This window comes from Weissella bombi (assembly GCF_900094835.1).
Taxonomy (GTDB): domain Bacteria; phylum Bacillota; class Bacilli; order Lactobacillales; family Lactobacillaceae; genus Weissella; species Weissella bombi.
Genome location: NZ_FMAO01000001.1, coordinates 1 through 57,671, shown reverse-complemented (window position 1 = coordinate 57,671; position 57,671 = coordinate 1). Strand labels below are relative to the sequence as shown.

General features: G+C 37.1%; 59 protein-coding genes, 6 tRNA genes and 1 other annotated feature (1 of these 66 running past the window's edge). Of the genes, 5 read left to right on the top strand and 60 right to left on the bottom strand.

Features of this window, described 5'->3' with window-relative positions; all coding sequences use genetic code 11:
* From GA0061074_RS00320 to GA0061074_RS00255, 14 genes are all read right to left on the bottom strand, one after another.
* Nucleotides 1-359, bottom strand: partial view of a 2-oxo acid dehydrogenase subunit E2 gene (locus tag GA0061074_RS00320; RefSeq protein ID WP_092461113.1) — the beginning only. It extends 955 nt beyond the left edge of the window; 359 of the gene's 1,314 nt are visible here — the first part of the coding sequence; it begins with the start codon at nt 357-359; its stop codon lies beyond the left edge, outside the window.
* Nucleotides 352-1,332 carry an alpha-ketoacid dehydrogenase subunit beta gene (locus GA0061074_RS00315; RefSeq protein WP_092461112.1) on the bottom strand — a complete coding sequence of 327 codons (981 nt, stop codon included), beginning with the start codon at nt 1,330-1,332 and terminating at the stop codon, nt 352-354. The genes GA0061074_RS00320 and GA0061074_RS00315 overlap by 8 nt, the downstream gene beginning before the upstream one ends.
* 2 nt (nt 1,333-1,334) lie before the next feature.
* The gene (locus GA0061074_RS00310; protein ID WP_092461111.1) at nt 1,335-2,471 is read right to left on the bottom strand and encodes a thiamine pyrophosphate-dependent dehydrogenase E1 component subunit alpha; all 1,137 of its coding nucleotides are present in this window, start codon (nt 2,469-2,471) and stop codon (nt 1,335-1,337) included.
* 15 nt (nt 2,472-2,486) lie between these two features.
* On the bottom strand, nt 2,487-3,485 hold the full coding sequence (lplA, locus tag GA0061074_RS00305; RefSeq protein WP_092461110.1) for a lipoate--protein ligase: 999 nt from the start codon (nt 3,483-3,485) through the stop codon (nt 2,487-2,489).
* A gap of 244 nt (nt 3,486-3,729) precedes the next feature.
* Nucleotides 3,730-4,788, bottom strand: a complete 1,059-nt coding sequence (locus tag GA0061074_RS00300) for a SepM family pheromone-processing serine protease (protein ID WP_092461109.1) — start codon at nt 4,786-4,788, stop codon at nt 3,730-3,732.
* A 3-nt stretch (nt 4,789-4,791) separates the two neighbouring features.
* Nucleotides 4,792-5,268 carry a pantetheine-phosphate adenylyltransferase gene (gene coaD / locus GA0061074_RS00295; protein WP_092461108.1) on the bottom strand — a complete coding sequence of 159 codons (477 nt, stop codon included), beginning with the start codon at nt 5,266-5,268 and terminating at the stop codon, nt 4,792-4,794.
* Nucleotides 5,269-5,272: 4 nt separating this feature from the next.
* The gene (gene rsmD, locus GA0061074_RS00290; RefSeq protein WP_092461107.1) at nt 5,273-5,827 is read right to left on the bottom strand and encodes a 16S rRNA (guanine(966)-N(2))-methyltransferase RsmD; all 555 of its coding nucleotides are present in this window, start codon (nt 5,825-5,827) and stop codon (nt 5,273-5,275) included.
* Complete coding sequence (locus GA0061074_RS00285) at nt 5,827-6,138, bottom strand: YlbG family protein (RefSeq protein ID WP_092461106.1); 312 nt, start codon at nt 6,136-6,138, stop codon at nt 5,827-5,829. Before GA0061074_RS00285 ends, rsmD begins: the two co-directional genes overlap by 1 nt.
* Nucleotides 6,135-7,358, bottom strand: coding sequence for an FtsW/RodA/SpoVE family cell cycle protein (locus GA0061074_RS00280; RefSeq protein ID WP_092461105.1), 1,224 nt, complete (start codon nt 7,356-7,358; stop codon nt 6,135-6,137). Before GA0061074_RS00280 ends, GA0061074_RS00285 begins: the two co-directional genes overlap by 4 nt.
* 158 nt (nt 7,359-7,516) lie before the next feature.
* Nucleotides 7,517-9,361: a translational GTPase TypA gene (gene typA, locus GA0061074_RS00275; RefSeq protein ID WP_092461104.1), complete on the bottom strand. Its 1,845-nt coding sequence runs from the start codon at nt 9,359-9,361 to the stop codon at nt 7,517-7,519.
* Between the two features lie 73 nt (nt 9,362-9,434).
* Nucleotides 9,435-10,220 (bottom strand): inositol monophosphatase family protein, encoded by a 786-nt coding sequence (locus tag GA0061074_RS00270; protein ID WP_092461103.1) that lies wholly within the window; start codon nt 10,218-10,220, stop codon nt 9,435-9,437.
* 3 nt (nt 10,221-10,223) lie between these two features.
* The gene (locus GA0061074_RS00265; protein WP_092461102.1) at nt 10,224-10,511 is read right to left on the bottom strand and encodes a UPF0223 family protein; all 288 of its coding nucleotides are present in this window, start codon (nt 10,509-10,511) and stop codon (nt 10,224-10,226) included.
* Nucleotides 10,512-10,517: 6 nt separating this feature from the next.
* Entirely contained in the window at nt 10,518-11,108 is a 591-nt protein-coding gene (gene def / locus GA0061074_RS00260) for a peptide deformylase (protein ID WP_092461101.1), read from the bottom strand.
* A gap of 44 nt (nt 11,109-11,152) precedes the next feature.
* Entirely contained in the window at nt 11,153-11,635 is a 483-nt protein-coding gene (locus GA0061074_RS00255) for a hypothetical protein (RefSeq protein WP_092461100.1), read from the bottom strand.
* Between the two features lie 314 nt (nt 11,636-11,949).
* On the opposite strand from GA0061074_RS00255, the gene GA0061074_RS00250 reads away from it, so the two are divergent.
* Both GA0061074_RS00250 and rnjA read left to right on the top strand, forming a co-directional pair.
* Nucleotides 11,950-12,162, top strand: coding sequence for a DNA-directed RNA polymerase subunit epsilon (locus GA0061074_RS00250; RefSeq protein WP_092461099.1), 213 nt, complete (start codon nt 11,950-11,952; stop codon nt 12,160-12,162).
* A 3-nt stretch (nt 12,163-12,165) separates the two neighbouring features.
* Nucleotides 12,166-13,845 (top strand): ribonuclease J1, encoded by a 1,680-nt coding sequence (gene rnjA / locus GA0061074_RS00245; protein WP_092461098.1) that lies wholly within the window; start codon nt 12,166-12,168, stop codon nt 13,843-13,845.
* Nucleotides 13,846-13,916: 71 nt separating this feature from the next.
* Here the strand turns inward: rnjA and GA0061074_RS00240 are convergent, their stop codons facing one another.
* The 7 genes from GA0061074_RS00240 to GA0061074_RS00215 form a co-directional block, all read right to left on the bottom strand.
* The gene (locus GA0061074_RS00240) at nt 13,917-14,855 is read right to left on the bottom strand and encodes a diacylglycerol/lipid kinase family protein (RefSeq protein WP_092461097.1); all 939 of its coding nucleotides are present in this window, start codon (nt 14,853-14,855) and stop codon (nt 13,917-13,919) included.
* A 25-nt stretch (nt 14,856-14,880) separates the two neighbouring features.
* Nucleotides 14,881-15,411: a peptide-methionine (S)-S-oxide reductase MsrA gene (gene msrA / locus GA0061074_RS00235; RefSeq protein ID WP_092461096.1), complete on the bottom strand. Its 531-nt coding sequence runs from the start codon at nt 15,409-15,411 to the stop codon at nt 14,881-14,883.
* A 13-nt stretch (nt 15,412-15,424) separates the two neighbouring features.
* Nucleotides 15,425-16,258, bottom strand: a complete 834-nt coding sequence (locus GA0061074_RS00230) for a MetQ/NlpA family ABC transporter substrate-binding protein (protein ID WP_240005844.1) — start codon at nt 16,256-16,258, stop codon at nt 15,425-15,427.
* A 46-nt stretch (nt 16,259-16,304) separates the two neighbouring features.
* Nucleotides 16,305-16,569: a binding site (T-box leader), on the bottom strand.
* A 56-nt stretch (nt 16,570-16,625) separates the two neighbouring features.
* The gene (locus tag GA0061074_RS00225) at nt 16,626-17,972 is read right to left on the bottom strand and encodes an FAD-dependent oxidoreductase (RefSeq protein WP_092461095.1); all 1,347 of its coding nucleotides are present in this window, start codon (nt 17,970-17,972) and stop codon (nt 16,626-16,628) included.
* A 235-nt stretch (nt 17,973-18,207) separates the two neighbouring features.
* On the bottom strand, nt 18,208-18,378 hold the full coding sequence (locus GA0061074_RS09170; protein WP_167550153.1) for a hypothetical protein: 171 nt from the start codon (nt 18,376-18,378) through the stop codon (nt 18,208-18,210).
* Nucleotides 18,379-18,390: 12 nt separating this feature from the next.
* Nucleotides 18,391-20,121, bottom strand: coding sequence for an ABC transporter permease/substrate binding protein (locus GA0061074_RS00220; RefSeq protein ID WP_092461094.1), 1,731 nt, complete (start codon nt 20,119-20,121; stop codon nt 18,391-18,393).
* Nucleotide 20,122: 1 nt separating this feature from the next.
* Nucleotides 20,123-21,388, bottom strand: coding sequence for a quaternary amine ABC transporter ATP-binding protein (locus GA0061074_RS00215; RefSeq protein ID WP_092461093.1), 1,266 nt, complete (start codon nt 21,386-21,388; stop codon nt 20,123-20,125).
* Nucleotides 21,389-21,633: 245 nt separating this feature from the next.
* Here GA0061074_RS00215 and GA0061074_RS00210 point away from each other — a divergent pair, with 245 nt between their 5' ends.
* Nucleotides 21,634-22,251, top strand: coding sequence for a GntR family transcriptional regulator (locus GA0061074_RS00210; protein ID WP_092461092.1), 618 nt, complete (start codon nt 21,634-21,636; stop codon nt 22,249-22,251).
* Nucleotides 22,252-22,382: 131 nt separating this feature from the next.
* Here the strand turns inward: GA0061074_RS00210 and GA0061074_RS00205 are convergent, their stop codons facing one another.
* The 3 genes from GA0061074_RS00205 to parE all read right to left on the bottom strand — a co-directional run bounded on the left by GA0061074_RS00205 (nt 22,383) and on the right by parE (nt 27,879).
* Nucleotides 22,383-23,309 (bottom strand): manganese-dependent inorganic pyrophosphatase, encoded by a 927-nt coding sequence (locus tag GA0061074_RS00205; protein WP_092461091.1) that lies wholly within the window; start codon nt 23,307-23,309, stop codon nt 22,383-22,385.
* A 76-nt stretch (nt 23,310-23,385) separates the two neighbouring features.
* Complete coding sequence (gene parC, locus GA0061074_RS00200) at nt 23,386-25,845, bottom strand: DNA topoisomerase IV subunit A (RefSeq protein WP_092461090.1); 2,460 nt, start codon at nt 25,843-25,845, stop codon at nt 23,386-23,388.
* A 6-nt stretch (nt 25,846-25,851) separates the two neighbouring features.
* Nucleotides 25,852-27,879, bottom strand: a complete 2,028-nt coding sequence (gene parE / locus GA0061074_RS00195; protein ID WP_092461089.1) for a DNA topoisomerase IV subunit B — start codon at nt 27,877-27,879, stop codon at nt 25,852-25,854.
* Nucleotides 27,880-28,074: 195 nt separating this feature from the next.
* Between parE and plsY the strand changes: the two genes are divergently transcribed.
* On the top strand, nt 28,075-28,698 hold the full coding sequence (gene plsY / locus GA0061074_RS00190; protein ID WP_092461088.1) for a glycerol-3-phosphate 1-O-acyltransferase PlsY: 624 nt from the start codon (nt 28,075-28,077) through the stop codon (nt 28,696-28,698).
* Nucleotides 28,699-28,742: 44 nt separating this feature from the next.
* On the opposite strand, the gene GA0061074_RS00185 is transcribed toward plsY, so the two are convergent.
* The 26 genes from GA0061074_RS00185 to GA0061074_RS00060 all read right to left on the bottom strand — a co-directional run bounded on the left by GA0061074_RS00185 (nt 28,743) and on the right by GA0061074_RS00060 (nt 53,314).
* Entirely contained in the window at nt 28,743-29,624 is an 882-nt protein-coding gene (locus tag GA0061074_RS00185) for an aldose 1-epimerase family protein (RefSeq protein WP_092461087.1), read from the bottom strand.
* 79 nt (nt 29,625-29,703) lie between these two features.
* Complete coding sequence (gene xerC, locus GA0061074_RS00180) at nt 29,704-30,630, bottom strand: tyrosine recombinase XerC (protein WP_092461086.1); 927 nt, start codon at nt 30,628-30,630, stop codon at nt 29,704-29,706.
* A gap of 12 nt (nt 30,631-30,642) precedes the next feature.
* Complete coding sequence (gene topA / locus GA0061074_RS00175) at nt 30,643-32,787, bottom strand: type I DNA topoisomerase (protein ID WP_240005845.1); 2,145 nt, start codon at nt 32,785-32,787, stop codon at nt 30,643-30,645.
* Nucleotides 32,788-32,910: 123 nt separating this feature from the next.
* Complete coding sequence (gene dprA / locus GA0061074_RS00170; RefSeq protein WP_092461085.1) at nt 32,911-33,777, bottom strand: DNA-processing protein DprA; 867 nt, start codon at nt 33,775-33,777, stop codon at nt 32,911-32,913.
* A gap of 49 nt (nt 33,778-33,826) precedes the next feature.
* Complete coding sequence (locus GA0061074_RS00165; RefSeq protein WP_092461084.1) at nt 33,827-34,591, bottom strand: ribonuclease HII; 765 nt, start codon at nt 34,589-34,591, stop codon at nt 33,827-33,829.
* Nucleotides 34,584-35,456, bottom strand: a complete 873-nt coding sequence (gene ylqF / locus GA0061074_RS00160; RefSeq protein WP_092461083.1) for a ribosome biogenesis GTPase YlqF — start codon at nt 35,454-35,456, stop codon at nt 34,584-34,586. The genes GA0061074_RS00165 and ylqF overlap by 8 nt, the downstream gene beginning before the upstream one ends.
* Before the next feature lie 22 nt (nt 35,457-35,478).
* Nucleotides 35,479-35,700 carry a YozE family protein gene (locus tag GA0061074_RS00155; protein WP_092461082.1) on the bottom strand — a complete coding sequence of 74 codons (222 nt, stop codon included), beginning with the start codon at nt 35,698-35,700 and terminating at the stop codon, nt 35,479-35,481.
* Entirely contained in the window at nt 35,697-36,314 is a 618-nt protein-coding gene (locus GA0061074_RS00150; RefSeq protein WP_092461081.1) for a YpmS family protein, read from the bottom strand. The genes GA0061074_RS00155 and GA0061074_RS00150 overlap by 4 nt, the downstream gene beginning before the upstream one ends.
* Nucleotides 36,315-37,187: a GDSL-type esterase/lipase family protein gene (locus GA0061074_RS00145; protein WP_092461080.1), complete on the bottom strand. Its 873-nt coding sequence runs from the start codon at nt 37,185-37,187 to the stop codon at nt 36,315-36,317.
* A 114-nt stretch (nt 37,188-37,301) separates the two neighbouring features.
* Nucleotides 37,302-38,147: a DegV family protein gene (locus tag GA0061074_RS00140; RefSeq protein WP_092461079.1), complete on the bottom strand. Its 846-nt coding sequence runs from the start codon at nt 38,145-38,147 to the stop codon at nt 37,302-37,304.
* A gap of 185 nt (nt 38,148-38,332) precedes the next feature.
* On the bottom strand, nt 38,333-39,199 hold the full coding sequence (locus GA0061074_RS00135) for a DegV family protein (RefSeq protein WP_092461078.1): 867 nt from the start codon (nt 39,197-39,199) through the stop codon (nt 38,333-38,335).
* Between the two features lie 165 nt (nt 39,200-39,364).
* Nucleotides 39,365-39,781 (bottom strand): MarR family winged helix-turn-helix transcriptional regulator, encoded by a 417-nt coding sequence (locus GA0061074_RS00130; protein WP_167550152.1) that lies wholly within the window; start codon nt 39,779-39,781, stop codon nt 39,365-39,367.
* Between the two features lie 38 nt (nt 39,782-39,819).
* Nucleotides 39,820-40,455 carry a copper homeostasis protein CutC gene (locus GA0061074_RS00125; protein WP_092461076.1) on the bottom strand — a complete coding sequence of 212 codons (636 nt, stop codon included), beginning with the start codon at nt 40,453-40,455 and terminating at the stop codon, nt 39,820-39,822.
* A gap of 100 nt (nt 40,456-40,555) precedes the next feature.
* Nucleotides 40,556-42,250, bottom strand: coding sequence for an NFACT RNA binding domain-containing protein (locus GA0061074_RS00120; protein WP_092461075.1), 1,695 nt, complete (start codon nt 42,248-42,250; stop codon nt 40,556-40,558).
* 20 nt (nt 42,251-42,270) lie between these two features.
* Entirely contained in the window at nt 42,271-43,209 is a 939-nt protein-coding gene (gene ribF / locus GA0061074_RS00115; protein WP_092461074.1) for a riboflavin biosynthesis protein RibF, read from the bottom strand.
* A 63-nt stretch (nt 43,210-43,272) separates the two neighbouring features.
* Nucleotides 43,273-44,184, bottom strand: coding sequence for a tRNA pseudouridine(55) synthase TruB (gene truB, locus GA0061074_RS00110; protein WP_092461073.1), 912 nt, complete (start codon nt 44,182-44,184; stop codon nt 43,273-43,275).
* Nucleotides 44,185-44,320: 136 nt separating this feature from the next.
* The gene (gene rbfA / locus GA0061074_RS00105; RefSeq protein ID WP_042492471.1) at nt 44,321-44,674 is read right to left on the bottom strand and encodes a 30S ribosome-binding factor RbfA; all 354 of its coding nucleotides are present in this window, start codon (nt 44,672-44,674) and stop codon (nt 44,321-44,323) included.
* A gap of 39 nt (nt 44,675-44,713) precedes the next feature.
* Nucleotides 44,714-46,933, bottom strand: coding sequence for a translation initiation factor IF-2 (infB, locus tag GA0061074_RS00100; protein WP_092461072.1), 2,220 nt, complete (start codon nt 46,931-46,933; stop codon nt 44,714-44,716).
* Between the two features lie 11 nt (nt 46,934-46,944).
* Nucleotides 46,945-47,250 carry a YlxQ-related RNA-binding protein gene (locus tag GA0061074_RS00095; protein WP_092461071.1) on the bottom strand — a complete coding sequence of 102 codons (306 nt, stop codon included), beginning with the start codon at nt 47,248-47,250 and terminating at the stop codon, nt 46,945-46,947.
* On the bottom strand, nt 47,240-47,539 hold the full coding sequence (gene rnpM, locus GA0061074_RS00090) for an RNase P modulator RnpM (RefSeq protein WP_074427336.1): 300 nt from the start codon (nt 47,537-47,539) through the stop codon (nt 47,240-47,242). The genes GA0061074_RS00095 and rnpM overlap by 11 nt, the downstream gene beginning before the upstream one ends.
* A 12-nt stretch (nt 47,540-47,551) precedes the next feature.
* A complete protein-coding gene (gene nusA / locus GA0061074_RS00085) occupies nt 47,552-48,676 on the bottom strand; it encodes a transcription termination factor NusA (protein WP_092461070.1) in 1,125 nt (374 codons plus the stop codon).
* Nucleotides 48,677-48,693: 17 nt separating this feature from the next.
* Entirely contained in the window at nt 48,694-49,377 is a 684-nt protein-coding gene (locus GA0061074_RS00080; RefSeq protein ID WP_092461069.1) for a ribosome maturation factor RimP, read from the bottom strand.
* A gap of 165 nt (nt 49,378-49,542) precedes the next feature.
* A complete protein-coding gene (gene mgtE / locus GA0061074_RS00075; protein ID WP_092461068.1) occupies nt 49,543-50,922 on the bottom strand; it encodes a magnesium transporter in 1,380 nt (459 codons plus the stop codon).
* A gap of 15 nt (nt 50,923-50,937) precedes the next feature.
* Nucleotides 50,938-51,855, bottom strand: coding sequence for an RluA family pseudouridine synthase (locus GA0061074_RS00070; RefSeq protein ID WP_092461067.1), 918 nt, complete (start codon nt 51,853-51,855; stop codon nt 50,938-50,940).
* Nucleotide 51,856: 1 nt separating this feature from the next.
* On the bottom strand, nt 51,857-52,675 hold the full coding sequence (locus GA0061074_RS00065) for an NAD kinase (protein WP_092461066.1): 819 nt from the start codon (nt 52,673-52,675) through the stop codon (nt 51,857-51,859).
* 21 nt (nt 52,676-52,696) lie between these two features.
* Nucleotides 52,697-53,314: a GTP pyrophosphokinase gene (locus GA0061074_RS00060; RefSeq protein ID WP_092461065.1), complete on the bottom strand. Its 618-nt coding sequence runs from the start codon at nt 53,312-53,314 to the stop codon at nt 52,697-52,699.
* A gap of 345 nt (nt 53,315-53,659) precedes the next feature.
* Here GA0061074_RS00060 and GA0061074_RS00055 point away from each other — a divergent pair, with 345 nt between their 5' ends.
* Complete coding sequence (locus tag GA0061074_RS00055; protein WP_159426627.1) at nt 53,660-54,274, top strand: DsbA family protein; 615 nt, start codon at nt 53,660-53,662, stop codon at nt 54,272-54,274.
* Nucleotides 54,275-54,350: 76 nt separating this feature from the next.
* Here the strand turns inward: GA0061074_RS00055 and GA0061074_RS00050 are convergent, their stop codons facing one another.
* The 10 genes from GA0061074_RS00050 to GA0061074_RS00005 form a co-directional block, all read right to left on the bottom strand.
* Nucleotides 54,351-54,869 (bottom strand): YfcE family phosphodiesterase, encoded by a 519-nt coding sequence (locus GA0061074_RS00050; RefSeq protein WP_092461063.1) that lies wholly within the window; start codon nt 54,867-54,869, stop codon nt 54,351-54,353.
* A 1-nt stretch (nt 54,870) separates the two neighbouring features.
* Nucleotides 54,871-55,467, bottom strand: a complete 597-nt coding sequence (locus tag GA0061074_RS00045; protein ID WP_092461062.1) for an XTP/dITP diphosphatase — start codon at nt 55,465-55,467, stop codon at nt 54,871-54,873.
* 30 nt (nt 55,468-55,497) lie between these two features.
* The gene (gene murI / locus GA0061074_RS00040; protein ID WP_092461061.1) at nt 55,498-56,331 is read right to left on the bottom strand and encodes a glutamate racemase; all 834 of its coding nucleotides are present in this window, start codon (nt 56,329-56,331) and stop codon (nt 55,498-55,500) included.
* Between the two features lie 34 nt (nt 56,332-56,365).
* Nucleotides 56,366-56,995 carry an HAD family hydrolase gene (locus tag GA0061074_RS00035; RefSeq protein ID WP_092461060.1) on the bottom strand — a complete coding sequence of 210 codons (630 nt, stop codon included), beginning with the start codon at nt 56,993-56,995 and terminating at the stop codon, nt 56,366-56,368.
* Between the two features lie 150 nt (nt 56,996-57,145).
* A tRNA-Gly gene (locus GA0061074_RS00030) sits at nt 57,146-57,217 on the bottom strand.
* 12 nt (nt 57,218-57,229) lie between these two features.
* Nucleotides 57,230-57,303, bottom strand: a tRNA-Met gene (locus tag GA0061074_RS00025).
* A gap of 29 nt (nt 57,304-57,332) precedes the next feature.
* Nucleotides 57,333-57,406, bottom strand: a tRNA-Pro gene (locus GA0061074_RS00020).
* Between the two features lie 28 nt (nt 57,407-57,434).
* A tRNA-Arg gene (locus GA0061074_RS00015) sits at nt 57,435-57,508 on the bottom strand.
* A gap of 13 nt (nt 57,509-57,521) precedes the next feature.
* Nucleotides 57,522-57,594: transfer RNA gene (locus GA0061074_RS00010), tRNA-Lys, on the bottom strand.
* A 2-nt stretch (nt 57,595-57,596) separates the two neighbouring features.
* Nucleotides 57,597-57,669, bottom strand: a tRNA-Val gene (locus GA0061074_RS00005).
* Nucleotides 57,670-57,671 lie beyond the last annotated feature (2 nt).

Sequence of the window (57,671 nt, the reverse complement as noted above, 5' to 3'; positions counted from 1 at the left end):
CCTGCAGATGCTGGTTCTACCGGAGCCTCCGGAGCTGGTGCTGGTGCTGCTTCTGGTTCAGCTGGCTTTTCTTCTTCCTTGGCAGCAGGTGCTGACTCTTCACCAGCAGCACTACCAGAACCATCCCCATCAAACTCAATCAATGGATCACCAACAGCAACAGTTGTATCTGGTTCAACAAAGAGCTTTGTTACCGTTCCAGCGTATGGTGACAAAATTTCTTGTACTAACTTATCATTTTGTACTTCAGCAACTGAATCATCAACAGCTACCTTATCACCAACTTTGACTAACCAATTAGTGATATCACCTTCGGCCATTCCTTCACCGATGTCCGGCATTTTAAAAATCTCAGTCATAGTTTACAACCTCCTTGGCCTTAGCAACAACATCATCGGCCTTAATCATCCAATCGTTTTCAGCTTGTGCAAACGGATAAACTGTATCCGGTGCTGCCACACGGCCGATTGGTGCCTTTAAGCTTAAAATAAAGCGTTCTGAAATTTCAGACATAACTGTTGAAGCAACACCAGCCATACGTTGTGCTTCTTGAACAACCACAACACGACCAGTCTTCTTAACTGATTCACCGATTGTTTCAATATCAATTGGTGATACAGTACGTAAGTCAATTACTTCAGCCTCAATACCGTCCTTAGCCAATTCATCAGCAGCCTTTAATGATAGTGGTACAGCACCACCATAAGAAATAATGGTTACATCAGATCCCTCGCGAGCAACTGCAGCCTTATCTAATGGTGTTGTGTAGTAACCATCTGCGACTTCACCCTTCATAGAACGGTAAAGGTGCAAGTTCTCCAAGAAGACAACTGGATCATTTGATTCAATTGAACTTAGCAACAATCCCTTAGCATCAGCCGGATTAGCAGGCATTACAACACGCAAACCGGGAACTTGTGCAACAATTCCTTCCAAATTATCAGCGTGCATTTCTGGTGTCTTAGTTCCACCACCATATGGTGAACGAACAACGATTGGCATGTTACGTGTACCATTAAAACGGTAACGTGCACGTGACATTTGACCAGCAATTGAATCCATTACTTCGAACAAGAATCCAAAGAATTGAATTTCCATAATTGGACGGTAACCTGTTGTTGCCAAACCAATTGCTAATCCACCAATTCCTGATTCGGCCAATGGTGTATTGAAGACACGATCTTCACTGTACTTTGCTTGCAATCCATCGGTTGCACGGAACACACCACCATTTTCACCAACGTCCTCACCAAAAATTAGGGTGTCTTCATCTTTCTCCAAAGCTAAATCTAAAGCATCCTGAATTGCTGCAATATATGTTTTCTTAGCCATAATTACTTACCCTCGCTCTCGAAGTGCTCAATTTGTTCTTGCATAGCTTGTCCTGGAACTTCCAATGTGTTCTTTAGGAAGTCAGAAATCTTTTGCTTTTCGATATTATCGGCAATCTTAATTTGCTCATCGATATAACTATCTACTTCAGCAATATAATCTTCTTCTTGCTTTTCGTCCCAGACACCTTTTTCTGTCATGAACTTACGCATACGAATCAATGGTTCCTTCTTCCACCACTCAGCAATGTCTTCCTTAGTACGGTAACGTAATGGATCATCACCAGCAGTTGAGTGTGGTTCCAAACGGTTAGTCAATGTCTCAATCAAGACTGGTCCATTACCCGCAACTGCCCAAGCACGTGCTTCCTTAGAAGCTAAGTACATTGCCAAAGGATCGTTTCCATCAACAACTAGACTTGGAATTCCTGAACCCCAACCCTTAGCAGCCAAATGTGGTGCAGCTGTTTGCAAATCACGTGGTGTTGAAATAGCATAACCATTATTTTGAACAAAGAATACGGCATTTGCCTTATAAGCTGAAGCAAAGTTAACACCTTCGTAGAAATCACCTTGTGATGTTCCACCGTCTCCAGTGTAAGCATATGCGACAGCGTCTTGCTTACGCTTCTTTAATCCCAAAGCAACACCTGCTGCTTCAACATATTGCGCACCGATGATGATTTGTGGCATCCATGAGTTAACTGGCTCACCTTCTTCAGTCGTAAACTCGTTACCCTTAGCGTGTCCACGTGACCAAAGGATAGCCTTCCAAACTGGCCAACCCTTATCAACAATTTCAGGGATATCACGGTATCCTGGGAACAACCAATCTTCCTTACCAAATGCATAAGCTGATGCCATTTGTGAAGCTTCTTGTCCTGCAGTCGGTGCAAAAAAACCAAAACGACCTTGCTTTGCTAATTTCGTTGAGCGAATATCTAGCTGACGGCTAAATAACATCCGCTTCATAATCTCAACTAAATCCTCATCTGTTAATTCTGAACGCTTGTAAGCAGCCTTATCCAACAACTTTCCATCATTATCCAATAACTTTAGTGTTGGGAAAAAATCATCTTGCGCTTGCAACTGTCCATCAAAATCTAAAACCTTCTTATTTGCATCTGCGATACTTGCCATGCGTGTAGCCCCTTTCTACTTATCACTGTCCCCAGTAAACAATACCGCTAACTCTTCGTTAGTAATACCACCAAAATATTGACCATCTTTATTAGCATCTAAAACTTGTAAGATTGAATCCGGTGAGAAAGTCTGTCCAATAAACTTATCCTTCATTTCACGCCAATCGCGCACGCCCAAGAAATCCCCTGTAAAATCAATATCCATGATTTTACCTTTCTGAACGTTTGCCTTAACATCGACGCTTCCACCAGCATATTTTGCATGGTTAACGAAATCAAAGTCAGGACTCTTACCGTAGTTCCACTCCCAAGTTGAGAAACGATCATCACGCCAACGCTTAATGTCAGCGATCTGCTCGTCAGTTAGAACCAATTCGCCATCCTTACCTTGATCAGATAAGTAATAACGAAGTGCATCCATAAATCCTTCTAAAGTTTGATCCTCTGGTGCGTAATTCTTAATATTACCAACACGTGCGCGCACTGACTTAGCCGCTTTCGAAATAAATTTTTCATCGGCGACGTTCAATGAACGTACCATTGCATCAACATCGGTGTCCCACATCAACGTACCATGGTGCATTAAATAACCACCAGCATAACGTTGTGCATTACCCGACACCTTCTTGCCATCTACTTCCAGGTCATTACGACCTGTGATCTTAGCATCTATCCCAATTGATTGTAGTGCGTTATACATAGGCTCCACAAATTGCTTAAAGTTTACTTGACTACTACTCTCAACTGGCACAAAAAATGTAAAACAGATATTTCCTAAATCGTGATATACAGCACCACCACCAGACATGCGTCGGACAACTTGTACGCCTTCTTTGTCTACATATTCCTGATTAACTTCACCAAACGTATTTTGATTTTGTCCCACAATAACAGCTTTTTTATTCTGCCATAGCGTGAAAACCGGTTCATCTGGCTTCAAGTTGTATAGTAACCAGCTGTCCATTGCAATATTCTGGTAGGCATCTGTGCCTAAGTAATTAATGTATCTCACGACCATCCCCCCTTTATAAAAGAAAGCGCTTACAACTCCCTACGCGTTTATTATAGCACTTATATTTAATCAATGAAAAACGTTATCGAAATATGAATTATGATATGTTTGAATATTTTATTTCATAAAAAAATTGACTAAATTAAATATTTTAAAATAAAAAGGCGATATAAAAGCATGTTTTACGCTCTTATATCGCCTTTTTTTATTTATTTATCGGTTGTTCCGTATATGAAACTATACCTTAATTATGACGCAAATACGTGACTGCATCGTTAAATGTCTTAACAGGTACGATTTTCATACCAGGTGCATATTTCTTAGCCGTCTTGACAGCTTGCTGATAATTAGTTTGGCCATCAACTTCATATTTCAGATTTTGCTTTGTTGGTTTAATGTACGGTGCAAAGAAAATCTTAGCACCGGATTCATGAGCAACAATCACCTTTTTATCAATACCACCAATTTCACCAACACGTCCTGTTTTATCAATGGTACCTGTACCAGCTATTTTACGACCATTCGCCAAATTCTCATTTGATAAACTATCATACATTTCTAGCGCAAACATCAAACCACCAGATGGTCCACCAATCTCACCCATATCGGCACTAATCTTACGTGGTGATGAGACAGAAACAGAATCAGTTAAACTAATACCCATACCAGGTAACTTTTTAGTACCATCAAGAGCCACCGACTTACCAGTTGCCTCTTTAACTTGCTTTTGGTGTTTATATGTAATCGTTAACTTAGTACCCACCTTGCGCGCACGAATATACTTTTGAAAGCCTTGTGCAGAAGTAAATTTCTTATTATCAACAGCTGTAACTGTGTCACCAACTTTTAGATGGTTTTTAAAATTCGAGTTATCTTGAACTGACATCACATAGATACCATTAAAGGTCCGCTTGTAAGGTACTTTAGCTGCTTTATACGCATTAACTTTAGCTTCATTTAATGCTGAATCCATGTAGACACGGTTAATTTCTTTACTATCTGTTGCACTAGATCCACCATTAGCTTCGCGACTAGTCATCAGAGAGGCAGTTGGATTTACTGCAGCAATAATTGCGCCTAGCCCATTAACTTGCGATAAATACACGGCCGTAATCATGTACTGACCATCAACTTTAGGCTTTTTACCATCAACCTTAATGTACGACTTTAAGTCATCTGCTTCACCCGGTGTCTCTGAGTATAGTGGCAAGGGAACAAATAACCCAATTAAGATGATAATAAGACTAACTAAACCAATTATTTTTAAGCGTTTCTTTTTTTGCTTGTTTTTCGTTTCTGCCATATATTATTTACCTAATTTTTTCACTAATGCTTCATACACATCATCAGGTACATATTTTGAAATATCAGTACCAGTACTTGCAATTTCCTTTAACAAAGAACTTGAAATAAATTGATGCTCGGGTTTCGCCAATAAAAAGATTGTCTCAGCTGAATCTAAATCTGAATTCATTTGTGCAATATCACGTTCATACAGATAATCTTTTTCATTGCGAATTCCACGCACTAAAACGTTGGCATTAATTTCATGCATAAATGATACAGTTAAACCACTCATTTCAACAACTTTTACATTTGGTAAATTATCAGTTGCTCGTTTGATCAAGGTAATTTTTTCATTGGCATCAAATAAGTAGTTTTTACTTAAATTAGTACCCACACCAATAATGACCTCATCAAACAACTGTGCAGCACGTACTACCATATCTAGATGACCATTTGTAAATGGATCAAAACTCCCTGGAAATAATGCTTTAACCATCGTCTCACTCCTTTACATAACGGTATACCGTTATGACAGTAATACCGTAATCTTTTTGCTTAATCAATTCAAATCCAGGTAAATTTTCTGGTAAATCAGCAAATTGATCAGTTTCCGCAATAACTAAGGCATCATCATTAATAAGTTTAGCTGCTTGTAATGCCTCTATATCTTTGACAATTGTTTGTTTAGCATATGGTGGATCAAAATATAGCACGTCGAAGGGCAACCCACCTTTCAAACGTTGAATAGCTGTTTCCGCTGTACTTTTAATAATTTTGAATTGTTCGGCATGTTTTGTAATAGCAATGTTTTCTTTGATTGTTTTGATTGCTGCGTATTGCCGATCGACTAAAACAGCCTCAGAAATACCTCGAGATACTCCCTCAATACTTAAGCCACCAGATCCAGCATATAAGTCTAACGACCGACCACCATCAAAATAAGGTCCAATTATATTAAACAACGCTTCTTTTACTTTATCGGTTGTTGGTCGTGTAGCAGTACCAGGTACAGCCTTCAATGGACGACCACCAAAATCACCACTTACAATTCGCATTATAATTCCTCTTCATCTATAGGCTCATCAGCTAATTCATTTGGATCAATTGTTAGTTCAAACAGATCACCTTCACCACCAACAGTTGTATCAACTTCTGGCCAGTGAGAAACGCTGACTGAAGAAACGAAGCCCAATCTTTCAATTAATTTCTTTTTAGTTTCAATATCTTCTTCATTCATATAAATTACAGCATATTTCATTTTTTCCGAAATATAATTAACGACACCAAAGCGGCGTAACTGACGAGCTTGGCGCACGTTTTTTAAATAAACAATAACGCTTCGCCTTGGTTGAATCTTAAATGTCATGCGTTTTCCTTTCTAGGTGTATGATGCTTTGTATCTGCTTTAATTTGACCAATAACATTTAGTGCAACACCAAATGTTAAGCCCCATGATAGCAATGAAGAACCACCATATGAAATCATTGGGAATGTCACACCCGTAATTGGCAAGGCACCTACAACACCACCTAAGTTAATAAAAATTTGAACAACAATATAAGTTGCAATACCATATAAAATAAGTCTCTGGTGCATCAAACGGGCCCGAACACCCATTACAATCAGGCGCCAAATAATAATGGCAAACACAGCCAACACAAGCCAAATCGTAATTGCACCTAACTCCTCACCAACAATCGCCATGATAAAATCAGTATTAGGCTCAGGTAGATAACCCGTTTTTTGAATACTGTTTCCTAGTCCGCGACCAAACAAACCACCATTACTAATTGCATAATAAGAATTAATTAATTGATGTCCCGAATCTCCAGCCAACCAGGGATTAACATATGCTTCAAATCTTGCTAATTGGTAATGAAAAAATGGCAACTTTGCTAAAACAGGTAATAAAAATGGAATTGCTACATACATAATTAGTATCATTGTAACCAAGCCTACGAAGGTTCCTTTTCTGACACCGGATGTTACCACCATAAACAACAATATCAGAATTAAAATGATAGCACCACCAAAATCGGGCATGCGCATGGTCAACAATATTCCCACAACCGGAATCATAAGATCCCATATTTTAATCTTTGGAAACAACACATTTTTTTGAGGCATTTTCCTAGCAAAACGATGGGCAACATATAGAATCATACTAATTTTAAAATACTCCAATGGCTGTATTCCAAAAGAACCAATATAAATCCACCCCTTTGCACCAGAAGTAACCGGTCCTACCAATAACGTAATAACCATTACAACCAAAACCGTAACATTAGCAGCTAGCACCACGCGATTGATAAATCTAGATTCCCATTTAATTTTAAAAATAAAGATAAACAGCATGGCCGTCAAACTTAATACGCCAAATGTTGCCTGTTTTTTCAAAAAACTAAGTGCCGATCCTGTAGCCATGTTGGTACTTGCCGTATAAACCATAGCATCACCAAAAATCATGATTGCAATAATAGGAATAAGCAACCACAAATCTAAATAGCGCAACCTATTTTTTATTCGGTTAATCAGGCTAGTTTTATTTTCCCCATTTTTAGGCGAATGGGTTTTTGTTGCTTCCATATTAATAAGCTCCTCTTTTATAAATAGCTTTTTCCATTTTATCACATCTAACAGCCTAGCTACCTTTATCATTAACAAATAACATATTTTATGATACAAAAGAAAAAGTTGTTGCCCGTATATCTATGGACAACAACTTTTTAATTATTTGTTTTGAATTAGCCTTGTTGTGACATCTTACGACGTTTAGCAGCCTTCTCACGTTCACTCGTAACCAAAATTTGCTTACGGATACGAACGTTTTCAGGTGTTACTTCGGCGTACTCATCATCATCCAAGAATTCCAATGATTCTTCAAGCGTCATATCACGTGGCGTCTTGATAGAAGCAGTTTGGTCCTTGTTTGATGAACGAACGTTAGTTTGGTTCTTAGCCTTTGTAACATTGACAGAAATGTCATTGTCACGACTATTCATACCAACAACCATACCTTCATAAATATCATCACCTGGATGGATAAACATTGTTCCACGATCTTCAACACCCATGATAGCATAAGTAGTTGCTTGACCTTGGTTAATTGAAACAAGCGTTCCATTACGACGACCAGGATTCCAGTTCTTAACAACTGGTGCGTATGTCTCAAATGTGTGGTTGTAGATACCATAACCACGAGTTAATGACATAAATTCAGTTGAGTAACCAATCAAACCACGTGATGGTACAAGGAAGTCCATACGTGTTGTTCCAGTACCAGTTGGTTCCATGTTACGCATTTCACCCTTACGTAGGTTCAATGATTCAATAACTGCCCCTGAGTATTCATCTGGAGTATCGACTTGCACAGCTTCAAACGGTTCTGATTGAACGCCGTCAATATCTTTAATAATAACTTGTGGACGTGAAACTTGTAATTCAAAGCCTTCACGACGTAAGTTTTCAATCAAAATTGACAAGTGCAACTCACCACGACCAGAAACTAGCCATGCACCAGCTTCATCAGTTGGGTCAACACGCAATGAAACGTCAGTATGTAACTCACGGTTCAAACGATCTTCAATTTGACGAGCAGTAACAAACTTACCTTCACGTCCAGCAAATGGTGAATCATTTGTACGGAAAGTCATTTGCAAAGTAGGCTCATCAATGTGTAGCAATGGTAGTGCTTCAGGATGTGCAGGATCAACAACAGTTTCTCCAACTGAAATATCATCCATACCTGAAACGGCAATCAAATCACCAGCTTGTGCTTCATCAATTTCGATACGATCCAAACCAATGTAACCAAATAGCTTTGTAACACGGAAATTAGGAGTTGAACCATCAGCCTTCATAACAGCGACTGAATCACCAACTTTGATCTTACCATTGAAGACACGACCAATTCCGATACGACCAACGAAATCGTTGTAATCCAAAAGTGATACTTGGAATTGCAATGGTTCTGCTGAAGTATCTTCTGGTGCTGGAATAGTCTTGAAAACAGTATCAAAGATTGGTGTCATAGTGTGCTCTTGAGAAGCAACATCTGGATCGTATGATGATGTTCCGTTCATAGCTGAAGCATAAACAACCGGGAAGTCCAATTGTTCTTCATCAGCACCTAGCTCAATAAACAAGTCCAAAACTTCATCAACAACTTCAGATGGACGTGCACCAGGACGATCAACCTTATTAACAACTACGATTGGTGTCAAGTTTTGCTCAAAGGCCTTCTTCAACACGAAACGAGTTTGAGGCATTGTACCTTCAAAGGCGTCAACAACAAGCAAAACACCATCAACCATACCCATGATACGTTCAACTTCACCACCGAAGTCCGCGTGTCCTGGTGTGTCCATGATATTGATTTGCTTATCACCAACCTTAACGGCTGTGTTCTTTGATAAGATGGTAATACCACGCTCTTTTTCAAGATCGTTAGTATCCATTGCTCGATCACTTAACTCTGTACGTAAATCTAGCGTATCAGATTGCTTCAACAATTCATTAACCAACGTGGTCTTTCCGTGATCGACGTGGGCAATAATTGCAATATTTCGGATATTTTCGCGTTTTGCCAAAATCTTCTTCTCCTTGACGAATACGTCACTTTTTTCTTAACCGGTGTAACAAACATAAATTATAATAACAACACTACCCCTTTTTTCCCAAAAGCGCCATAATGTCTGCATATGCTTTGTCTGTCGCGACAAGTACTGAACCTGATACTAACATATTTACAGGTTGCTCGTCAATTGTTCCGACACGCAATCCCAAAGATTTTGCTAAAGCCACTCCAGCTGCAAAATCCCAGGGCCGCATCCGACTTAAATAAGCAACCGCTTTCCCTGTTAAAACATGCAAATACGAAATACCAGCTGATCCGTAAACACGGTAACCAATTGCTGCTTTGGCTATTTGTGGGAAACCTGGTTCTTCATATAATAGACGTGCACCTGATAATGCAACTAAACCATCTGCTAAGCCAATATCATCAGACAACTTTAATTTTTCATCATTATGATAAACACCATAATCAGGTCCACCATGAACAACATCATGTTGTGTAATATCCATAATCCATGCCATCAATGGTTCACCATCCTCATATAAGGCAACCATCGTGGCAAATTCAGCCTGTTGTTTAACAAAATTCATTGTGCCATCAATGGGGTCAACAAACCAGATACGCCCCTTCATTGATTTAACAGCATCCCCAAAACCTTCTTCGCCTAAAATTTTAGCCTCTGGATCAAAATTACGAATATGTTGCACGTAATATTGTTCGACCTCACGATCGACATTTGTTACTAAATCTCGTCGACTAGACTTTGTATCAATTTGCATGCGTTGCTGGACACGTTGTGAAACCAAATGATGAATTTGATCCAACCATTTTAACACTGTCGTATCTAACTTCTGTAATTGTGTTTGATCCATACGCTAGTCCTCCATTTTAATACGCTGACTAGTGGTTTGACGAGCAACTTTCATCGTTTGATAAATGCTGTAGCCGGAATCCTTTTCAAATTCTCGACCTATTTGTTTTTCTTCACTTTTACTAGGAACGACCTTTTTAAAATCTGTATATGCATCTAGTAGTTCTTGACGACCAATACCAGTTTCATACGCATTTGAAATTGCTGAGTACAATTTACTAGCTGCGATAATATCTGCTTTATTCCATCCTGGTAAAATTGGATAGGCAAAATTTTTATCTGATTGTGTCATATCAAATTACCCCAAGTAACGTGTATTATCCGTTTGAGCCCATGGATCTTTTTGATTAATGTGATCATAATACAATCCACCACGAAGATGATCAATTTCATGTTGGAACACAATTGCTGGATAACCTGACAAACGTAGTTCTTGTTGTTCCCCTTGCTCATCTTGGAACTTTACTGTAATTCGGTATGAACGATTAACGTATCCAGGTAAGTCTTCATCAACAGAAAGGCAACCTTCACCCATAGATAATGCCCCCTGCTTTACTGATTGACGTGTAATAACTGGATTGTAGATTGTACCTTTAAAGTAGTATTTACCATCATTATGGTCAGCCTTTTCTTGTAATTCTTCAACATCATCAGTTGGAATTAAAATAGATGCAAATTGTTGTGATACACCAACTTGCGGTGCAGCCAAACCAACACCTGGACGCAACCCATACTTTTCATTTTCCTTTTCATCTTGGCTGATGACTAGGTATTCCATCATATTTTTTGAAACTTCTTTTACTTCATCAGACAAAGGAAACTCAACTTTAGTTGCGCGTTCACGCAATACTTTATCACCGTCACGTACAATTTCATTCATCAAATACATCTTTAGAATCTCCTGTTTTTTATTTATATTTAGTATACCAAACTCTATACTGGTTGATTTAATTTCCTTAAGTCTCTGATATATGCTGCTGTTTCTTCGTTTGTCACATGTGCAATATCAACATGCAATTCCGGTACTCGAGCATCATACCAAACATCAGTTACTAACAAAGCCATATCAGAATCGGACGCGCTTTGCAGATTATTTTTCTCAGCATATTCTCTTAGTGCATTATTAATTGCTTGTCTAACTACAACAACTTCTTGCAAATCAGATACTGGCAACACAAATTCAAACGCCATTACTTCATGTCCCCAAACATTAGCAACCAAAGTTGACGATATTTGCTTATCCGGGACTAGATATAAAGCATCTTTTAAATCTTTCAATGCATAAGTTAATGCATGATTAACCACTTGTTGTGAAGTAATGATTTGACGTTCTGTCAAGCGGCGACCATAACGTCGGTAGATAGTTACGGCAATTACAATACACATAATAATTAAAATAAGCCACAAAAACCACATGATATCCTCCACTAATATAAAAATTTTAACTACTCACTATATCTAGTGTACCCGAATTCAAATCAAAAAACGATGAAGCAAACTGTTTTTTAGACATTAATTCAAGCTAATAATAAAAGCTATTTAAATTTTAAGACTAACCATTATACCATTTACTCTCCCTGTCATCCTAATTTAGCCTTGCTATTAAATATATAAAATATTTACAATAGTATAAACATCACTTGACAGTTAAGTAGCAGATAACACAAATTTCTGCTAAACTTACTCTATACGAAAATTCGGAATAAAATACAAGGAGATACTTTATTATTATGATTTTTAAAGTTTACTATCAACCTAATACATTTCAAAGTCCAGAGCGTGAAAATACACACTCTCTATATCTAGATGCCGTTGACTTACCTGCAGCTCGTTTAGCAGTTGAATCAAACACGGAATACAATGTTGAACACATTGAGCAATTATCAGAAAAGGCTCTTGCTTACGAGCAACAAAGCCCAAACTTTAAACTAACGGAGTTTTAATCTATGACGACTGATTTTACTATTCGGCCTGATGAAACAGCAGTTTATGCTTTGGGTGGTTTGGGAGAAATCGGGAAAAATACGTACGGTATTGAATATGGCGATGAAATCATCGTTGTTGATGCTGGTGTCAAATTTCCAGAAGATGAACTTTTAGGAATTGACTATGTCATTCCAGATTACTCTTACCTCAAAGAAAATAAAGACAAGATTAAGGCCCTTGTTATTACACACGGGCACGAAGATCACATTGGGGCAATTCACTTTTTCCTAAATGCTGTTAACGTGCCGGTCTATGCCGGTCCACTTGCAATTGCTTTAATTAAAAACAAGTTGGACGAACATGGACTTCTTAATAGTACAGAACTTCATGAAATCAATGAAGATACTGTCCTAGAATTTGACAAGATGAGTGTTGAATTCTTCCGTACAACCCACTCTATCCCTGATACTTACGGTGTTGCAGTACACACCCCCTCAGGAACAATCGTGGAAACCGGTGACTTTAAGTTCGATCTGACGCCCACGACCAAGCAGCCGCCTAATCTACAAAAAATGGCGCGTATTGGTTCAGAAGGCGTCCTTCTACTTATGTCTGATTCAACCAACGCTGAACGTCCAGAATTTTCAAAGTCTGAACGTTGGGTTGGTAAAACCATTGACAAGTTATTTAACGAAATAGATGGTCGCATTATTTTTGCAACCTTTGCGTCAAACATGTCGCGTATTCAAATGGCTACTGAAGCAGCAATCGAACACGGTCGCAAAATTGCCGTCTTTGGTCGTTCAATGGAAAGTGCCATTAACAACGGTCGCGCTTTGGGATACTTAGACATTCCTGATGATATGCTTGTAGATGCACATGAAATTAATCGTCTCCCACCAGAGAAGACCTTAATTATGTCAACGGGATCTCAAGGTGAACCGATGGCTGCGCTAGCTCGTATTGCTAATGGAACTCATCGTCAAATTTCTATTCAACCTAATGATACCGTCATTTTTTCAAGTTCTCCTATCCCAGGTAATACACAATCAGTTAACCGTGTTATTAATGAACTTGAAGAAGCTGGCGCTAATGTTATTCATGGTAAGATTAATAACATTCACGCTTCTGGTCACGGTGGTCAAGAAGAACAGAAACTAATGTTATCATTGATGAAGCCAAAGTTCTTTATGCCTATTCACGGTGAATATCGTATGCTTAAAGTTCACGAAGGCTTAGGTCACGATATTGGTGTTCCAGAAGAAAACACATTTGTCTTAGACAATGGTGATGTCTTAGCTGTTTCACCTGAAGAAGCTCATGTGGTTGGGCACGTTCCAGCACAAGATACTTACGTCGACGGTAATGGTATTGGAGACGTTGGTACTGCTGTTTTGCGCGACCGTCAAATGCTATCAGAAGACGGCTTAGTTGTGGTTGTTGCAACGATTGATTTAAAAAATAAAGAAATCACTGCAGGACCAGACATTCTCTCACGTGGTTTTATCTATATGCGTGAATCTGAAGAATTAATCAACGAAGGTCGCAAAGTTATTTTCCATGCTATCCTATCGGCAATGCATGAAACAAACGCTTCTGAGCACACCATTCGGAATGCAGTTGTTTCTCAATTACAACGTTTCTTGTTTGAACAAACAAAACGTCGTCCATTGATTTTACCAATGTTTATCATGATTTAATAAACAATAAAAAGGCACCTTAGCTTGTTACAGAAACTGTGATTAAGCTAAGGTGCCTTTTTTATATGTTTTTAAAAAATTAATGGGTATTTAGTTACCTGAATTTGTGCATTATAGGATTGCGCAGGAAAAGATTCACCGTCTAGATGACTGTATTCAGGCGCTTTTGTTTTCAAAATCACTTGTGCTGATTTGATGTGATTAACCTCCGGATATCGATAATGATTACCACGAAATAAAGCACCCAAGAGCCAAATAAGTCGAAAAATATTTTTTGGTTTATCAACAACAATAACATCTAATATGCCATCAGTTGGATCCGCACCTGGCAGTATTTTAACACCACCACCAAAGTAAGGATTATTAGCAACTGTCACCAAATAACCTTTTTGTGTATGAATACGTTGCTTATCAGGAGTAGTTATCATCACATCAAAAGCGTCTTGCTTAACAAGGCTCTTAAATACTGCTAACAAATAACTCCAATTACCAACGTGTAATTTATTTAACAAACGTTTTGTCTGCGACACGTTAGCAAAGTTAACGGTCATTGCATCAATACCAATCCCCATGTTATTCACGAAGTAAGTTATTAGTTTCGTACGTTCATCGACATATTTTCCAATATCAATCAAGCGAAATTGTTGTTGCTTAATTTTTTGATTAATCTGTTTAAACGCAACTACCGGATTATTGGATAAATTATAAAATCGGGCAAAGTCATTTCCCGACCCTGCAGAAATATAAGCAATCGGTATTTGACGTTTAACTTCAGTATTTTTTAATACGCCATTAATTGCTTCATGTAGTGTCCCATCACCACCCATTATAATAACAATTTGTTGCGCTACATCTTCATACTTCTCAGTTAAATATTGCTGAATATCCCCAGATTTTTTCGAGAAACAAACATTATAATCAAATGATTGTTCAGTTAAATATCTCTTTAACAGTCGCCATTTTTCTTGTGCCTGACCAGCAACTGGATTTACTAAAAATCTATACTTCATGAGACAACAATTTTCCAATTAACCATTATTTACTTTCAGCACCCCAATACTTCTTTTTATAAGCATCTCTATCTTGTTTTTCATCAGCATAAATATCCGCATGCTTACGATAAAACTGCTGGTGCTCTTCCTCAGCATCCCAGAAAGTTGCTGCTTTTTCAATCTTAGTTACAATTGGATCATCACCAAAGATACCTGATGCAACTAATTGTTGTTTTGATTCTTCAGCAATCGCTAATTGTTCATCTGAATTGACAAAAATAACAGGTCGATAATTATCACCACGATCTTGAAATTGACCCATAGCATCAGTTGGATCAGCCGTTTGCCAATAAAGATTTACTAAATCTTTATAGTTAACAACATCATTATCAAACCAGACTTTAACTGCTTCAGTATGGCCCGTTTCATGCGCCTTCACCTCAGCATACGTTGGATTATCTTTAAAACCGCCTGTATAACCTGAGCGTACCTTTAAAATACCAGGTAACGTTTCAAAAGGTTCAACCATGCACCAAAAGCACCCGCCTGCAAATATTGCCGTTTCTTCTGCCATAATAATTCATCTCCTATTTCAATTTAATATCCCATGCTGCTTTTTCAGCTGAACCATACAAATCGTGCATATGTTTCTTGGTCTGTTCAGTCTGATAAGCTTTAACGACTTGCTTGTAAACCTTCTTGTTTTGCTTATCCTTACGAGCAACAATAATGTTAATGTACCCTTTATTAGCTTTATTAACAGGTTCTGTGTAAAGCGCCTTATCAATATCTAATTTGGCATCCAAAGCATAATTAGTATTAACAACACCTGCATCAACCCCTTTTAGTGCTGACGCCGTTTGTTCAGAATTAACTTCTTTAATCTTAAAATTCTTCTTGTTTTGTGTGATGTCTGCAACGCCAGGCACCTTCTTAGAATGATCGTATTTAATCAATTTAGCTTCTTCTAAAACATCCAGTGCTCTTTTTTCATTTGAACCATCATTTGGAACAATGATAGTTCCACCCTTAGGGAGTTCTTTTAGACTATCATGCTTTTCGGAATACATCCGAATTGGCGTAACATATGTCTTACCAATTGCAACAAGTTTATTACCCAAATGCTTATTCTGTTCATTAAAATAATCAATCGTTTGCATTGCATTTAAATCAATTGAATTATCAACTAATGCTTGATTTGGCTTAACGTAATCCGTAAATAACTTTAATTTGATATTAATATTATATTTTTTTGCAGCATCCTTTTTAACATAATTCCACAATTGGCGATCAGAGTCACCAACTAGCCCAACAGTTACTGTTTTAGGCTTACTGTCCGCAGAAACCTGTTGTGTCAATATTGTTGACCCAATTGTCGTAGCTCCCAACAAACCGATTGTACCGATTAAAAATTTATTCATTAAAACACCCATCTTTCCCAACAAAAAAAGCCGTCCCTAGGATATACCTAGAAACGACTTATCGTGTTACCATTCTATTTTTTCCAATTAATTACTTAAAAGAAACTCCAAACGTGCAAGCAGCGGGCGAAATGATGCCGTACCTACACGTGTGTCTAATAACGAAGACCAACCCGTGTATTATTCATGATCTTGCCATTCATAATACCCAATCACAGGCCATTTTCTACATCATCCTTATACTACGTTCCACCAACCCGTAGTTCTCTAAAATTTAGATTAATATATACTTTCCTGATCACTTTGTTTTAAATTATACCCTTCATATTAGACGATTCTTATTTTTAAGTCAATGATTTCGTCATTTTTATGCCATATTATCGTTAACTGCCTTAAGAGCAACAGCACCAACAAAATTAATCGGTTGCGTAAAGTTTGGTTGGAAGAAAAAGTCTGCCATTGCTAAATCATCAATCGTCATTTGGTTTTGAATAGCTAATGATACCACATTAGCTGCCTGTGACGTGTCATGCTTTGACATAAAGGCTGCCCCTAACACGCGCCGTGTTTTCTTGTCCCAAGTAAGAAGTGATAGCACTGGCGTGGTTGATAACATAAAATCAGGTCGATAATCTTCTTCATAAACTGTTTCTACAACATCTAAATCACGTGATTGTGCACTAACTTTATTCAATCCAGCTGATGACATCGCATAACCATATAACTCAACTGCAGAAGATGCCTGAGTACCATTATAAGCTAGATTATGACCATTAATATTGCGTCCTACCAACATACCTTGTCGAATCGCATTAGTTGCTAACGGAATATAATCATGAGCTTGAGTTGGGTTATAAAAGACTGTCGTTGCATCTCCAGCAGCAAAAACATCAGGCACACTAGTTTCCATGTACTTATTTGTAACAATAGCACCATTAGACAACATTTCAACTTGGTCAGTAAATAAATCAGTATTAGGTACGAAACCTATTCCTAATACTGCAATATCTGCGTCATAACTACCTTTACTTGTTGTTACACGAATACCGCCATCTGGTAAATCTTCAAAACCATTAACACTCTGTGACAAAGCCAACGTGACATTGTTTTCAGTGAAAGCTGCTGCTATACGATCCGTAATTATTGGACTAAAGTTATTTGGTAGCACACGGTCGGCCGCATCAATTAAAGTTACCTTTTTACCATTAACTGAATATTGCTCTGCCACTTCGGCACCGATATAACCCGCACCAATCACAATTACTCGTGAAATATCATCAGATACAGCCTTAATACGTTTAGCGTCTTCCCATGATTTAATCATATAGATGTTTTCACTGTCAATTCCTTTAATATCAGGTACCACTGGCTTCGAACCGGTAGCAATGACAATTTTATCAAAACTCTCGGTTGCCATCTCTGCCGTTAACAAATTTTTAACTCGCACAGTTTTAGTTACCAAGTTAGCTTCAACAACTTCATGCTGCATCTTCATTGTAATGCCTTGTTCAACCATTGATTCTGGTGTTTCATAGAACATACGTTGTTCATCTGATATGTTATTTCCTAACCATAAAGCAATCCCACATGATAGGAATGAAACAGTCGTTCCTTTTTCATAAACCGTTATTTCGGCATCCGGATTTTGTTGCTTAATTTGTGTTGCTGAGAAAGTTCCTGCGTGTGTACTACCAATTACTGCAATTTTAACCATTTAGTTTTCCCCGTATACTTTCTAGTCTTATCCATCATTTCCATAAGTGTATTAAACTATTGTTCACAATATAACAATGATTATTATTCCCCATTTAATAGCTTTTACAAACTAATAAAATTATTTAACACACTTATATTGTATATTAATTCACAATAATGTCAATGAAAATTCACAATTATAAAATAAAAAAGTCATAAAGACTACTAGTAGTCTTTATGACTTTAAAACCTTATTAATTGTTTCGCCATTCCCTCACGACCATTACTGATCCTGTCATAGCCCCTACGACCATGATAACTTGAGCGAACAACGATTTGTCTGCCATCACCGTTGCACCAATTGCAATAACAAGTGTAAGTACAACGAGGTAGATACAGGCATCTTCAATTTTTTCGGCTAACATTATATATTTTCCTTACTTGAACCAAGCATCAACCTTTGATTGATGTGCCTTGATCCAGTCGTTTGCGGCTTGCTTGGCTGATTTACCATTTTGGATATCAAGCATAACCTTACCCATATCATCCTTAGTCCACTTAAAGTTCTTAAGGACCTTGTATGCATCAGGCTTGTCTTCCTTCAATCCCTTACGAGTCATTGTGTTAAGCGTCTCAGAATCACCGAATGTCTTCTTTGGATCTGCCAAGTACTTCAAATCATACTTTTGGAACATCCAGTGTGGTTCCCAACCAGTAACAACAATGTCTTGCTTAGCTTTAATCGCCTTACCTAGCGCAACAGCCATTGCTCCAGATGATGATGGTGTTACTTGCCATCCCTTGCTATCCAAACCGTAGTCCTTCATAGCCTTTTCAGCTGAGCTTGTTACACCAGCACCAGGTTCAATAGCAGTAACCTTCTTACCAGCTTGGTCTTGCAAATCAGCAATAGAATTTACATTCATATACTTTGGTACAACCAAACCAGTCTTAGCACCCTTCAAATTAGGACCAACTAAGTCAATATCTGACTTGTACTTGTTATATTGTGCCTTGTGAGTCAATGGCAACCATGCAGATACAGAAGCATCAGCTTGGCCATTAGCAATTGACTGCCACATAATTGAATTATCCAATGGTGTCAAATCAACATCATAACCGTGTTGGCGCATAGCTTGTGCCAATACGTTACTTGATGCAACTTCAGAATCCCATTGCACATAAACCAACTTAATTGATTCTTTTTGTGAACTTGCTGAAGTAACTGAGTTAACCACACCACCACCGATCATGGCTACGGCAACAACAATAGATGTCCAGCCCTTCCAGTGATGCTTTGGCTTTGATTCTGACTTTTGAGCAGGTGTACGGTTAAGTTGTTGCGTGAAACGATCAATAATAATGGCCAAAATAACCAATGAAAGACCGTTGACGAAACCTTTACCAATATCAGCGTTTTGCACGGCAGATAGAACACCACGTCCTAATCCAGGAGCACCAATCATTGAGGCAATAACAACCATTGACAAAGCTAGCATCAATGTCTGATTAATACCTGAGAAGATTGTTCCCTTAGCCAAAGGCAATTCAACCTTAAACAACTTTTGCTTTCCAGTAGAACCATATGAATCAGCAGCTTCAACCAAATCTGTAGGTACTTGACGAATACCTAAGTTTGACATACGCACTGTTGGTGGCAATGAGAAGATAACAGAGGCAAACACACCTGGAACCACACCGATACCGAAGAAGGCAACGGCTGGAATCAAGTAAACAAAGGCAGGCATTGTTTGCATGAAATCAAGAATTGGTTGAATAATTTTATTAACCGTTTCATTCTTTGCCATCCAAATTCCTAGTGGGACTCCGATAATAACCGAAATCAAACTAGAAATAATAACTAACGTAAATGTGTTCATCAAATCAGACCATAAGTTCTGATTTTCAACAATAATTAAACCAACAAATGTAAATAGTGGAATACCCCACTTCTTACCAAACATTAAAATGGCAAAAATTGTCATACCAATAATGAATAACCAAACTGGAATTGTCATCAATCCATTAGTCATTGTATTCATCACAGCGTTTCCAGCACTTTGCAATGCATCAAAGAAACCACCTAGATGATCAGTTAACCAATCAACACCACTATCTACCCATGGTCCTAAAGGTAATTTAGGAAACAAATCTGCTAAAACGAACATTTTATACCTCCTCCTTTGACTCTAGTTGAGCTGTTTCGGATTCAGCTTGGTCTGCAACAACACTCTTAGCAGCAGATTCTTCTTCACTCATCTCACCATTTTCAGCTAATGCTTGAAGAACACGTCCACGAATTAACGTTCCACGTAAACGTCCATCCTCATCAACAACAGCTAATGGTGTAGGTGAGTCATAAATTAATGGCATAATATCCATAACTAACATATCGGGTGCAACCGTTGGAATCTTCTTAGCAACGTCAGCTAGTGATAATCCTTCTGTACGGGCACGAATAGCATCCTCACTTGAGATAAAGCCACGGAACTGACGCTTACGGTCAACCGCAATTAGACCAGATACCTCTTCAGTACGCATCTTCTTTAATGCAACGTTAGGTCCATCGACCTCAATGTTTGTAAAGAATGGTGGAATCATAATGTTTTCAGCCGTCAAAACCTTTGAACGGTCAACGTCTTCGACGAAGGCACGAACATAATCATTGGCTGGCTGCGTAACAATTTCCTCACCAGTACCGATTTGAACAACTTCCCCGTCCTTCATAATGGCAATACGATCACCAATACGTAGGGCCTCATTCAAATCGTGGGAAATAAAGATAATTGTCTTCTTATATTGCTCTTGCAAATCCAACAATTCATCTTGCATATCACGACGAATCAATGGGTCAAGTGCTGAGAACGCCTCATCCATTAGTAGGATTTCAGGGTCGTTCGCTAAGGCACGAGCAAGACCAACACGTTGTTGCATACCACCAGATAGTTGGTTAGGATATTGATTCTCGAATGCCAACAAGTTGGCATTTTCTAACGCCTTTTCCGCCTTTTCACGACGTTCAGCTTTAGGAACACCCTGTACTTCCAAACCGTACTCAGTATTTTGCAAAATCGTACGATGTGGGAAAAGGCCGAAACTCTGGAATACCATGCTCATCTTCTTACGACGAACTTCGAGTAACTTTTCTTTATTCATTTTTGAAACGTCATCATCGTCAATGTAGATATGACCTGAAGTAGGTTCAATCAATCGATTTAACAATCGAATCAACGTTGACTTACCAGAACCAGAAAGTCCCATGATAACGAATATTTCACCTTCTTCAACAGACAAGTTAGCGTCATAAACACCAACTGTAGCGCCTGTCTTCTTTAAGATATCAGTTTTTGATTCGTGTTGCTCAACCATCTGTAAGGCTGGCTTTACACGCTTTCCGAAAATCTTAGTCAGGTGTTCAATTTTTACCTTTGACATATATTTTCTCCTCCTACTTGTTCGAAAGTTTTTAGGCTTTCGCTAAGTGACAATTCTATTTTAAACATAAAGTTGTCACTTTGGTCAAATAAAAACTACTATACCAATCGTTCCATATTAACTAAAATAGTGATAAGGAAGCGGATTGAATTGAAATACCAATTTATTTTAAAAATACTTTAAGCGTCACGTTCAACCAAATCTATGGTATGCTAAAAACATATGACTGATTTTAGGAGGACGTTATGCCAGCAATTAAACAACCCCGATATCGTATAATCGCTTTAAGGATTGCTGAACAAATTAGTAGCGGTCAATTACAAGTAGGGACTAAAATCCATGCTCGTTCAACATTGGCCACTAATTTCGGCGTTTCATCAGAAACTGCTCGCCGTGCTATTAGTATCTTAGAAGATTTAGATATTGTAGAAACACATCATGGTAGCGGAGCTATCGTCATTTCTCGTGAAAAGGCGCAAGAATTTGTTAATTCTGAAAGTGATGCTCAAAATTTGCAAAACCTGCAAACAGATCTAACTAACCAAATTGCAGAACAACAAATTGGATTAGTTAAACTTACTCAATCACTCAATGATTTCATTGAACAAACACAATACTATAAGAAATATAACCCATTTACCCCTTACGAATTGAAACTAGTCAATCAATCCTCAATGTTTGATAAAACAATTAGTGAATTAAATTTTTGGCATCGAACTGGCACAACCTTAGTTGGTATTCTACATGAAAATCATCTTACACTTTCACCAGGTCCATATGCAAAAATTTATCAAAATGATACATTATATTTCGTTGGCGATGAACTTAGTTACCAAAATGTTTATAATTTATTTTATGAATAGACATTTAGTTATTGTAAGTAAGCCCTTCCAATACTTATTTTATCATATAGATATCATTTAATTACATTTAAAGCTTTAAAACAAAAAATTGCTGAACAACAAACCAATTATGGCGTTGTTCAGCAATTTTTTTATCCTTCAAATGCAGTTGTCAATGGTGGCACAACTTGCTTCTTACGTGATACTACACCTGGCAATGATGCACGACCATCAGTTAGCGTAACACCGAATGCTGCAGCGACTTTATCTTGATTATCACCCAATACCAAAATGTCTGAGTCTGAATCCAAAATATTTGTTACAACAAAGACAAACGTATCATAGTTTTCACTTGCTAACTCATCAGAAATTGCAGTTGCAATCTCATCACGACGATTAAATACATCATTAACATCAACTGTATTAACTTGACCAATGCGAATCGTTTGACCAGCCAATTCAAATGACTTAGCATCGCCATCAATCAATTCCTTAGCAGTTTTAGTTGATAAATCAGTACCAGCCTTCAACATTTCTAATCCATAAGCTTCGTAATCATCCAAACCAGCAATCTTTGCCAATCCTTCTAATGCAGGCTTGTCCATTGATGTTGTAGTTGGGCTCTTTAGCAAAAGCGTATCAGAAATAATAGCTGATAGCATCATACCAGCAATTTCAGCAGGTATCTCAATACCTGCTGTTTGATATTCATAATATAGAACAGTTGCAACTGATCCCAATGGCTTATTAATAAACCATAATGGTGCAGCTGAAGTAAAGTTAATCTTGTGGTGATCATAAACACCAGCAACAGTTACATCAGCTAAATTAGCAACTGACTGACTTGCTTCGTTATGGTCAACTAGGATAACTTCTTCTGTATCCGCATTTTCAATTACACGTGGAGCTTCCACTTTAAAGTAGTTTAATGCATATTCTGTTTCTGCATTAGGTGTTCCCAAAGCTACTGCTTCCGTTTCTAACTTGTACGCCTTGTTTAAGAAATATGATGCAGAAATTGCAGATGCAATTGTATCTGTATCAGGGTTTTGGTGTCCAAAAACCAATGTCTTAGCCATCAGATAATTCTCCAATTCATTATTTTTTATCATGTTAATCATACACCATTTTTTACGATGATACATAGAGAATGTATTAATTAACTACCTTTGTAACGTCATATATCTGCATAGCCACGGGTTGGCCAGCTGTTGATACATCAATAATAAAACTACCATTACTGTATCGTTGGCTTAAATTATGATCAGTTGGCATTACATCAAACTGTTTACCGCGAGTTGTATAAATTGATAGCGGTTTTGGTGAATGTTGATCAATAATTTGCGTTGCAACAATCTCATGTGAATCTTTTTTCAATTCACGCATAATCAATACGCCCTTGCGAGCACGACTTGTAACTGGTATTTCAGTAACTGCCATCCACTTAAAAGCACCGCGTTGTGTAACAATCGCTAATGCCTGAGTATCACTTGCTGATGCCATACTAATAATCTCATCATCAGCTGCTAAATTCATTGATTTAACACCTGCCGTTCGGTTACCAGATACAGGGACTTCTGTCAAATCATAACGTAGTCCCATAGCCTTCCGAGATGCCAAAACAACTGTACGGTTAGCATTATCACCGAGTTGCAATTTCTCTAACCCGACAATAGTTGCTGAACTAACCTTTAATTTCATGAAAATCATACTACGCTTTTTATAAGTACTACGTGGTACAAGATCTGCAAATTTAAATTGTTTGATATAACCATCGCTAGTTGCGGTTAGCCAAGTACCAACTAGTTTATCAATATCGGAAACAACCTCAACATGGATAACCTCTTCATCAGGTAAAAAACCAGTAATCGATTGTGATAAGTGTTCACCGGCTTCTTTCCATTTAAACTCTGGCAACTCATGGATTGGTCGATAAATAACATGTCCCTTATTCGTAAACATAAAAATATGTTGCAATGTATTCACGTGACCAATAAAGACAGCACTATCATCTTCACGCAAACCGTTATCATCCCCAGATGCTTTGTGTGAGCGTAGTGATGAACGTTTAACGTATCCCATTCTTGAAACTAACACTGCAACATCCTCATCCGCAACTGTGACTGTTGCATCAAATTTGAGTTCTTGCACATCAGTCTGAATTTCTGTCAAACGCGGCGTACCATAATTTTTCTTAATCAGCTTTAACTCTTGACGCAATTCCTGACGCAAAACCTTAGGCTCAGAAAGAATCTCATTAAAGTGTTCAATCTTCTTTGACAACTCTTCAAATTCAGCCTGTAGCTGTGTCACATCGGTATTAGTCAAACGATACAACTGCAAAGTTACAATAGCTTCAGCTTGCTCTAAGGTAAAATCAAACTGATCAACCAAATTTTGTTTAGCATCTTTACGATCTTTTGATCCACGAATTGTCGTAATGACCTCGTCCAAAATTGAAAGTGCTTTAATTAGCCCAGTAACAATATGTTGACGCTCTTGTGCTTTACGCAAATCATACTTTGTTCGTTTCGTAATAATATCAACTTGATGCTCTAAAAATGCTTCAAGGGCTGTCTTTAAGCCAACTCGCTCTGGACGTAGGTTATGGATTGCCACCATATTGAAATTATAAGTTACCTGTAAATCTGTTTTCTTTAGCAAATAAGCCAAAATTCCATTTACATTTGCATCCTTACTTAATTCAATAGCAATTGATAATCCATCACGATCAGACTCATCACGCACTTCAACAATACCTGCAACATCTTTATTTAATCGTATTTCATCAATCTTTTTAACTAAATTAGCTTTATTCACTTCATAAGGAATTTCACTAACTTGAATTTGCGATTTGCCACCTTTTAGCTTAACAATTTCAGTTTTTGAACGAACAACAATACGGCCACGTCCATTCTTATAAGCAGCTTTGATACCATCAACACCTTGAATGATACCACCCGTTGGAAAATCTGGACCTTTCACAAAGCCCATCAAATCCTCTAAGCTAGCTTTAGGATGTGAAAGTAAATAAATTAACGCATCAATAACTTCACCTAGATTGTGAGGTGGAATATCAGTTGCATACCCCGCTGAAATACCAGTAGCTCCGTTCACTAATAGATTAGGAAAATGAGCTGGCAAAACTGTAGGCTCGTACTCCGTATCATCAAAGTTAAGGACCATATCAACGGTTTCTTTATCAAGATCTCGTAGCATTTCACCTGCTAACTTTGATAAACGGGCTTCAGTATAACGCATTGCAGCAGCAGGATCATTATCAATTGACCCATTATTACCGTGCATTTCAATTAAGGGCGCACGTAATTTCCAATCCTGTGACATACGCACAAGGGCTTCATAAATTGATGAATCACCGTGCGGATGAAAATTACCCATAACATTTCCGACTGATTTGGCTGACTTACGAAATTGCTTATCATAAGTATTACCATCTTTATTCATGGCGTACAAAATACGACGTTGTACCGGTTTCAAACCATCTCGAATATCCGGTAATGCACGTTCTTGAATAATATATTTTGAGTATCGTCCGAAACGATCACCCATTACCGCTTCAAGGCTTAATTCTTGAATATTTCCAGATTCTGCCATTCAACTTTACTCCTTTTTGTCTTGCCAACTTTCAATAATTGGCGCCACAAATTCTTCACTTTGGGTATTTAATTCTTCAGCTTGCTCCGCCTCATCAAGCAATGTATCACCCTCTTCAACTAGATTAAAGGCAACATTGCTTTCAATCCACTTACGACGTGGTTCTACTTTATCACCCATCAAAGTCGTGACACGTTTTTCAGCTAACATAGCATCATCAATTTTGACACGAATTAACGTCCGTTGACTTGGATCCATGGTTGTCGCCCAAAGTTGTTCAGCGTTCATTTCACCTAGTCCCTTAAAACGTTGCAAAGTATATCCACGTCCGATTGTTTGTTCAGCTGATTCTAACTGTGCATCCGTCCATGCATACTCAACTTGTTGCTGCTTACCCTTACCACGACGCAACATGTATAGCGGTGGCAATGCAATGTAAACCTTACCAGCATCAATTAATGGTCGCATGTACTTATAAAAGAATGTTAGTAACAATGTTTGAATATGCGCACCATCATCATCCGCATCGGTCATAATAATGATCTTATCGTAATGTGAATCAGCAACATTAAATTCCGGACCAACACCAGCACCAATCGTATAAATAATAGTTGCAATCTCTTCGTTTTTCATAATGTCAGCTAATTTAGCTTTTTCAGTATTTAAAACTTTACCACGTAAAGGCAAAATTGCTTGGAATTTACGATTACGACCTTGCTTAGCAGAACCACCGGCAGAATCACCCTCAACTAAGAACAACTCATTTTGACTTGCATTTTTAGACTGAGCGGGTGTTAACTTACCAGAAAGTAATCGATCCGTTTTACCTTTTTTCTTCCCTGTACGAGCTTCATCACGTGCCTTACGTGCAGCCTCACGGGCTTCTCTAGCTCGTAATGACTTACGAATAAGCCCCTGTGAGAATTCACCATTCTCCATAAGATAAAAGCCTAATTGTTCCGTGATGATGTTATCAACAATCGTACGAGCTTCTGGTGTTCCTAACTTTTCTTTTGTTTGACCCTCAAATTGTAGAATATTTTCGGGGATTCTTAAGGAAATAACCGCCGATAATCCTTCACGAACATCAGAACCTTCTAAGTTCTTATCTTTATCTTTCAAAAGATTTACCTTACGGGCATACTCATTAAAGGCCTTTGTCCAGGCTGAACGTAAGCCAGCCTCATGTGTCCCACCATCAGGCGTACGCACATTATTAACAAATGACATCATCGTTTCCGAAAAACCGTCGTTATATTGTGCTGCGACTTCAACTTCAACACCTTGGGCAGTACCATCAAAGTACATGATATCGCCGAGTGTATCTTTATCTTCATTTAGATATGATACAAACGCCTTAATTCCTTCAGAATAATGATAAACCTCACTTTGCTCTTGACCAGGTCTTTCATCAGTTAACGTAATTTTGACATCACGTAGCAAAAATGCTGACTCACGTAATCGCTCAGCTAATGTATTAAAATTATAAATCGTTGTTGAAAAAATGGCTGGATCTGGCTTAAATGTCACCGTTGTCCCAGACTTTTCTTTTGTTTTACCGATTTTTTTAAGAGTTCCATCTGGGTGCCCACCATTAATAAAGTGTTCTTGATACTTCATACCATCACGCACAATCGTGACTACTAAGTCACTTGATAATGCATTAACGACTGAAGAACCCACCCCATGTAGTCCACCAGATGTTTTATAGCCACCTTGACCAAACTTACCACCAGCATGCAAAACAGTTAGTATGACTTCTGGTGTTGGCTTTCCAGAGGAATGCATTCCAACTGGCATACCACGACCGTGATCAACGACAGTAATTGCGTTGTTTTCATGAATCGTAACGTTAATCTCATCACCATACCCAGCCAATGCCTCATCAACTGCGTTATCAAAGATTTCATACACTAGATGGTGCAAGCCTTTACCATCTGTTGAACCAATATACATCCCCGGTCGTTTTCGAACAGCTTCAAGCCCTTCTAAAACTGTAATGGAATCATCCGAATAATCATTTTTCTTTACCATGGATGTTTTCCTTTCATTTGTGTTATCCTGCGTTTTAACGCGTTTCAAATTTCATAATATCTCAAAACTAACCTCCGACGCAATACTATTAAAAAAATTTAAAGCTCTTAAGTTTAGAAACATGATAAAATAGAGAAGGTTTTGTGATAAATTATAATCATATAAGTATTAAAAAAAATATAAGGAGACATCGTTGTGACGATTTTTCATTTTATCATTAGTTTTGTATTAGCCTACTTATTTGGTTCAATTCCTTCTGGGTATTGGATTGGTAAAATCTTTTACAATAAGGATATTTTAAAACTAGGTTCAGGAAATATTGGAACCACAAATACCTTCCGCACATTAGGTGTTTTCCCAGGTGTCATGGTATTAATTATTGATTTATGTAAAGGAATTTTGGGTGCTTCGATGGCAAACATTTGGGGTAATGCACCTCATTGGTCATATATGGTTGTCGGTCTAGGCGCTATTCTTGGTCATACATTTTCTATGTGGATTGGATTTAAAGGTGGTAAAGCTGTGGCAACATCAGTAGGTGTGCTACTATTGTACAGCCCATCAATGTTTACAGCAGCAGTCATTGCCTTTCTATCATCCATCCTGTTAACAAGTATGGTATCTATTGGATCAATGCTTGGCTTTACAGTCGTTACACTACTGTCAGCTTTTTGGTTACATGATTGGTTATTAGCAATTATCGCTCTTGTTTTGACTATTTTTGTATTCTATCGTCATCGTGGTAATATCAGTCGAATTTTGAAAGGTACTGAATCTAAAGTACCCTTTGGTTTCGGCTACTGGTTGTCAAAAAAATAATATAATAAAAGCTCTCCCATCTGGGAGAGCTTTTAATTTTATATTTAAAAGAATGATAATGAGTATGAACCGGTAAATGTTTGTGCCGGTGCAAGTTCATTAATACCATACTTATGATTAATGATACCATCAGCATTAACTGTATCAGCAACACCCCACCATGGTTCAAGACAAACAAATGGTGCTTCTTTACCATACGGTGTCCAAATACCTACGTATTGCGCATCTTGAATGTGCATGGTAACACCATGCGATACACCCAATCTAGCTAAAACAACGGATACTGGGTTACCGTCTAATCGCAAAATAATAGCATCATTTTTATAGTCATCACGTCGTAAACGTAATGGAATAGATGAATTAAAAGTTGTATCCAAATCATTATCTAAATATGGACCAACTAACTTTGAACGATTATAAATACGATTAGGCTCAATATTTACATAATAATCTGTAAACTTTTCATTTTCTTCCAACGGCACCCTAAATCCTGGATGACCTCCGACAGAAAAATAAATTTCATGTGAGTCAGTATTTGTTACGACATAAGTTACACCTAAAGTATCTTGGTTCGTTAGTCGATAGATAACATCTAACTGAAAATGGAAAGGATAAATTGAATGTGTTTCTTCAGTATCAACCAATCGGAAACGTGCATAGGTTGATGTTTTTTCAACTAAATCAAACTCATTATCACGAGCAAATCCATGTTGCGTCATAAAATATGTTTTATCACGATACTTATAACGATCACCTTTCAAACGACCAACAATTGGAAACAGGTTAGGAGCATGTCTTCCCCAAAAATTAGGGTCAGCTGTCCACATATATTCTAAACCAGATTCACGGTTTGTAACACTAGTCAATTCTGCCCCTAGCTCAGAAATAATAACACTAATGTTTTCATTTTCTAATTTTACTGACATAAGCCCTCCACAGTTTCGTTAACGTTATAATCATCATACCAAATAAAATTGGTCTTTACCAATTTTATCATTATAAAAATCATTCTGAAGCGCGTGGGAAAAAATTACGATAACTTTGTTGTAAAGCATCGGTTGTAACGTGTGTATAAATTTGTGTGGTACTCAAACTACTGTGTCCCAATAACTGCTGTACGGTTCTTAAGTCGGCTTGATTATTAAGCAAATCAGTTGCAAATGTATGCCGAAACATGTGTGCCGTTACATCCTGTGTCAAACCAGCTTTTTTGCCAATTTGCTTTAAAATATATTCAACGCCTGCGGTTGTCAACGCATTACCTCGCTGATTTAAAAATAAATAATCATTCGGTAACTGCTGCTTTTCTGCCAATAAAGGCCGACTAGCAGCTAAGTATTGTTCCAAAGCGTCCAGCGCATAACGCCCAAATGGTACCACTCGCATTTTATTTCCTTTTCCAGTAATGGTAACGACGCGAGCATGCTGGTCAACCGTCTGAAGTGTCATACTTACAATTTCGGAAACACGTGCACCCGTACCATACAACATTTCCAACAATAACCAATTACGAATACCCAAAATTGAATGATCGGCCATAACGACATCAAACATACTTTTTAATTCTTTTTGATAAAAATAACGTGGTAAATGTTTACCAAATTTCTGCAAAGTAATACCGACAAACGGATTATCCTTTACCATTTCATTATTCATTAAAAAACGATAAAAGCTACGCAACGAACTCACCTTACGTGCAATTGTTCTAGCATCGTCACCTTTTTCATACAATTCAGATAAAAATACACGAACATCAAACGTCGTAATTTTATTTAAATCAATTTCTTGATCATCCTGAGTTTTAGATAGAAAATTTAAGAATTCTGTCAAATCACTTTTGTAGGCTTTTTGTGTTTCAACAGAATATTGTCTTTCAATACGTAGATAATCTAAGAAAAGTTGCTTTGCAGTCTCAGTATCTTTCGAAATCATTATAAGACCCCTTTAATCAGATGTTTTTACTGTATTATCTTGATCCTTCTTCGTTTCCTCTGAGTCTTCTTTAGGCGTTGTACCATCTGGCAAGGTTTTTTCATTTGGCTTATCCCAAGAAACGAAATCACACTCAGGATAACGTGAACAACCATAGAACGTGCGACCACGTTTTGTTTTTCGCTCCACAATTTGACCTGTCTTACACTTAGGGCATAACAAACCAATCTCTTCGACGATGGTTTGTGTATTGCGACAATCTGGGAAACGTGAACAAGCATGGAACTTACCATAACGTCCTAACTTAGTTAACATTGGGGCACCACAAATATCACAATCATAACCAGCTAATTCATCCTTTAGAACCACTTTTTCCATTTCTTTTTCAGCTACTTCTAGCTCCTTAGAAAATGGCGTAAAGAATTCATCAACTACTTTAACCCAGTACTTTTGTCCGGCTTCAACACTATCCAAATCCGCTTCAACCTGAGCAGTAAATTTGATGTTAGTAACATCTGGGAAAAACTCTTGAACTGTATTTTGCACCAATTCGCCTAGTTCAGTTGGAACAAATTTCTTAGTGTCTAGTCGTACATATGCTCTACGTTGAATTGTTTCAATTGTTGCTGCATATGTTGAGGGACGTCCCACACCATTTTCTTCCAGTGCTCTAACCAATGTTGCTTCAGTGTAACGAGCAGGCGGTTGCGTGAAATGTTGTTCTGGTGACATTGTTAGCATATCTAACGCGTCCCCAATCTCAAGGGCTGGCAATTTATTATCTTTGCTCTTCGCAGCAGGATATGCCTTAGTAAACCCAGCAAACTTTGTTTGTGAACCATTGGCCTTAAAAGTAACACCATTTTGCTCAATGGTAACTGCCATTGTTGCTAAAATTTCTGGTGTCATCTGACTGGCAACAAAACGTGACCAAATTAATTGATAAAGCTTAAACTGCTCGCTAGTTAACTTATCTTTTACTGATGATGGTGTTCTAAAAACCGAGGTTGGTCGAATAGCCTCATGGGCATCCTGTGCACCCTCCTGCTTCTTACCTTGGATAGGTTTAGCAGCCACGAATTCTTCACCATACTCGTCATGAATAAATGTCGTTGCCTCTGATTTAGCAGTCTCTGACAAACGTGTTGAATCAGTACGCATATAAGTAATTAACCCAACCGTACCGTTCTTTCCGCCTAAATTAATACCTTCATATAGTTGTTGAGCAGCCATCATTGTTTTACGTGTTTTAAAGTTTAACTGTGTATTAGCCGCTTGTTGCATTGTTGATGTGGTGAATGGAGGTTGTGGATTACGCTTACGGTCTTTGGAAACAACATTTGTTACATTAAACGGCTGTGTTTTATCGATTTTCTTTAAAACATTCTGAACAGCATCATTATCAGGTAACGTTGTCTTCTTATTATCAAGACCATAAAAAGTAGACTTAAATTTAGTCCGGCCCTTTTTAAACATAGTATCTAGTGACCAATATTCATCAGGCTCAAAGCTTTGGATTTCTTGTTCACGTTTGATTACCAATCCTAATGCGATTGATTGCACACGACCAGCTGATAATCCTTTTTTAACTTTCTTCCATAGAATAGGTGATAATGAATAACCTACAAGGCGATCTAAGATACGACGCGCCTGCTGGGCATCTACCAAATCCATATCAATCTTCCGAGGATGCTTAAAAGCCTCTTTTACAGCGTCTTTTGTAATTTCGTTAAAGACAACACGATTGTCACTATCATCTAAATTCAAATCTAAAATATGAGCTAAATGCCAGGCAATTGCTTCTCCTTCACGGTCCGGGTCGGAAGCTAAATAGACATGCTTAGATGCCTTTGCATCCTTTTTCAAGGATTTAATAACATCCCCTTTACCGCGAATATTAATATACTTTGGTTGATAATCGTTTTCAATATCAACGCCCATCGTTGACTTAGGTAAGTCACGAATGTGTCCAATACTAGCAACGACTTTATAGCTTTTACCTAAATATTTTTCAATTGTTTTTGCTTTAGATGGCGATTCTACAATAACCAAGTTTTTCTTAGGCTTGGCCTTGCTCTTCGCTCGCGTTTTCGTTTTAGTGGTCGTTTTTTTCACCGCACGCGCCTTTTTTTCTTTAACAGCAGTTTGTGAAACCATTTGCGTGCACCTCTTTTCTTATAATTTATTTTTATTTTAATTAGTCTTTATACCTAACAGTATTGTACTATACACTATCAACCTGAGATTTGCCAAATGCTCACAGTCTTATTTTTTTAGCAATTAATAGAAATTCTTAAATTCCAACACAATCTGTTGTGGCACTAATACTGGTGTTGCACCAGCTAAAATTAACTCATTTGTTCCTCTTGAACACTGGGTATCTATACGTCCTGGAACAGCCATGACAGTGCGATTTTGCTCTAAAGCAATCATAGCCGTTATTAAAGAACCTGACCTTTTTTGTGCTTCAACAATCAAACATACATGACTCAACCCAGCTATAATACGATTACGTTCAGGAAAATTTTTTCGTTCAGGTTTTTGCCAAGGTAAATATTCAGATATTAATAAACCTTGAATAGCAACTTGCTCCTGCAGACGGTCAGTACGATTTGGATATGCCCAATCAAGTCCCGTTCCGATAATACCAATTGTTTTACCGCCCGCAGTTAATGTGGCACGATGTGTTAATTCATCAATACCTAGTGCTAACCCAGAAACAGTCGTTAAACCTGATTTTATCAGATACGGTACCCATGCGTGTAAAATTTTTTTACCGTAATCAGTAGCTTTACGTGCGCCTACAATTGCAATTAATGGTTGAGATAGTAAATCTAAATCACCTTGATAAAATAAACAAATAGGTGCATCAATGCATGTTGACAAATACTTAGGATATTTCTCATCACATATGGTAATAAAGTGATAACTCTTAATACGCCGAAATTCTACCTGCCAATTTCTCTGATGGTACCACTCAAAAATAATTTGTTGTTTTTTATGACTAAGTTGACTTAATTTTAAAACCATCTGTATAGGTATTACTGTAAAACTATTTTGATGCAGATATTGCCAAATACGATATCGACCTTTAATAGTCAAACCCGGTACTAACATTAGCCACAATAAAAAATCACGTTGTTCCATTTAACATCCTCCGTTTATAGGAAAGACGTTTTACAACGTGATTTGTTTATTAATTTAAATACTTTTTTACTGGCGAAAAAGTTTGTCGATGAATTGGTGTTACACCAAATTTTTCCAAACCAGCTAGATGCTCAGCAGTCCCATAACCAGCATTATGTTCAAACCCATATCCTGGAAATTTTTTAGCAAAATCTTTCATTAACGAATCACGATAATTTTTAGCTAAAATAGATGCTGCACCAATAGAAATACTGCGATCATCACCTTTAATTAATTTTTCCTGTGGTAACGGTAAATCAACAGTCATCGCATCAATTAAAAGCCCGTCTATAGGTGTGTGTAATGCCTCAATTGCTTGACGCATGGCAACTCTCGAAGCTTCATAAATGTTTAAACGATCAATTTCTGATGCATCAACAATTCCAAAAGCAAAATCAACCACTTTTTCACGTAATTCTTGGTCAAGACCTAGGCGTGTTTTTTCCGTTAACTGCTTAGAATCATGTACAATCGTCATATCAAACGAATCATCGATTACAACAGCTGCCGCAACGACTGGTCCAGCTAATGGTCCACGGCCCACTTCATCAACCCCAGCTAATCGAGCACCATGTTGCCAAGCTTGTTTTTCAAACATTAAACGATGTTCAAACGCTTGCTGTTGGCGCTGCTTTTTAACCTGCCGTTTATCATACTGCGTCAGTAATTTTTGCACTCCAACACGCTGATCTTGTCGCCATCGTGCAATATCTTCTGCAGATGGTTCATCAAGCAATAGCTCTTTTATGTTGCCAATTGTTTCTTTGTTAGTCATCTACTACTTCACCAATATTATCACTTGGTAATTCCAAAGTATAACGTCCTAACTTACCACGCCTTAAATCAAGTAACAAACGTTCAGAAGCACGATCATAATCATCTTTAAAGCCTAATTTTTGAGTAATTGTTAATAATACATCTACATCGGATTGTGCTGCCCAAATACCATCATTTAAATGATAGCGCGCTACAATCGCTTCTGGATTATATTCCCTAAAGAATTTTAAAGCAGCTAATGCAATATCATCCAAATTAATTAATTGATCTTTAATCGCTCCTGTCATTGCCAAATGTTGACCAACTCGTTGATCCGTAAATTTAGGCCATAATACTCCGGGCGTATCTAATAATTCTAAATTAGTTGGTGTCTTTAACCACTGCAATTTCTTGGTAACTCCTGGACGATCTCCTGTAATGGCGACATTTTTAGTAACCAAGTGATTTAGAAGGGTTGATTTACCAACATTAGGCACACCCGCAACTAATGCTCGTATCGCTTTGTCTTGAACACCTTTTTGTGCCAAGTTAGCCCATTTGTCCGCTAAAACTATGCGTGCTGCTTTCGTGATAATTTGTGGTGTTTTATGACCACGAGTATCTAGAGAAACAACAGTTAATCCTTGTTCTTCAAAGTAATTGCGCCATACACTTGTTCTTTCTGGATCAGCTAAATCTGTTTTGGTCATGACAATTAAGCGCGGCTTATCACCTAAAACTTCATCTAATTCTGGATTACGCGACGATAATGGAATTCGTGCATCTACTAACTCAAAAACAATATCAACATGCTTTAAGTTTTCTCGCATTAAACGAAAGGCTTTCGCCATGTGTCCTGGAAACCATTGTATAATTTGCGACATACTAAACTCCTCTATACTATCATTATTCTTCTGATGTCAAATATTGTGCCCATGCTTGATCAAAAATAGACATACTATGTAAATACGTAGCGTTCTCTTCTAAATATCGTGATACGAAATCAAAATCATCTGTATGTTTAGGAAATTGTGTATCATAAAACGCTGCATTGGCGAAATTTTCAACTTCATCACTTGTTACTGGATTTCGTTGCGTCATTAACCATTGAAAAAATGATCGTCTCATCTATCTGAAAAACCTCCTCTAAATACAAATTTATCGTTTTTAGGATCAATCTGGACTGCCTTTACACGAACACCTTGTACTTTTGGTGCTTTACCCAAATCAATTAATAAAGTTCGTTTTTGTGAATCTAAGACCAACCATTTTGGTAAATCAAATTTTTTACCAAAATAGTTCATGACAAACTTCACGGGTAATGGTAACTGACCTACCGCAACCGAATCAGCATGTAACAAAATACCACCATTTTTAGTGACCTCTGGCGTCATTTGCATACCAAAATCAACAGATTGCCCAAACAGTTTATAAGTTCCATATACCATCATTCCCTTTTTTTGCATTTCAAAGCGGAATTGCTTGCGCAAAGATGGATCCGCATTAATATATTTTTCCACTAAGGCATTTAATTCTCTACGACTAATGCTAACTTCAAACGAAGCTTGACCAATCTCTGGTCTCGTATCTGTCACATGTTTATGACTCTGTGGCATAAACAACAATCCGATTGTGACAACAACTAGCACTAATAACGTCCCAAAAACACCTTTAAAAGCGCCTTGCCTACGTGCCGTTCGAATTAATGCATCAGTACTTGATCGCATATTATTTTGTGTCATTTATTTTTTTAACCACTCCTGTTTATTGACTGCCATTTTTTTAACCAACAAATCACTCATTTTATCGTATCCAATATCATTCGGATGATAGTGATCTTGTGTTGTAATATAGTGATTACGCTCACTTTTGGCTTTATCTTGTAATGCTTTTGTAACCATACTATTATTTATAGAACCACGATTAGCTAATTTAGCAGATGTTCGCAATTTTTCACGGTCTTTTTTGGTTGTATATTGACCATATGTTAAAGTCTTAAAAGTCGAAACATATCGTACCTGTTTATCCGCCGATGCTAAATTAGCATTAATATCATTATATATTTTCACATCCGCATTTAAATCATCACGATTAGCTAAGTAAACATATAACGGATTATAGTTACCAAACAAATAAATTGGTGCATCTTTATTTTGCTTTTTTATGAATTGAACCAAAGACGTCAAATTTTCAGTATAGTCTGGCATTGCTTGTGAAACATACCTTGTAACTTCTTGCCTAGATTTTGAAAAAATTGCTTTAAATAAAGTTTGTTGCAGGTCATTTCCACCCACTGTCAAAGTAATAACGTCTGCATTTTTTAATTGCTTAATCGCACGTGGATTAGCTTTAATTCGCTTCAAAATTTGATCAGAGCGATCACCAGCTTTACCATAATTTGCTGTCTTAACGCCAACATTATATTTATCAGTAAGCGTTTGGGCCGTTCGTTTCGTGTATCCTTGTTGTGAAGTTGTATCCCCAACTCCTTCAGTTAAAGAATCGCCCACTGCAACAAAATTAATTGATTTTTTATTGGCTGCATCCACCGTTGAAATATTGACCAAAAAAACCGTTCCCATTGCTACTAAGCATCGCATAATTTTTTTATACATAAAGACAACCCCTTTCTGAACAATATAACCTAATGCATTATTTTACCATATTTAGTAAAACACGAAAAATAGCGGGACTAGAGAGTCCCGCTATTTTGTAGTTATTAACTTTAATTAATTTAATTGATAACTAAATCCAATAGCACCATCTCCAGTATGCGTTGCAACAATTGGCGTTGTCTGTTGCAAAACAATTTGAGCATCAGGGAACATTTCTTTCAATTGATCACCCAATTCTTGACGCTTTTCAGGAATACCTGCCGTTGAAATACCAATAGCATGAACACCATTAGGAGCTGCCTGCAATATGTCAGTAATCTTTTTAATATAAGCCTTCGTTGACTTTGCACCACGACCCTTTGTTTCAACATTAATATTTCCAGAATATACATGTGCGCCAACACGTATATTCAACATACCTGCAATCAAGCCTGCCGTTTTTGACAAACGACCACCTGCAACCAAATTGTCTAATTTAGAAACCATCACGTATTGCTCAGTTTTAGCTTTTACTGCTTCAATTTCAGCCAAAACCTCATCGCGTGTTGCGCCACTAGCCGCCTTTTCAGCTGCAGCTAAGACAACCATCCCCAATGAACGATCAATCAAATCAGAATCAACAACAGTAATATCCCCATCTACCATCATCGCTGCCTGACGTGCCGCATCAACTGATCCAGACAAACCTTTCGTCAAATGAATCGAAATAACTGATGAACCATCAGCAACTAAAGGTTCATATAATTCAGTAAACACACCTAAAGCTGGTTGAGATGTTTGTGGTAAGTTTTTGGCAGCTGCCATCTTATCCATAAACTCAACTGGTGAAATCGTAACACCATCTTGATATGTCACACCGTCAACAACAATAGTTAGTGGAATTATTGTAATTTGATATTTTTTAATCTCATCGGGCAATAGCATTGCCGTAGAGTCAGTCACAATTTTTACTTGGGCCATTATATTTACTTCCCCGTTTTTCTCTATTTCAATATAACTAATTATCTCATTTTTAAATTGCTTTTTCAATTATGTAATATACAAAAGCCGATAAGCTAGTTTCCATAACCATATGTAAACCATCAAGTTTAGACAAAAAAAGCCGTACCCCACAACATAGCAGATAGCAACAGCTTAATTTTTGTTTAAAGTGAATCTGGATCACGCAACCATGCTAATGCAAGTGCACCTTTTCCTAAATGGGCACCGATTACAGGTCCGATATATGAATACTCAATTCGCATATCCGGATACTTTTTTTGTAATTTATCATGCCAAGCTTTACCAGTTACTTCATCATTTCCTTGAATAACAATGGCACGAAGTGGATAATCAGCTTGGTTTTTAGCTTCAGCAAACAACGTTTCTGCACGTTGCATAGCTTTCTTCATTGATCGTACCTTCTCAAAAGGTACGATATGGTTTGTCTCATCATCAAAAGTTAACAGTGGTTTGATTTTTAACATTGTACCAATAAATGCTGATGCATTTGATAAACGACCACCACGAACTAGATTTTGTAAATCGTCAACAATAAAACACTCATCAACTGTAGCTGATAGCTTATCCAAAGTATCAATAATTTCAGTAATGTCATGACCTGATTGTGCCATTTCAGCAGCTTTCATGACCATATGTCCCATCAAGCGTACTGTAATCTTTGAATCATAACCATAGACATTAAAATCATCAACCATGTCATTTAAGCCTGCAACAGTATTCACTGTACCCGAAATAGTTGAGGCTAAATTGATAATAATGGCCCCTTCATAACCGGCCTCTTTTAATGAGTCAATTAATGATATCCAAGTTCCTAATGAAGGTTGCGAAGTTGTTGGAAACTCTGACGATGTCATTAATTTATCATAGAATTCTTCAGTTGTAATATCAATGCCCTCTCGATAGGTTACACCATCAATAATAACCGGCATAGAAACAACCTTTATATCATATTTATCAATTTCTTCCTGACTCAAATAAGCAGTTGAATCAGTAACGACTGCAAGTTTCATTTAATTAAATCCTTTCAAAACCATTTGACGCTTAAGACAACGTCAATGAATTACTGACTATATAAATCAGCAAAAAATCATTTTAATAGATAAAACGACCTAGTCACTCGATAAATCATAACATAAATTTAATATGTTTTCATTTTACTTCTTAAATTGACTGTCCTAAAGTGGCTTTTTCATTGATTTATTTAGACGATTTAACAAAATCTGTAACATATTGAATTCTTCATCAGACCATAATTGAAAAACTTTGTCTTGAAAAGTTGAATATTGCGTATTAGCTGCTACCAACGCATCAGAACCAGCTAGTGTTAGTTCATAACGCAATTGCCGATTATTATGACCAATTGACTCACTCATAATCATTTTTTTTCTATTCAACGAATGTAATTGACGCGACAATGTTGAATGATCTAAGCCCGTATCAGATGACAATTTATCTTGCGTATTAATTTGCTTTTCTAATAAATTAAGTAACTTCCATTCGGCAATAGTCATGCCATTATTTTTAGTTATCGTCAATAGTACAGACTTATGTTGTGCTTCTGCTTGTTTTAGCGCTTCAAAAATTGTTTTCATATCAATCTCCAAAATAAATATGTTATTAATGAATATAACTATAATGCAATAATTTTAGACCCGTGAACCTCATTAACACCTAACTTTTCAGCGATATCCGTCGCATTCTCATATGTAATCCCACCACCAGGCATAATAATCAGCTTCTCAGGCGCCATAGCAACGATTTCTTGTAGGTGATGGATAGTTTCATCAATTTGCTCATTTAACTGCCCACCATGTGTCAAAACGCGAATAACACCATACTGATACAACCATTGTAATGCCTGTGGTTGATACGCAGGTACAATGGCATCAAAAGCCATATGATATACGACATGCATTGGTTTTGCAGCTTCAATTAATTTAACCATTTTCCCTTTTGCTAAATGACCCTTCTCATCCACCACACCAAAGGTAACCATCTTAACCCCTAGGCTTTTAAACAATAAGATTGACCGACGCATATTTTCAATTTCAGCATAATTATAATTAAAATCACCTGCTCGTGGTCTAACCATTACAACTAAATCAATATTTGCAGCTTGTGCTATTTTTACAGCTTCAGCCACTATTTGCCAATCTGGTGTTAATCCACCTAATTCCAAATGCGCATTTAATTCAACACGATTTATACCACCAGCGATTGCTGCTTTCATCGTGGCTATGTCACCCAATGCAATTTCTCTTTTCATAAAGGATCCTCGCTATGCATTTTTATTTTTTATAACCCTACTATAAGATACTAAAAAAGGCCGACTAATACACGCGATTAGTCTGACCTTAAATGTTTTATTAATTATTTTGACGTAATTTTTGAATTACTTGGCTATCAGGAGTTACTGCAATTGTTGTTTGACCTTCAAAAATAACAAAACCTGGTTTACTACCATTTGGTTTTCTCAAGCGGCGTACAGGTAGATAGTCCACTGGTACATTAGCCGAATCACGTGCTTTAGAGAAGTATGCTGCCAACATTGCACCTTCATACAACGTTTCATCGGATGGCTCACTACTATGAATAATAACGTGTGACCCCGGAATATCTTTTGTATGTAACCAAATGTCTGACTTATTTGCAGTTTTCATTGATAAACGTTCATTTTGTAAATTATTTTTACCAACTTCAATCAATGTGCCATCACTCGCATAAAATTTTTCTGGTTGACTAACCTTAGTTTTTTGCTTCTTTTTATTTTGCACACGCATGTATCCTTCTTGCGTAAGCTCCTCACGAATTTCAGCAATATCTTGTGGTGAGGCAATATCAATTTGCGCAAGTAATGTTTCAAAATAATCCACTTCTTTTTGTGCTAAATCAATCTGTGAATTTAAATACTTCACAGAATTTTTTAGCTTATTATACTTCGTAAAATATTTTTGCGCATTTTGTGATGGACCTAATTGATTAGACAACGGAATGGTCATCATTTCATTATTATCATAATAATTAGGTAATTCAATTTGCGTTGTACCACGTTTTATTTGTGACATATAAGTCGTTAATAATTCACCTTTAATACGGAACTCATCAGCATGATCCGCATTTTCTAGCTCTGCACGTTGTTTTTTAATCTTATTTTTGTTCTTTTTTAATTCATTACGAACTGTTCGCAAAACAATTGTTGCTTGCTGCTGTACACGATCATGTTCAGATTTTTCTGAAAAATATGCATCCAACATTTCACTGAGTGTATCAAATGTGACTGTTTTACCAGTAAGCGTTAACCAATCAAATGGTGCAAACGCAATATTCTTTTCAGTGGTAATTAACTGTGGTTTAGGTTGGTTAAATTTATTTAGCCAATCTTGTGTCATTGTTAATGCATTACCTGATTCTTGCAAAACAGTTGCCAATTCATAGGCCGAATCACGTGCGAATCCTTGAAAATGGTGCTGAATTTCTTTAGCTAAACCATCAACTTTTGGATTATCCAAAATTAAATTTGCCAGACCATCTAAACTACTAAATGGATTAATAACATCCTGTTTAGGTGGTAAAACATATGTTCCACCTGGCATTAAAGTACGTACACGATTTTGATCTGCCGGTACATGCTTAATTAAATCAATAATTTGTTGCGTAGCCTCATTAACTAAAAACAGATTAGAATGTCTTCCCATCATTTCAAGAATTAGAGTCGTTTGTTCCTCATCCCCTAATTCATCACGTCCTGAAGTCACAAAGCGAATAATACGATCGTTTTCAACTTGCTCTACACGTATCAATCTTGACCCTTCCAAATGTTTACGTAACATCATCGCAAAATTTGGTGCAGTCTGTGGATTTGTATATTTAATCCGTGAAATTTGTGCACGTGCAAACGATGGATGTGCACTTAATAACACCGGATAATTTTTTCGATTACTACGAACAACTAAGAACACTTCATTAGCGTAGGGTTGATGAATTTTCATTATCCGTCCACCAGAAAGTGTCTCATTTAATTCTTTCACCATCGCATGTGTAAAAAGTCCATCAAATGACATATTAGCTGCTTACCTCCTATTTAGTTATTATTTTGTAAAAATAATCGTGATTGCCGTTCATCTTCAGCAAGCTGTTCAATTAATTCTTGTCCATTAGCAAACTTTACTTCACCACGCAAAAAGTGATACCACTTTATTTGAACTGTTTCACCATAAATGGCACGATGAAAATCAAACAAATTAATTTCGACAGTTTTTGGACGGTTTTCACCAAAAGTAACATTATAACCAATTGAGGCCATACCTGGGTACCAATTGTCACCAATTTTCATTTCTACAACATAAATACCAACTCCTGGTAATCGTTCACCAGCCGTTGTCTCAATATTTGCTGTCGGATAGCCTAATTCACGTCCTCGTGCTTCACCATGAACAACTAATCCTGTTGTTTCATATGGACGTAACAACAAACGACGTGCTTCATCCAAATCTCCTTGATCAACCAATGCTCGAGTTCGTGTTGAAGCACTTTCTTGACCATCAACATTAACTTGTTCCACTTCAATCACATCAAAACGACCTGCGGCATAGATTGGTAAGTGTAGCATGTCTGCATCTTTAGTACCATACGTATGGTCAAAACCAGCAACAACTGCTACAGCATTTAGACCAACCATATACCGATTCACAAAGTCTTGTGGTGTTAATTGTGAAAATTCTGAAGTAAAGTTTACCACATATGCAATGTCCACTCCCAGTGAAGCAAGAATTTCCAGCTTTTTGGGTAAAGTTGTTAAATAAGTTAATGGCGTTTTATAAGTTTTAAATGCCACTGATGGGTGATGGTCATATGTTAAAACTGCTAATTTAATGCCACGCTTTTTTGCTTCCTGTGCTGCCTTTTGTATAACCGTACGATGTCCTGCATGAACACCATCAAAAAAGCCCATTGCTAACACAATTGGGTCCTGCTTGATTTGGTCAGATTTATATGGATGATGTAGATGAATAACTTCCATCATTAAGACCTTCTTTTCTTTGTATTCAATATATCAATCATAACATAAGATAATATCACCTTATTATTCGATTGAAAAAGTTCGATACGCCCGATATTGATTCTTATCTGATCGCCAATGGAAAACTGACTTAACTTCACCATGATAAGTCAAAACAATTTTATCCTGCAATGGTTCACACAAACTAGCCGGTTGACCAATACCATGTTTTACTTGATCCCATTGTAAATCACTTAATTCAACATGTGGAAATTGTTCAACTGCAGTAGCTATTGGCATTAACCAATCGCCTAATTTTCCATCTTGTGCCATTCGCTCAGCAACATCACTAATACTATGAGCATGATCAAAGTCATAGCCCCCTGCACTAGTACGTGTCAATTGACTCATAACAGAAGGCACCCCTAATTTTTTGCCCAAATCAACAGCTAATGTTCGAATATATGTCCCTTTAGATACTTTTGCGATAAATGTAAATGATTGTTGCTGTTTTTGTTCATCAAAAATAGGATCAGAGGTTAACTTAAATTCATATATTGTTGCTTGTCGATGTGGACGTTCAACTGTTTCTCCAGCACGTGCATAATCATATAAACGACGACCATTAACCTTTACCGCTGAGTACATAGGTGGAATTTGTACAATTTCACCAGTTAATGAAGCCATAGCGGTTTGTATTTCATCAATTGAAAAAGGTTGCTCTAGGGCTTTAGTTGCAATAACTTCTCCATCCAAATCTTCTGTCGTTGTTGCAAATCCTAAAGTAACTGAGCCAGTATAAGTTTTACCTGCCTCTTGCAAGAATTCAATCGTTTTAGTAGCTTTACCTAGTGCAATTGGCAACACACCATCAACACTCGGATCTAATGTACCCGCATGACCAATTTTTTTCATATTTAAAATACGACGTAATTTAGAAACCACATCATGTGAAGTCATGCCTGCTTCTTTATAAATTGGTAAGATTCCGTCCATCTTATTCTCCTATATTCTTTTCTTATTATTACTATATGTATACTAAAGGGTCTCTCATACCACAGCTATGTAGCAAAGAAAGACCCTTTAATTAATTATTTATACGATTAGTCAGTTTAGCTAACTTTGTCCATGATTAATCTTGGTGTAATTGACGAATCAAATCATCAATTTTATCACCATATTGTACAGATTCATCCTTAACAAATTTAAGCTCAGGTGTCTTATAAATGCGCAACCGTGAACCTAATTCTTTACGAATTAATCCAGTTGCAGCATCAAGACCATCCGCAGCCTTTTTATTAACAGAAGCCAATTCAGACAATACGCTATAAAATATCTTTGCTTGTTGTAAATCACCAGTTACTTCAACACCGGTTACCGTTACGCCTTCTACCCGAGGATCACGAATACGCTTTAACAACAAGTCATTTACTTCTCGCTGAATCTCTTGTTCCAAGCGACCAACACGAAAATTTTGTTGAGCCATAATTAACTTCCTCCTATCAATATTGCCATGCAATACAGATTAACGTGGAATTTCTACCATTTCGTAAGCTTCGATCATATCGCCAATTTTTTCATCATTGTACTTTTCGATAGTTAGACCGAAGTCATAACCGTTCTTAACTTCTTTAACGTCATCCTTGTAACGACGTAGTGAACCGATTTTACCATCAAAGATAACAATACCATCACGAATCAAGCGAACTGAAGCGTTACGAGTAATCTTACCAGACATTACCATACCACCAGCAATTGTACCAACTTTAGATACCTTAAATAGTTCACGAACTTCGGCAGTACCAACAACCTTTTCTTCAAATTCTGGATCTAGTTGACCCTTCATAGCAGCTTCAATTTCATCGATTGCGTTATAAATAACACTGTGTAGACGAATTTCAACCTTATCTGAATCAGCTTGTTGCTTAGCTTGTGGTGTAGGACGAACATTAAATCCAATAATGATAGCACCTGATGCTTCGGCAAGCGTAACATCAGACTCGTTGATTGCTCCAACAGCTGTGTGAATAATGTCAACTTTAACACCTTCAACATCAATCTTGTTAAATGATCCAGCTAATGCTTCAACAGAACCTTGAACATCTGCCTTGATAATAACAGGTACAGACTTCATTTGCTTTTCAGCCATCTTATTAAATAGATCTGAAACTGAAACGATGTTATTACGGTTTCGTTCTGCAATAACAGCACGCTTTGCACGTTCCTCACCTGCTGCACGAGCCGTCTTCTCATCTTCAAAGACAACAAAACGGTCACCAGCTGATGGCACATCGTTTAGTCCAGTAATTTCAACCGGCGTAGAAGGCAAAGCTGCCTTAACACGACGTCCACGATCGTTAGTCATTGTACGAACACGACCATATGTGTTACCAACAACAATTGGATCACCAACATGCATCGTTCCTTGTTGCACAAGAACAGTTGCAACAGTTCCACGACCCTTATCCAAACGTGCTTCAACAACAGAACCTGCTGCACGCTTGTTAGGGTTAGCTTCCAATTCCAAAACATCGGCTGTCAACAAAATCATTTCAAGCAATTCATCGATATTTTGACCGAACTTAGCTGAAATATTAACAAAGATAGTATCTCCACCCAAAGCTTCAGGAATCAATTCATATTGCATCAATTGATTAATAACATTATCTGGGTTTGCACCAGGCTTATCAATCTTATTAACGGCAACAATAATTGGTGTTCCAGCGGCCTTGGCGTGATTAATTGCTTCAACTGTCTGTGGCATAACACCATCATCAGCTGCAACAACTAAAACAGTAATATCAGTGATATCAGCTCCACGAGCACGCATTGCAGTAAAGGCCGCGTGACCTGGAGTATCTAAGAAGGTTACAACACGATTATTTAGCTTAGTTTGGTAGGCACCGATATGTTGTGTAATACCACCAGCTTCACCATCAGTAACATGTGAATTACGTAGGTAATCAAGCAAAGTTGTCTTACCATGATCAACGTGTCCCATGATAGTTACAACTGGTGCACGTGGTTCCATGTTATCCTTATCATCTTCTTCAGGTTCAAAGAACTTATCCAAATCGGCGATATCGACCTCAACTTTTTGTTCAGCTTCAATACCGTAGTCAGCTGCTAACAATTCAATAGTATCAGCATCTAATGATTGGTTTTGATTAACCATAACACCTAACATGAACAACTTCTTAATAATTTCAGTTGCATCACGGTGAATCAACTTGGCAATATCTTGCACATTCATTCCGATTGAATAAACAAGTGTCTCTGGTAATGGTTGTTCCTTACGAACTGTTGGTGCTGGACGGTGCTCGTTATTGTTGCGATTACGTCCTGGGCCCTTTTTACCACGTCGATTGTTATTACGGTTATTACCGTTATTGTTATTAAAACGACGATTCTTATTTTGTGAATTATTTTTATTTTGTGACTTATGGTTATTGTTATTACGGTTTCCATTACCTTCGTTATTACTACGTGGTTGAGAACCGTTTGCCTTACTATGTGATGGCTTGTTTTCTTCACGCTTTACAGGCTTCTTTTGGTCACCAGATTGTGGCTTTGCCGCATGATTATTCTTCTTGTTTTTTGCTGCATTCGTCAATGTCTTAACTGTTTTATCATCTAGTGTAGACATATGATTTTTAACTGGTATATTCACACCATTAGCAATTGATACTAGATCCTTTGATGAAATATTTAAATCTTTTGCCAACTCATAAACTCGCTTGGTCATATAACTTCCTCCTAATTATCTAAGTATTCTCGCATTTTTTTCGCAAAACCTCTGTCCGCAACAGCAATCACCGTTCGTGCTTGTCCTGTCGCATCAGCCAATTCTTGGCGCGTAAATGTCGTTGAAAACGCAACTTTATAACTGTTTGTTTTATCAGTGAATTTTTTCTTACTTGATTCACCACCATCAGCTGCAAAAAAAACTAAACTTACTTTGCCAGAACGAATCGCATTTAGAACTAAATCTTCACCAGTCACTAATTTACCTGCACGTCTAGCAAGGCCTAATAAGTTTAATAATTTTTGTCTATTTTGCATCTCCGAATAGCTCCTTACGTGCGGCTTGATGATCAACATACGCAATTAAGTCATCATAAAATTGGTCATCAAGTTTTGTTTCAAATACTTTATCAAAAATACGCTTTTTTTTCGCAGTTTCTGCAACTTCAACTGATAGAGAGATATATGCACCACGACCATTTGCTCGATTTGATGGATCTAAGGTCACTTCACCTTCTGGTGTTCGTACAATACGAACAAGTTCCTTTTTGGGCACCATTTCTCCAGTAACAATATCTTTTCGCATTGGAATCTTACGTGGTTTCATAAACGGTATCTCCTATTCTTCTGAATTGTCGTCTAATTCAAATTCTGCGTCATTAACATCTTCTAGAACAGGTTGTTCATTCAATGCTGCAATAACTTCATCACGAGCTGATTCAGGTTTAATATCAATCTTAAAACTAGTTAAGCGCGCTGCCAAACGGGCGTTTTGACCACGCTTTCCAATAGCCAATGATAATTGATAATCTGGTACAAGAACAGTTGCTGCACGATCGTTGTTTTTATCAAAGATAACTTCAACAACCTCTGCTGGATTCAAAGAATTCTTAATAAACTCTGCTGGATCCTCTGTCCACTCCACAATATCCATATTTTCACCAGATAATTCGTTTACAACAGTTTGGACACGAACACCGCCTTGTCCAACCATCGTTCCAACTGCATCTAGGTTCTCATTGTGAGAATATACTGCAATTTTTGAACGATCACCTGCTTCGCGGGCAATTGACTTAATTTCAACAGTACCATCGAACACCTCAGGTACTTCAGCTTCAAATAAACGCTTTACCAAATCAGGGTGTGTACGTGATACAAATACTTGTGGACCCTTCTTTTCATTTTGCACTTGTGCAACCAAAACTTTAATCTTATCACCCATTTGATAAGATTCACTAGGCATTTGATCAGTAGGCTTCATAGCTGCCATTTGATTTCCTGGCAAAATAATATATAGGTAGCGTGAATCTTCACGTTCAACTTCACCGGTAACAATTTCATCTTCGTAACCGACAAAGTTGTCATAAACGGCACCACGTTCTGCTTCACGTACTTTTTGCATAATAATTTGCTTAGCTGTTTGTGCAGCTAAACGACCAAAGTCCTTAGGTGTCACTTCAAATCGAATTTCATCACCAATTTCATAGGCTTTATTAATTTCAAGTGCTTCTTCCAAAGTAATTTGCTCATAAGGTTCATCAATTTCATCAACAACAGTTTTTACTGCATATACTTTGATGTTTCCCTTTTTATTATCAAATTGTACTTCAACATTTTGTGATTCATCATAATTTTTTTCGTAAGCCTTTTTCAAAGCTTCTTCAAGGGCATCAATTAAAACTTCTGCTTTAATCCCTTTCTCTTCTTCTAATGCATCAAGAGCTGATACTAATTCCTTACTCATTTTGTTTCTCCGTATTTTTAAAAATCATTTGATTGTCTTGCTTGAGCCACGGCACGACGTGGAATAACAAACTCGTTTTCATCTTCTATAACAACTAAATCATCTTCAGTTACACGACTTAATTCACCTGAAAACTCTTTTTTACCATCAATTTTTTGATAAGTTGAGACATGCACCAATTTATTAAGTGCCCAATCATAATCCTCGTCACTAACCAATATACGATCTTGGCTAATTGAGAGACGTGCTACTTTTACATTAGCTAGCGGTATATCAATTAGTTGATGTTTAGACTTTGAAAATACATCAAGTGTTAATTGATCATCTTCAAATGAGACTAATTGACCAATATAACTATCAGCACCAAAAAGTTCAGCTGACAATTCAACTTCAATAAACTTTCCAACTGCCCACGTATAATTTTGTGGTTGTTTCAATTCACGGTCTGCCCCTGGTGATGAGACATCTAGAAGGTATGCTTGTGGGAATGGATCAGGTGTAATACTATCTAGCTCCTCGCTAATGATTTCGGTTAGCATTACCAAATCATCCATATTAATTTCACCTTCAACACGGTCTACAAGTACACGAAGAACAAAATCACCTTCTTGTTTCTCATACAGAACATCCCATAAATCAAAACCTTTTTTAACTAAAACAGGTTCTAAAATTGCCTGAACATCCTCTATAACTTTCGCCATTCTAAACCTCCCTTCGTTTATCTTTTCTAATTAACATAATAAACTCCTTAAAAAAATGAGCGGCCGAGAAAATTCCGGCCACTCAATTAAGAGCATATTCAATAACAAAACTAATTCTAACATGAATCTACCCAGTAGGCAAGTAACAGCCATTAGAGTAGGAAATTAATGCATTGTAAACGTATCAATAAAAAACTTTGCAACGTTAAAATAAATAATAACTGAAGTCAAATCAGAAAGGGTTGAAATGAATGGACCAGAAGCCACCGCAGGGTCAACACCAACCTTATCCATAATCATCGGAATAAAGGCACCTGCGACATTGGCAACTAAAATTGCCACTCCCATCGCTAAACCGACAGCAACACCTAACAACAAATTGTGCTTCCAGAATAAAATAACTAATAAAATTGTCACACCAGCTACTAATCCAATCATCAAGCCAATTAAAATTTCAACTAATAATGATTTAACTAATGATTTCTTTTCTTTCAAAGCAATTCTTCTGACAGCTACGGCTAATGACTGTGTTCCTGCATTTCCGGCTGTTCCTGTAATGAGCGAAATGAAAACGGCTAAAATTGACGTTTCAGCAACTAAGTAGTTGTAACCATCAATAACAGAAGCTGTTCCCATACCCAAAAAAATTAGACCAACTAACCATGGTAATCGTTTAAGTGCTGATTTAAAGGGATTATCTTCCAATGTGACCACGTCAACACCGGCCAAACGAGAATAATCTTCGGCAGCTTCGGCATCAATAACGTCAACAATATCATCAACAGTAATCATTCCAATCATATGTTGCTTTGCCACAACAGGTAACGCCACAAAATTATAATCTGCCATTATCTTAGCAACATCCTCTTGATCATCTACCGGACCAACAGTAATTAAATTAGTGTCCATAACTTCAGATATTTTCGCAGCATCAGGCCAAATAATTAATGACTTCAAAGAAATAACACCAACCAAAGCATCATCATCATCTAATACATAAATATAATTAATTTGTTCGGCCCCTTGAGCGGCTTCTTTAACAGTAACCATTGCTTCCCCAATGGTCATTTTTTGGTTGATTGAAATGAACTCAGTACTCATCAAAGAACCAGCAGTATCATCTTCATACTTCAATAAGCGCTTAATTTCATCAGCACTCTCTTTAGGCATCAAAGATAAATACATGGCCAATTCTTCTGATTCAACTTCTGATAATAAATCAACAGCATTATCAACATACATTTCAGCCAACATATTTGCTGCATAACGTGGTGACATTTCTGATAAAAGATTTTCAAAGTCGACATCTTCAGGATCAATTTCATCAAAAATATCAGCTAATTCCGTCGGTGTTAACCATTCAATAATTTGATGCCTTAATTGTGTTGTTAACGACACATAAAAAACGGCCTGATCGTACGTATGAAGTTCATCAAAACTATCTAAAAAAGCACTTTTTTCATTATTTTCAATATAAAACACTAAATGATTAGCCTGATCTGATAATTCATCACGTACTGTTAAATCTTGTAACGTCTCTTTCATCTTATCCCCACACTATTACAATTTGTTAATTTCCTCTTCTGTCATATCGTTAGATAAAACAGTCTTTAAATCTTCTGGTATTGGGCTTTTTACATTTCTCTTCATTTGAACAAATGGATCATAAAATTCCAACCAAAAAGCATGCAGTGCTTGTCGTGAAATTCCCCTATCCATTGGGCCACCATATATTTCATCACCAATTAATGGATGACCTATATAGTTAAAGTGCACTCTAATCTGATGTGTACGCCCAGTATGTAATTGCACCTGAACCAATGTTTGATTAGCCATTCTTTTTATAACCCAATACTCGGTTTGTGATGAACGACCATCTTCTCTTACTTCTCGTCGAATAAAATCATTATCCATACGGCCAATAGGCGCATCTATAAAGCCATGATCATCAGACAACACACCATCCACGATAGCATAATAACGCTTATCTACTGCGTGCGTTTGTAATTGCTTATCTAATAAACCATGGGCAAACCGATGTTTAGCTAACAAAGCCACCCCAGACGTAAAACGATCTAAACGTGTCACCACATGTGGTACTAAATCTTGAGCACCTTCAGAAATTAGATATCCTTTAACCCGATTAACCATTGTCGTCTCACGGTCAGCTTTACCGGGAACTGAAGTCATTCCCGCTTCCTTATCAACCAATAACCAGTTTTCATCCTCATATAAAATAGTAATTGGTAGGTCAGATGCAGCAACAACTGCATTTGACTCCTCTGGTGGCATACTAACCTCAACTAAATCACCCGGATGAACATCATCTAGGGTTCTAACAGGTTTTTGATTTAATAATACTTGTCCGCCACCACGTTTAATGATAGAAAACATACGATGTGAAACACCACGCTTTGCTAAAAAGTTTTTAATTCGTAGTGTTTCATCACTTTGATTTTGCCAACTAAAATGGGCCACTTTATTTTACCTCCGTGCCAATAAAACTGGCCTGCACACGATGCCAAAAATGCATGTGGCGATACTCAGCAAATTGAATTTTTTGATTTGCAACTTTAAATGAAATCCAATCAATATTAGAAGAAATTTTATTCAAATGATCATAACTAAAGGTAACTGCCGAACCATCATTTTCTAATTGAATTTTGATAACTTCATGATTACCAATAATTAATGGTGATCCTAACGTTCTAAATACGCGACTGTTTATTGAAGCAATCTCTGCTAATTGAATAGCTTGTAGACTAGGATGCATTACGGCGCCACCGATTGCTTTATTGTAAGCAGTAGAACCAGTAGGCGTCGAGGCTGTTAATCCATCCCCACGAAAACGTTCAAATAATTCATTTTGAATATATACATCTGCCACTAATGTTCCCAATGGGCGCTTAATTGCTGCTTCATTTAATGCCAAAATGGTTTCCTCGTGACCGTCTGTATAATGAAGCGTTGCGTTTAATAACGGATATTTAACCGTTCTAGCTGTCGTCTCTTGATTAACTAAACTTTCAACTAAATCATCAAGTTCAAAATATTGCCAATCAGCATAAAAACCTAAATGACCAGTGTGAACACCAATAAATCTAATTTTATCTAATTGATCAGTATAGTGGTGGAATGCACCCAATAATGTACCATCACCACCCACTGTAATAACGACTTCTGGATTATCATCGTCAAATATGACTTTACCATTACTACGTGCAGTGAGTTTATCTTTTAACAGCGAAACAACGGCACGCGAATGTGGCACGTTATTACTATATATAGAAATCTTCATATAGTAGTCCATCCTTTATTTTTAACTATCTTGTGCTTCATTTGCCGTATGTACCAAACCATTATGTAATTCGGAAAACAGTTTATCTACTTCCATACTTAATGAAGCCGCTTTTTTCAACTTTTCAGACATTTCTTCAGTATATTCACCATCATACTTATAATTAATAGCATGCTCAATTGTTGCCCAAACATTCATTTGCATTGTTCGGACTTGAATTTCAGCTAATACCTTCTTTTCACCACTACTTAATTGCACCGGATATTCAATGACAATATGGTATGAACGATATCCAGAAGGCTTTTCATTAGTCACATAGTCTCTTTCTTCCAAAATTACTATGTCCTTACGTTGACGTAATAAATCAACTACCTTATAAATATCCTCAGTAAACTGTGTCATGATACGGACACCTGCTAAATCTTCCATATCCTGTTCGATACGATCCATACTAATATGACGTCGAACAAGCTTTTCTTCAATGGCTGAAATTTCTTTGACACGCCCAGTTACAAATTCAATGGGTGTGTGAATGCCTTCAATTTCAAATTCAGAACGCATCCCCCGTAATTTCACTTTTAATTCATCAACTGTTTGAACATACGGTTGTAGCAGTTTTTCCCATTCTTCACGTGTCATTTTAAATCCCCCAAATCATTTGCTTTGTGTCTAATCGTTACAAACTTCACGGCTTGTGACAATATTCCCAAATTTGCAATACCGTAAGAGTAAGCTATAAGCAAAAAAATTGTCGTACTCAGTCTAAAAATTATATAATCAAATCAACTTGATATAACAAATAACACAATGTCTTAATTTTACAATTAGTATGCGGTTCTTGCCAGTATTATTTGTATAATAGTGAAATCTCATTTATGTGGTTTATTTCGTCATATTAAGTAAAGTCATTATAGACACACTAGTAATAATAGCGTACCATTACTTGGTATGTAAAAAATGTTTTTTTGGAGGTTGTCGCTTGTCATGTTAGAAGTGTACCACTTCGTAACCCCGCTTTCAGCTGATAGTATCATATCAGAAAAGAAAGTCATTACTTATATTAAACAAACTTCACAGTTGGTTTCTTATCGTATGATACCCGTTGTAACAATGCAATCTGTACGAGATACTTACCAAGAATTAAAGATGCATAAATCCTTAAATGTCGATTATGCAATTGTGGCTCAAAATTTATCACAGCTTGCGTTAGATACCAAAGCTGTCCAGTCACAGGGTAAAAAGGCTGCTAGATTGTTCTATGATAAAATGCAAGAATTACTATTAGCTAACGTACCCTATTCTAAATCATTAGTACTCTCAACTTTGTCTAAGCTACACTTAGATACCAATCTTTTTTTAGAAGATTACAATACTTCTGCTACCATTTCTGCATTAAAGGCAGATCAAAACATGGCAGCTACTATGGATATTACCAATTATCCAACAATGATTGTATGTGACTCAAATAAGGACAAATATGCGTTTAAAACGTCAGATTTCTCAACTAACGGATTATCTCTTATTTTTAATCCTGTACAGCAATCAAACAATGACAGCTCTGCTCCTCACTTAATTAATTATGAAGAAGGCAGCAATTAATTTTATAAAAAAGCGGTACGTAGCTATAACGTGTGAGATATATCTCATAACATTATGGCTACGTACCGCTTTTTCTTTAACGTTTAAAATCAAACGAAAGTTCTGAAACTGGTTGCATATCACGAGTATAAAACTGAACATGGAATGCTTCAGGCTCAATTGACAAAATCGCATAAGTTCCCTTTAAATAAGCATATGGACCCTTAGGCAATGAAATTGATCCTGGATTAACAAATAATTTACCATCAATCATTTCAGCACCTAACATATGCGTATGCCCTGAAGTAACAACATCGACATCCTTTTTAGCTGCCACTTCTCTTAAATGGTTGAGTGACATTTCAGTATGTACAAGATGTCCATGCGTTTGATAAAGCTTTAAATATTCATCTTGATAATCACGATCATCAGGAAACATTGGATCACTATCCATATTACCAATAACTGGCAATAAAGTATCAAATAGTTCGTCTGAACGGTTTAGTTCTGAATCACCATTATAAAACATTGCTTTAACATGTCCTTGATAGTGATTTACAATATCTTCCAAGATTTTACGATCCCCATGTGTATCAGAAACAATTAGATAATCCATTTTAATCCTCCCACCATTCTTTAAAGACTGTTATAAATTTACGTAATGCATTACCACGATGTGAAACATCATTTTTTTCTGCAGGTGTCATTTCCGCAAATGTTTTATTTAAAGGTTCGTAATAAAACAATGGATCATACCCAAAATCATTATTACCACGAAACTCTTTCAAAATATAACCATCAACTGCGCCATCAACAACAATCTTTTCACCAGTAGGTTTTAAGCCAACAATAACTGTATGAAATGTTGCCGTACGATCTTTTTGTGGCACATCAGTCAATTCAGTTAATAACTTTTGATTATTAGCTAAATCATTATGATCACCTGCGTATCGAGCGGAATGAACGCCAGGTGCACCTTGTAATGCATCCACGCTCAAACCAGAATCATCAGCCACAACCGGTAATTGATAAAAATCAGCAATTGTTTGTGCCTTAATGGTTGCATTTTCCTCAAATGTTGCGCCATTTTCCTCAATTTCAGGAACACTTTCTAAATCATTCAATGAAATTACTTCAACGCCAAATGGGTCCAAAAATTCACGGAATTCACGAATTTTACCATTATTTTTTGATGCAAAAATTAGTTTTGCCATTCTAAACACTTCCTATTTATTATTTAATTTCTATTTTACTAATTTTAAATGATTATCTTTTATATCTAAATGTTGTACATTCAAATTAGACTTTTGTAACCATGCTTCCGCAAGTTTTGCAAAAGTTGTTTGACTACCAGTTGTATAGTATTCATCTTGATTATGCAACTCAATTGATGTAGGTTCATGTTGAATATTCTGTTCTTTTAGTATTTTTTCAACAACAGAAACAGCAGCTGCACCAGCGTCAACAAGTTTAACTTGTTCACCTACAGCATGTTGGATATAAGATGCCAACAATGGAAAATGTGTACATCCCAAAACTAATGTATCAATATTTTCTTCTTTAATTGGCAACAAAACATCTGTAATCTGTTTTTGAACTACTACTGGATCTTTAAGAGGTTGTTCTGCAATTTCTACTAGTTTTGGCGCAGCTAGTTGTAATACGTGATTATCATGATCAGCCTGTTTTAACCCATCATAATATGCTCTTGAATTAACAGTACCTTGGGTGGCGATTACACCTACTTTGTGCGTTTTAGTAACCGCAGTTGCTGCTTCCACACCCGGTTGAATAACACCAATAACAGGTATTTCTAAGTTAGTAACTAAATCGTCTAATGCCGCTGCAGTTGCTGTATTACATGCTATTACTAATAGTTTAATATTTTTATCAGTTAAAAAGTCTACCAATTGCCATGTAAATTTTTTAACTTCTCGTGGATCTCTAGGTCCATATGGCATACGAGCCGTATCCCCAACATAATATACTTGCTCATTCGGTAATTTTTCTAGTGCTTTTTTAACAACAGACAAACCACCTATACCAGAATCTATATATCCTATTGCTCGGTTATCCATTGTAATCACTTCTTTCAAAAAATTTATTTAAAATTTACTTATCATTTATCACAAAATCATATAATTCTTGTGGTTCTTCAAAAATATAGTCCGCTTGATTATCAAAAACCTTTCGATCACGAACACCCCATGCTGCCATACCAAACTTTATTCCTGCGTTATGCGCTGCCTGCATATCATGAATTGAATCACCAATATACATTGATGATTGTGGAACAGCTTGTAAATCATTTAATGACTTTAAAATCGGGTCAGCTGCAGGTTTCATTTTAGGTGTTTCCCCAGCAAACACAAAATCCTCAAAATACTTCGGAAAGTCAAATTGACTTGTATTTTCCATAAACTCTTCTTTTGTATTTGATGTGACAATTCCTAATGTAAAGTCGTTCACCTTTAGACCAGATAGCATCTTATTTATACCTGGAAATACCTTTACTTCATACCAAAAATCCGGATAATGATTTTGCCACTCTAACTGCATTTTTTCTGGTTCAGGTGCCTCTAGTTTAATTAAACTATCTAATGAAGGCAATCCAAAAACTTTATATACTTCTTCATATGATTTTTCAATTCCTCTATCCTTAAATGTTTGAATTAGGGATTGCATATACATTGCTTCAGTACTCAATAGAGTACCGTCCATATCAAAAATAATTGTTTTCATAATTCCCCCAAAAAATAATTTATAATACTCATTATATAACACTAATAAGGTTCATGCATCCGAGTAAAATATTTAACATTCTTGATATTATAAGGCAATAAAAAAATCCTTAAAACTCTCAGAAGAGAATTTTAAGGATAATCACAATTAAGCGGACGACGGGAATCGAACCCGCATTCCCAGCTTGGAAGGCTGGAGCACTAGCCATTGTACTACATCCGCATTATGATAATATCGCGGCGGGGGGGATCGAACCCTCGACCTCCCGGGTATGAACCGGACGCTCTAGCCAGCTGAGCTACACCGCGAACTATGATAACTACACATCATCATATAATCGGGACGACAGGATTCGAACCTGCGACCCCCTGGTCCCAAACCAGGTGCTCTACCAAACTGAGCTACGTCCCGAAAAACTTAACAAATATTCCATTGTTAATGCACCTAGAAGGATTCGAACCTTCAACCTTCTGATTCGTAGCCAGACACTCTATCCAGTTGCGCTATAGGTGCAATATAAATATAATGGGTCGTCTGGGGCTCGAACCCAGGACCCATGGATTAAAAGTCCACTGCTCTACCAACTGAGCTAACGACCCGATGGACGTTACAGGGATCGAACCTGTGACCCCCTGCTTGTAAGGCAGGTGCTCTCCCAGCTGAGCTAAACGTCCAT

What these genes read in the sequence shown, in the direction of transcription:
- GA0061074_RS00315 (WP_092461112.1), bottom strand. Translation starts at nt 1,332, where the DNA reads ATGGCTAAGAAAACATATATTGCAGCAATTCAGGATGCTTTAGATTTA.
- GA0061074_RS00310 (WP_092461111.1), bottom strand. Translation starts at nt 2,471, where the DNA reads ATGGCAAGTATCGCAGATGCAAATAAGAAGGTTTTAGATTTTGATGGA.
- GA0061074_RS00300 (WP_092461109.1), bottom strand. Translation starts at nt 4,788, where the DNA reads ATGGCAGAAACGAAAAACAAGCAAAAAAAGAAACGCTTAAAAATAATT.
- coaD (WP_092461108.1), bottom strand. Translation starts at nt 5,268, where the DNA reads ATGGTTAAAGCATTATTTCCAGGGAGTTTTGATCCATTTACAAATGGT.
- rsmD (WP_092461107.1), bottom strand. Translation starts at nt 5,827, where the DNA reads ATGCGAATTGTAAGTGGTGATTTTGGTGGTCGTCCATTGAAGGCTGTA.
- GA0061074_RS00285 (WP_092461106.1), bottom strand. Translation starts at nt 6,138, where the DNA reads ATGACATTTAAGATTCAACCAAGGCGAAGCGTTATTGTTTATTTAAAA.
- GA0061074_RS00280 (WP_092461105.1), bottom strand. Translation starts at nt 7,358, where the DNA reads ATGGAAGCAACAAAAACCCATTCGCCTAAAAATGGGGAAAATAAAACT.
- GA0061074_RS00270 (WP_092461103.1), bottom strand. Translation starts at nt 10,220, where the DNA reads ATGGATCAAACACAATTACAGAAGTTAGATACGACAGTGTTAAAATGG.
- GA0061074_RS00265 (WP_092461102.1), bottom strand. Translation starts at nt 10,511, where the DNA reads ATGACACAATCAGATAAAAATTTTGCCTATCCAATTTTACCAGGATGG.
- def (WP_092461101.1), bottom strand. Translation starts at nt 11,108, where the DNA reads ATGTATTTGATGAATGAAATTGTACGTGACGGTGATAAAGTATTGCGT.
- GA0061074_RS00255 (WP_092461100.1), bottom strand. Translation starts at nt 11,635, where the DNA reads ATGTGGTTTTTGTGGCTTATTTTAATTATTATGTGTATTGTAATTGCC.
- GA0061074_RS00250 (WP_092461099.1), top strand. Translation starts at nt 11,950, where the DNA reads ATGATTTTTAAAGTTTACTATCAACCTAATACATTTCAAAGTCCAGAG.
- rnjA (WP_092461098.1), top strand. Translation starts at nt 12,166, where the DNA reads ATGACGACTGATTTTACTATTCGGCCTGATGAAACAGCAGTTTATGCT.
- GA0061074_RS00240 (WP_092461097.1), bottom strand. Translation starts at nt 14,855, where the DNA reads ATGAAGTATAGATTTTTAGTAAATCCAGTTGCTGGTCAGGCACAAGAA.
- msrA (WP_092461096.1), bottom strand. Translation starts at nt 15,411, where the DNA reads ATGGCAGAAGAAACGGCAATATTTGCAGGCGGGTGCTTTTGGTGCATG.
- GA0061074_RS00230 (WP_240005844.1), bottom strand. Translation starts at nt 16,258, where the DNA reads ATGAATAAATTTTTAATCGGTACAATCGGTTTGTTGGGAGCTACGACA.
- GA0061074_RS00225 (WP_092461095.1), bottom strand. Translation starts at nt 17,972, where the DNA reads ATGGTTAAAATTGCAGTAATTGGTAGTACACACGCAGGAACTTTCTCA.
- GA0061074_RS09170 (WP_167550153.1), bottom strand. Translation starts at nt 18,378, where the DNA reads ATGTTAGCCGAAAAAATTGAAGATGCCTGTATCTACCTCGTTGTACTT.
- GA0061074_RS00220 (WP_092461094.1), bottom strand. Translation starts at nt 20,121, where the DNA reads ATGTTCGTTTTAGCAGATTTGTTTCCTAAATTACCTTTAGGACCATGG.
- GA0061074_RS00215 (WP_092461093.1), bottom strand. Translation starts at nt 21,388, where the DNA reads ATGTCAAAGGTAAAAATTGAACACCTGACTAAGATTTTCGGAAAGCGT.
- GA0061074_RS00210 (WP_092461092.1), top strand. Translation starts at nt 21,634, where the DNA reads ATGCCAGCAATTAAACAACCCCGATATCGTATAATCGCTTTAAGGATT.
- GA0061074_RS00205 (WP_092461091.1), bottom strand. Translation starts at nt 23,309, where the DNA reads ATGGCTAAGACATTGGTTTTTGGACACCAAAACCCTGATACAGATACA.
- parC (WP_092461090.1), bottom strand. Translation starts at nt 25,845, where the DNA reads ATGGCAGAATCTGGAAATATTCAAGAATTAAGCCTTGAAGCGGTAATG.
- parE (WP_092461089.1), bottom strand. Translation starts at nt 27,879, where the DNA reads ATGGTAAAGAAAAATGATTATTCGGATGATTCCATTACAGTTTTAGAA.
- GA0061074_RS00185 (WP_092461087.1), bottom strand. Translation starts at nt 29,624, where the DNA reads ATGTCAGTAAAATTAGAAAATGAAAACATTAGTGTTATTATTTCTGAG.
- xerC (WP_092461086.1), bottom strand. Translation starts at nt 30,630, where the DNA reads ATGATTTCGAAAGATACTGAGACTGCAAAGCAACTTTTCTTAGATTAT.
- topA (WP_240005845.1), bottom strand. Translation starts at nt 32,787, where the DNA reads ATGGTTTCACAAACTGCTGTTAAAGAAAAAAAGGCGCGTGCGGTGAAA.
- dprA (WP_092461085.1), bottom strand. Translation starts at nt 33,777, where the DNA reads ATGGAACAACGTGATTTTTTATTGTGGCTAATGTTAGTACCGGGTTTG.
- GA0061074_RS00165 (WP_092461084.1), bottom strand. Translation starts at nt 34,591, where the DNA reads ATGACTAACAAAGAAACAATTGGCAACATAAAAGAGCTATTGCTTGAT.
- ylqF (WP_092461083.1), bottom strand. Translation starts at nt 35,456, where the DNA reads ATGTCGCAAATTATACAATGGTTTCCAGGACACATGGCGAAAGCCTTT.
- GA0061074_RS00155 (WP_092461082.1), bottom strand. Translation starts at nt 35,700, where the DNA reads ATGAGACGATCATTTTTTCAATGGTTAATGACGCAACGAAATCCAGTA.
- GA0061074_RS00150 (WP_092461081.1), bottom strand. Translation starts at nt 36,314, where the DNA reads ATGACACAAAATAATATGCGATCAAGTACTGATGCATTAATTCGAACG.
- GA0061074_RS00145 (WP_092461080.1), bottom strand. Translation starts at nt 37,187, where the DNA reads ATGTATAAAAAAATTATGCGATGCTTAGTAGCAATGGGAACGGTTTTT.
- GA0061074_RS00140 (WP_092461079.1), bottom strand. Translation starts at nt 38,147, where the DNA reads ATGGCCCAAGTAAAAATTGTGACTGACTCTACGGCAATGCTATTGCCC.
- GA0061074_RS00135 (WP_092461078.1), bottom strand. Translation starts at nt 39,199, where the DNA reads ATGAAACTTGCAGTCGTTACTGATTCAACTGCTTATTTGAGTCAGGAA.
- GA0061074_RS00130 (WP_167550152.1), bottom strand. Translation starts at nt 39,781, where the DNA reads ATGAAAACAATTTTTGAAGCGCTAAAACAAGCAGAAGCACAACATAAG.
- GA0061074_RS00125 (WP_092461076.1), bottom strand. Translation starts at nt 40,455, where the DNA reads ATGAAAAGAGAAATTGCATTGGGTGACATAGCCACGATGAAAGCAGCA.
- GA0061074_RS00120 (WP_092461075.1), bottom strand. Translation starts at nt 42,250, where the DNA reads ATGTCATTTGATGGACTTTTTACACATGCGATGGTGAAAGAATTAAAT.
- ribF (WP_092461074.1), bottom strand. Translation starts at nt 43,209, where the DNA reads ATGGAAGTTATTCATCTACATCATCCATATAAATCTGACCAAATCAAG.
- truB (WP_092461073.1), bottom strand. Translation starts at nt 44,184, where the DNA reads ATGGACGGAATCTTACCAATTTATAAAGAAGCAGGCATGACTTCACAT.
- rbfA (WP_042492471.1), bottom strand. Translation starts at nt 44,674, where the DNA reads ATGGCTCAACAAAATTTTCGTGTTGGTCGCTTGGAACAAGAGATTCAG.
- infB (WP_092461072.1), bottom strand. Translation starts at nt 46,933, where the DNA reads ATGACCAAGCGAGTTTATGAGTTGGCAAAAGATTTAAATATTTCATCA.
- GA0061074_RS00095 (WP_092461071.1), bottom strand. Translation starts at nt 47,250, where the DNA reads ATGCAAAATAGACAAAAATTATTAAACTTATTAGGCCTTGCTAGACGT.
- rnpM (WP_074427336.1), bottom strand. Translation starts at nt 47,539, where the DNA reads ATGAAACCACGTAAGATTCCAATGCGAAAAGATATTGTTACTGGAGAA.
- nusA (WP_092461070.1), bottom strand. Translation starts at nt 48,676, where the DNA reads ATGAGTAAGGAATTAGTATCAGCTCTTGATGCATTAGAAGAAGAGAAA.
- GA0061074_RS00080 (WP_092461069.1), bottom strand. Translation starts at nt 49,377, where the DNA reads ATGGCGAAAGTTATAGAGGATGTTCAGGCAATTTTAGAACCTGTTTTA.
- mgtE (WP_092461068.1), bottom strand. Translation starts at nt 50,922, where the DNA reads ATGAAAGAGACGTTACAAGATTTAACAGTACGTGATGAATTATCAGAT.
- GA0061074_RS00065 (WP_092461066.1), bottom strand. Translation starts at nt 52,675, where the DNA reads ATGAAGATTTCTATATATAGTAATAACGTGCCACATTCGCGTGCCGTT.
- GA0061074_RS00060 (WP_092461065.1), bottom strand. Translation starts at nt 53,314, where the DNA reads ATGACACGTGAAGAATGGGAAAAACTGCTACAACCGTATGTTCAAACA.
- GA0061074_RS00055 (WP_159426627.1), top strand. Translation starts at nt 53,660, where the DNA reads ATGTTAGAAGTGTACCACTTCGTAACCCCGCTTTCAGCTGATAGTATC.
- GA0061074_RS00050 (WP_092461063.1), bottom strand. Translation starts at nt 54,869, where the DNA reads ATGGATTATCTAATTGTTTCTGATACACATGGGGATCGTAAAATCTTG.
- GA0061074_RS00045 (WP_092461062.1), bottom strand. Translation starts at nt 55,467, where the DNA reads ATGGCAAAACTAATTTTTGCATCAAAAAATAATGGTAAAATTCGTGAA.
- murI (WP_092461061.1), bottom strand. Translation starts at nt 56,331, where the DNA reads ATGGATAACCGAGCAATAGGATATATAGATTCTGGTATAGGTGGTTTG.
- GA0061074_RS00035 (WP_092461060.1), bottom strand. Translation starts at nt 56,995, where the DNA reads ATGAAAACAATTATTTTTGATATGGACGGTACTCTATTGAGTACTGAA.